Annotated in this window: 74 protein-coding genes (1 of these 74 cut by a window edge); 47 read left to right on the top strand and 27 right to left on the bottom strand. The window is 62.2% G+C overall.

Translation table 11 applies throughout. The features are described from left to right. From EN869_RS28575 to EN869_RS28560, 4 genes are all read left to right on the top strand, one after another. Positions 1 to 610, top strand: partial view of an SDR family oxidoreductase gene (locus EN869_RS28575; RefSeq protein WP_127230541.1) — the 3' portion only. It extends 413 nt beyond the left edge of the window; the window shows 610 of its 1023 coding nt (coding positions 414-1023); its start codon lies off the left edge, out of view; the stop codon is at positions 608 to 610. Positions 611 to 627: 17 nt separating this feature from the next. Continuing rightward, a complete protein-coding gene (locus EN869_RS28570; RefSeq protein WP_127230542.1) occupies positions 628 to 933 on the top strand; it encodes a hypothetical protein in 306 nt (101 codons plus the stop codon). 148 nt (positions 934 to 1081) lie between these two features. Beyond that, on the top strand, positions 1082 to 1267 hold the full coding sequence (locus tag EN869_RS28565; protein ID WP_127230543.1) for a DUF3606 domain-containing protein: 186 nt from the start codon (positions 1082 to 1084) through the stop codon (positions 1265 to 1267). A 208-nt stretch (positions 1268 to 1475) separates the two neighbouring features. Continuing rightward, positions 1476 to 1724, top strand: a complete 249-nt coding sequence (locus EN869_RS28560) for a hypothetical protein (RefSeq protein ID WP_127230544.1) — start codon at positions 1476 to 1478, stop codon at positions 1722 to 1724. Between the two features lie 13 nt (positions 1725 to 1737). Here the strand turns inward: EN869_RS28560 and EN869_RS34635 are convergent, their stop codons facing one another. Next, positions 1738 to 1905, bottom strand: coding sequence for a hypothetical protein (locus EN869_RS34635; RefSeq protein WP_167498654.1), 168 nt, complete (start codon positions 1903 to 1905; stop codon positions 1738 to 1740). 121 nt (positions 1906 to 2026) lie between these two features. Between EN869_RS34635 and EN869_RS28555 the strand changes: the two genes are divergently transcribed. The 4 genes from EN869_RS28555 (at position 2027) to EN869_RS28540 (ending at position 4176) form a co-directional block, all read left to right on the top strand. Beyond that, a complete protein-coding gene (locus EN869_RS28555) occupies positions 2027 to 2206 on the top strand; it encodes a hypothetical protein (RefSeq protein ID WP_127230545.1) in 180 nt (59 codons plus the stop codon). A 62-nt stretch (positions 2207 to 2268) separates the two neighbouring features. Further along, a complete protein-coding gene (locus EN869_RS28550) occupies positions 2269 to 2493 on the top strand; it encodes a hypothetical protein (protein WP_127230546.1) in 225 nt (74 codons plus the stop codon). 320 nt (positions 2494 to 2813) lie between these two features. Continuing rightward, positions 2814 to 3812: a YihY/virulence factor BrkB family protein gene (locus EN869_RS28545; protein WP_127230609.1), complete on the top strand. Its 999-nt coding sequence runs from the start codon at positions 2814 to 2816 to the stop codon at positions 3810 to 3812. A 193-nt stretch (positions 3813 to 4005) separates the two neighbouring features. Further along, positions 4006 to 4176: a hypothetical protein gene (locus EN869_RS28540; protein WP_245512383.1), complete on the top strand. Its 171-nt coding sequence runs from the start codon at positions 4006 to 4008 to the stop codon at positions 4174 to 4176. Between the two features lies 1 nt (position 4177). Here the strand turns inward: EN869_RS28540 and EN869_RS28535 are convergent, their stop codons facing one another. Next, positions 4178 to 4387 (bottom strand): hypothetical protein, encoded by a 210-nt coding sequence (locus EN869_RS28535; RefSeq protein ID WP_127230548.1) that lies wholly within the window; start codon positions 4385 to 4387, stop codon positions 4178 to 4180. Between the two features lie 107 nt (positions 4388 to 4494). Beyond that, positions 4495 to 5007, bottom strand: a complete 513-nt coding sequence (locus EN869_RS28530) for a ferritin-like domain-containing protein (RefSeq protein WP_127230549.1) — start codon at positions 5005 to 5007, stop codon at positions 4495 to 4497. Between the two features lie 267 nt (positions 5008 to 5274). Between EN869_RS28530 and EN869_RS28525 the strand changes: the two genes are divergently transcribed. Then, positions 5275 to 5568: a hypothetical protein gene (locus EN869_RS28525; RefSeq protein ID WP_127230550.1), complete on the top strand. Its 294-nt coding sequence runs from the start codon at positions 5275 to 5277 to the stop codon at positions 5566 to 5568. Between the two features lie 95 nt (positions 5569 to 5663). On the opposite strand, the gene EN869_RS28520 is transcribed toward EN869_RS28525, so the two are convergent. After that, a complete protein-coding gene (locus tag EN869_RS28520; RefSeq protein WP_245514643.1) occupies positions 5664 to 6371 on the bottom strand; it encodes an inorganic diphosphatase in 708 nt (235 codons plus the stop codon). Between the two features lie 132 nt (positions 6372 to 6503). Here EN869_RS28520 and EN869_RS28515 point away from each other — a divergent pair, with 132 nt between their 5' ends. Together EN869_RS28515 and EN869_RS28510 are read left to right on the top strand one after the other, a co-directional pair. Beyond that, complete coding sequence (locus EN869_RS28515; protein ID WP_127230553.1) at positions 6504 to 6713, top strand: cold-shock protein; 210 nt, start codon at positions 6504 to 6506, stop codon at positions 6711 to 6713. Positions 6714 to 6837: 124 nt separating this feature from the next. Further along, positions 6838 to 7038: a hypothetical protein gene (locus EN869_RS28510; RefSeq protein WP_127230554.1), complete on the top strand. Its 201-nt coding sequence runs from the start codon at positions 6838 to 6840 to the stop codon at positions 7036 to 7038. Between the two features lie 154 nt (positions 7039 to 7192). Here EN869_RS28510 and EN869_RS28505 read toward each other — a convergent pair whose 3' ends face one another. After that, positions 7193 to 7384, bottom strand: coding sequence for a hypothetical protein (locus EN869_RS28505; protein WP_127230555.1), 192 nt, complete (start codon positions 7382 to 7384; stop codon positions 7193 to 7195). Between the two features lie 391 nt (positions 7385 to 7775). On the opposite strand from EN869_RS28505, the gene EN869_RS28500 reads away from it, so the two are divergent. The 4 genes from EN869_RS28500 (at position 7776) to EN869_RS28485 (ending at position 13674) form a co-directional block, all read left to right on the top strand. Next, a complete protein-coding gene (locus tag EN869_RS28500) occupies positions 7776 to 8897 on the top strand; it encodes a chemotaxis protein CheB (protein ID WP_245489610.1) in 1122 nt (373 codons plus the stop codon). Then, positions 8857 to 12462: a CheR family methyltransferase gene (locus EN869_RS28495; RefSeq protein ID WP_127230556.1), complete on the top strand. Its 3606-nt coding sequence runs from the start codon at positions 8857 to 8859 to the stop codon at positions 12460 to 12462. Before EN869_RS28500 ends, EN869_RS28495 begins: the two co-directional genes overlap by 41 nt. Beyond that, entirely contained in the window at positions 12459 to 12833 is a 375-nt protein-coding gene (locus EN869_RS28490) for a response regulator (protein WP_127230557.1), read from the top strand. Before EN869_RS28495 ends, EN869_RS28490 begins: the two co-directional genes overlap by 4 nt. Before the next feature lie 559 nt (positions 12834 to 13392). Then, positions 13393 to 13674, top strand: coding sequence for a hypothetical protein (locus EN869_RS28485; protein ID WP_127230558.1), 282 nt, complete (start codon positions 13393 to 13395; stop codon positions 13672 to 13674). Between the two features lie 8 nt (positions 13675 to 13682). Here the strand turns inward: EN869_RS28485 and EN869_RS28480 are convergent, their stop codons facing one another. From EN869_RS28480 to EN869_RS28470, 3 genes are all read right to left on the bottom strand, one after another. Beyond that, positions 13683 to 13859 carry a Flp family type IVb pilin gene (locus EN869_RS28480; protein WP_127230559.1) on the bottom strand — a complete coding sequence of 59 codons (177 nt, stop codon included), beginning with the start codon at positions 13857 to 13859 and terminating at the stop codon, positions 13683 to 13685. Positions 13860 to 14298: 439 nt separating this feature from the next. After that, positions 14299 to 14502 carry a CsbD family protein gene (locus tag EN869_RS28475; protein WP_127230560.1) on the bottom strand — a complete coding sequence of 68 codons (204 nt, stop codon included), beginning with the start codon at positions 14500 to 14502 and terminating at the stop codon, positions 14299 to 14301. A gap of 222 nt (positions 14503 to 14724) precedes the next feature. Continuing rightward, on the bottom strand, positions 14725 to 14928 hold the full coding sequence (locus tag EN869_RS28470) for a hypothetical protein (protein ID WP_245489612.1): 204 nt from the start codon (positions 14926 to 14928) through the stop codon (positions 14725 to 14727). 279 nt (positions 14929 to 15207) lie between these two features. Between EN869_RS28470 and EN869_RS28465 the strand changes: the two genes are divergently transcribed. Beyond that, positions 15208 to 15621 (top strand): HD domain-containing protein, encoded by a 414-nt coding sequence (locus EN869_RS28465; RefSeq protein WP_127230561.1) that lies wholly within the window; start codon positions 15208 to 15210, stop codon positions 15619 to 15621. A gap of 3 nt (positions 15622 to 15624) precedes the next feature. Here the strand turns inward: EN869_RS28465 and EN869_RS34630 are convergent, their stop codons facing one another. Further along, positions 15625 to 15789, bottom strand: coding sequence for a hypothetical protein (locus tag EN869_RS34630; protein ID WP_167507114.1), 165 nt, complete (start codon positions 15787 to 15789; stop codon positions 15625 to 15627). Positions 15790 to 15873: 84 nt separating this feature from the next. Then, positions 15874 to 16206 (bottom strand): hypothetical protein, encoded by a 333-nt coding sequence (locus EN869_RS28460; RefSeq protein ID WP_127230562.1) that lies wholly within the window; start codon positions 16204 to 16206, stop codon positions 15874 to 15876. Positions 16207 to 16476: 270 nt separating this feature from the next. Here EN869_RS28460 and EN869_RS28455 point away from each other — a divergent pair, with 270 nt between their 5' ends. The 4 genes from EN869_RS28455 to EN869_RS28440 all read left to right on the top strand — a co-directional run bounded on the left by EN869_RS28455 (position 16477) and on the right by EN869_RS28440 (position 18630). Beyond that, a complete protein-coding gene (locus EN869_RS28455) occupies positions 16477 to 16716 on the top strand; it encodes a hypothetical protein (RefSeq protein ID WP_127230563.1) in 240 nt (79 codons plus the stop codon). A 59-nt stretch (positions 16717 to 16775) separates the two neighbouring features. After that, positions 16776 to 17849 carry a PAS domain S-box protein gene (locus tag EN869_RS28450; RefSeq protein WP_127230564.1) on the top strand — a complete coding sequence of 358 codons (1074 nt, stop codon included), beginning with the start codon at positions 16776 to 16778 and terminating at the stop codon, positions 17847 to 17849. A 129-nt stretch (positions 17850 to 17978) separates the two neighbouring features. Next, on the top strand, positions 17979 to 18284 hold the full coding sequence (locus EN869_RS28445; RefSeq protein ID WP_127230565.1) for a hypothetical protein: 306 nt from the start codon (positions 17979 to 17981) through the stop codon (positions 18282 to 18284). Between the two features lie 64 nt (positions 18285 to 18348). Continuing rightward, a complete protein-coding gene (locus EN869_RS28440) occupies positions 18349 to 18630 on the top strand; it encodes a hypothetical protein (RefSeq protein ID WP_127230566.1) in 282 nt (93 codons plus the stop codon). Positions 18631 to 18664: 34 nt separating this feature from the next. Here EN869_RS28440 and EN869_RS28435 read toward each other — a convergent pair whose 3' ends face one another. Beyond that, positions 18665 to 18934, bottom strand: coding sequence for a hypothetical protein (locus EN869_RS28435; RefSeq protein ID WP_245512382.1), 270 nt, complete (start codon positions 18932 to 18934; stop codon positions 18665 to 18667). Positions 18935 to 19524: 590 nt separating this feature from the next. On the opposite strand from EN869_RS28435, the gene EN869_RS28430 reads away from it, so the two are divergent. The 3 genes from EN869_RS28430 (at position 19525) to EN869_RS28420 (ending at position 20483) form a co-directional block, all read left to right on the top strand. Further along, a complete protein-coding gene (locus EN869_RS28430; protein WP_127230568.1) occupies positions 19525 to 19740 on the top strand; it encodes a hypothetical protein in 216 nt (71 codons plus the stop codon). Positions 19741 to 19751: 11 nt separating this feature from the next. Further along, entirely contained in the window at positions 19752 to 19952 is a 201-nt protein-coding gene (locus tag EN869_RS28425) for a hypothetical protein (RefSeq protein ID WP_127230569.1), read from the top strand. A 177-nt stretch (positions 19953 to 20129) separates the two neighbouring features. Continuing rightward, entirely contained in the window at positions 20130 to 20483 is a 354-nt protein-coding gene (locus EN869_RS28420; RefSeq protein ID WP_127230570.1) for an SPW repeat protein, read from the top strand. Positions 20484 to 20821: 338 nt separating this feature from the next. Here the strand turns inward: EN869_RS28420 and EN869_RS28415 are convergent, their stop codons facing one another. The 5 genes from EN869_RS28415 to EN869_RS28395 form a co-directional block, all read right to left on the bottom strand. After that, entirely contained in the window at positions 20822 to 21541 is a 720-nt protein-coding gene (locus EN869_RS28415) for a Crp/Fnr family transcriptional regulator (RefSeq protein WP_167498655.1), read from the bottom strand. A gap of 343 nt (positions 21542 to 21884) precedes the next feature. Then, the gene (locus tag EN869_RS28410) at positions 21885 to 22169 is read right to left on the bottom strand and encodes a DUF982 domain-containing protein (RefSeq protein WP_127230572.1); all 285 of its coding nucleotides are present in this window, start codon (positions 22167 to 22169) and stop codon (positions 21885 to 21887) included. A 22-nt stretch (positions 22170 to 22191) separates the two neighbouring features. After that, entirely contained in the window at positions 22192 to 22491 is a 300-nt protein-coding gene (locus EN869_RS28405; protein ID WP_127230573.1) for a DUF982 domain-containing protein, read from the bottom strand. A gap of 268 nt (positions 22492 to 22759) precedes the next feature. Further along, complete coding sequence (locus EN869_RS28400) at positions 22760 to 23065, bottom strand: hypothetical protein (protein ID WP_127230574.1); 306 nt, start codon at positions 23063 to 23065, stop codon at positions 22760 to 22762. Positions 23066 to 23413: 348 nt separating this feature from the next. Then, the gene (locus tag EN869_RS28395) at positions 23414 to 23809 is read right to left on the bottom strand and encodes a helix-turn-helix transcriptional regulator (protein WP_245489613.1); all 396 of its coding nucleotides are present in this window, start codon (positions 23807 to 23809) and stop codon (positions 23414 to 23416) included. Between the two features lie 62 nt (positions 23810 to 23871). Between EN869_RS28395 and EN869_RS28390 the strand changes: the two genes are divergently transcribed. Together EN869_RS28390 and EN869_RS28385 are read left to right on the top strand one after the other, a co-directional pair. After that, a complete protein-coding gene (locus EN869_RS28390; RefSeq protein ID WP_127230575.1) occupies positions 23872 to 24696 on the top strand; it encodes a Ku protein in 825 nt (274 codons plus the stop codon). 24 nt (positions 24697 to 24720) lie between these two features. Then, on the top strand, positions 24721 to 24924 hold the full coding sequence (locus EN869_RS28385) for a KTSC domain-containing protein (protein WP_127230576.1): 204 nt from the start codon (positions 24721 to 24723) through the stop codon (positions 24922 to 24924). Positions 24925 to 25102: 178 nt separating this feature from the next. Here EN869_RS28385 and EN869_RS28380 read toward each other — a convergent pair whose 3' ends face one another. Then, a complete protein-coding gene (locus EN869_RS28380) occupies positions 25103 to 25288 on the bottom strand; it encodes a DUF3606 domain-containing protein (protein ID WP_127230577.1) in 186 nt (61 codons plus the stop codon). Positions 25289 to 25415: 127 nt separating this feature from the next. Here EN869_RS28380 and EN869_RS28375 point away from each other — a divergent pair, with 127 nt between their 5' ends. Next, complete coding sequence (locus EN869_RS28375; RefSeq protein WP_127230578.1) at positions 25416 to 26294, top strand: ATP-dependent DNA ligase; 879 nt, start codon at positions 25416 to 25418, stop codon at positions 26292 to 26294. A 354-nt stretch (positions 26295 to 26648) separates the two neighbouring features. Here the strand turns inward: EN869_RS28375 and EN869_RS28370 are convergent, their stop codons facing one another. Continuing rightward, positions 26649 to 26852, bottom strand: a complete 204-nt coding sequence (locus EN869_RS28370) for a hypothetical protein (protein WP_127230579.1) — start codon at positions 26850 to 26852, stop codon at positions 26649 to 26651. 38 nt (positions 26853 to 26890) lie between these two features. Here EN869_RS28370 and EN869_RS28365 point away from each other — a divergent pair, with 38 nt between their 5' ends. The 4 genes from EN869_RS28365 (at position 26891) to EN869_RS28350 (ending at position 30285) form a co-directional block, all read left to right on the top strand. Next, on the top strand, positions 26891 to 27283 hold the full coding sequence (locus tag EN869_RS28365; protein WP_127230580.1) for a GFA family protein: 393 nt from the start codon (positions 26891 to 26893) through the stop codon (positions 27281 to 27283). Positions 27284 to 27807: 524 nt separating this feature from the next. After that, positions 27808 to 28242, top strand: coding sequence for a hypothetical protein (locus EN869_RS28360; protein ID WP_127230581.1), 435 nt, complete (start codon positions 27808 to 27810; stop codon positions 28240 to 28242). Continuing rightward, the gene (locus EN869_RS28355; RefSeq protein WP_127230582.1) at positions 28226 to 29131 is read left to right on the top strand and encodes an HTTM domain-containing protein; all 906 of its coding nucleotides are present in this window, start codon (positions 28226 to 28228) and stop codon (positions 29129 to 29131) included. The genes EN869_RS28360 and EN869_RS28355 overlap by 17 nt, the downstream gene beginning before the upstream one ends. Further along, positions 29128 to 30285 (top strand): SdrD B-like domain-containing protein, encoded by a 1158-nt coding sequence (locus tag EN869_RS28350; protein WP_127230583.1) that lies wholly within the window; start codon positions 29128 to 29130, stop codon positions 30283 to 30285. Before EN869_RS28355 ends, EN869_RS28350 begins: the two co-directional genes overlap by 4 nt. 163 nt (positions 30286 to 30448) lie before the next feature. Here EN869_RS28350 and EN869_RS34625 read toward each other — a convergent pair whose 3' ends face one another. Both EN869_RS34625 and EN869_RS28340 read right to left on the bottom strand, forming a co-directional pair. Then, complete coding sequence (locus tag EN869_RS34625) at positions 30449 to 31378, bottom strand: hypothetical protein (RefSeq protein ID WP_189341270.1); 930 nt, start codon at positions 31376 to 31378, stop codon at positions 30449 to 30451. 117 nt (positions 31379 to 31495) lie between these two features. Further along, positions 31496 to 31993 carry an Lrp/AsnC family transcriptional regulator gene (locus EN869_RS28340; protein ID WP_167507113.1) on the bottom strand — a complete coding sequence of 166 codons (498 nt, stop codon included), beginning with the start codon at positions 31991 to 31993 and terminating at the stop codon, positions 31496 to 31498. Between the two features lie 128 nt (positions 31994 to 32121). On the opposite strand from EN869_RS28340, the gene EN869_RS28335 reads away from it, so the two are divergent. Both EN869_RS28335 and EN869_RS28330 read left to right on the top strand, forming a co-directional pair. Further along, positions 32122 to 32877, top strand: a complete 756-nt coding sequence (locus EN869_RS28335) for a tryptophan 2,3-dioxygenase family protein (protein WP_127230584.1) — start codon at positions 32122 to 32124, stop codon at positions 32875 to 32877. 270 nt (positions 32878 to 33147) lie between these two features. Continuing rightward, on the top strand, positions 33148 to 33570 hold the full coding sequence (locus EN869_RS28330; RefSeq protein WP_127230585.1) for a DoxX family protein: 423 nt from the start codon (positions 33148 to 33150) through the stop codon (positions 33568 to 33570). Positions 33571 to 33785: 215 nt separating this feature from the next. Here the strand turns inward: EN869_RS28330 and EN869_RS28320 are convergent, their stop codons facing one another. The 5 genes from EN869_RS28320 to EN869_RS28300 all read right to left on the bottom strand — a co-directional run bounded on the left by EN869_RS28320 (position 33786) and on the right by EN869_RS28300 (position 36070). Then, positions 33786 to 34109 carry a hypothetical protein gene (locus tag EN869_RS28320; RefSeq protein ID WP_127230587.1) on the bottom strand — a complete coding sequence of 108 codons (324 nt, stop codon included), beginning with the start codon at positions 34107 to 34109 and terminating at the stop codon, positions 33786 to 33788. A gap of 163 nt (positions 34110 to 34272) precedes the next feature. Then, entirely contained in the window at positions 34273 to 34578 is a 306-nt protein-coding gene (locus EN869_RS28315; protein WP_041009568.1) for a hypothetical protein, read from the bottom strand. A gap of 70 nt (positions 34579 to 34648) precedes the next feature. After that, entirely contained in the window at positions 34649 to 34918 is a 270-nt protein-coding gene (locus EN869_RS28310) for a hypothetical protein (protein ID WP_127230588.1), read from the bottom strand. A 184-nt stretch (positions 34919 to 35102) separates the two neighbouring features. Continuing rightward, complete coding sequence (locus tag EN869_RS28305; RefSeq protein ID WP_127230589.1) at positions 35103 to 35603, bottom strand: hypothetical protein; 501 nt, start codon at positions 35601 to 35603, stop codon at positions 35103 to 35105. 149 nt (positions 35604 to 35752) lie between these two features. After that, complete coding sequence (locus EN869_RS28300) at positions 35753 to 36070, bottom strand: hypothetical protein (protein ID WP_127230590.1); 318 nt, start codon at positions 36068 to 36070, stop codon at positions 35753 to 35755. A gap of 359 nt (positions 36071 to 36429) precedes the next feature. Between EN869_RS28300 and EN869_RS28295 the strand changes: the two genes are divergently transcribed. The 3 genes from EN869_RS28295 to EN869_RS28285 are packed head-to-tail and all read left to right on the top strand — an operon-like array spanning position 36430 to position 37826. Then, positions 36430 to 36786, top strand: coding sequence for a hypothetical protein (locus EN869_RS28295; protein ID WP_127230591.1), 357 nt, complete (start codon positions 36430 to 36432; stop codon positions 36784 to 36786). Next, positions 36773 to 37192, top strand: a complete 420-nt coding sequence (locus EN869_RS28290; RefSeq protein ID WP_127230592.1) for a hypothetical protein — start codon at positions 36773 to 36775, stop codon at positions 37190 to 37192. The genes EN869_RS28295 and EN869_RS28290 overlap by 14 nt, the downstream gene beginning before the upstream one ends. After that, positions 37140 to 37826 (top strand): terminase family protein, encoded by a 687-nt coding sequence (locus EN869_RS28285; RefSeq protein WP_245489614.1) that lies wholly within the window; start codon positions 37140 to 37142, stop codon positions 37824 to 37826. The genes EN869_RS28290 and EN869_RS28285 overlap by 53 nt, the downstream gene beginning before the upstream one ends. Before the next feature lie 86 nt (positions 37827 to 37912). Here EN869_RS28285 and EN869_RS28280 read toward each other — a convergent pair whose 3' ends face one another. After that, entirely contained in the window at positions 37913 to 38734 is an 822-nt protein-coding gene (locus EN869_RS28280) for a hypothetical protein (protein ID WP_127230594.1), read from the bottom strand. 310 nt (positions 38735 to 39044) lie between these two features. On the opposite strand from EN869_RS28280, the gene EN869_RS28275 reads away from it, so the two are divergent. The 4 genes from EN869_RS28275 (at position 39045) to EN869_RS28260 (ending at position 41975) form a co-directional block, all read left to right on the top strand. Then, complete coding sequence (locus EN869_RS28275; protein ID WP_127230595.1) at positions 39045 to 39521, top strand: hypothetical protein; 477 nt, start codon at positions 39045 to 39047, stop codon at positions 39519 to 39521. A gap of 5 nt (positions 39522 to 39526) precedes the next feature. Then, positions 39527 to 39880: a hypothetical protein gene (locus tag EN869_RS28270; RefSeq protein WP_127230596.1), complete on the top strand. Its 354-nt coding sequence runs from the start codon at positions 39527 to 39529 to the stop codon at positions 39878 to 39880. 429 nt (positions 39881 to 40309) lie between these two features. After that, a complete protein-coding gene (locus tag EN869_RS28265; protein WP_127230597.1) occupies positions 40310 to 41065 on the top strand; it encodes a terminase family protein in 756 nt (251 codons plus the stop codon). 472 nt (positions 41066 to 41537) lie between these two features. Continuing rightward, positions 41538 to 41975 (top strand): hypothetical protein, encoded by a 438-nt coding sequence (locus EN869_RS28260; protein ID WP_127230598.1) that lies wholly within the window; start codon positions 41538 to 41540, stop codon positions 41973 to 41975. Between the two features lie 205 nt (positions 41976 to 42180). Here the strand turns inward: EN869_RS28260 and EN869_RS28255 are convergent, their stop codons facing one another. Beyond that, entirely contained in the window at positions 42181 to 42750 is a 570-nt protein-coding gene (locus tag EN869_RS28255; protein ID WP_127230599.1) for a hypothetical protein, read from the bottom strand. Between the two features lie 330 nt (positions 42751 to 43080). Between EN869_RS28255 and EN869_RS28250 the strand changes: the two genes are divergently transcribed. From EN869_RS28250 to EN869_RS28215, 8 genes are all read left to right on the top strand, one after another. Continuing rightward, positions 43081 to 43869: a hypothetical protein gene (locus EN869_RS28250; protein ID WP_127230600.1), complete on the top strand. Its 789-nt coding sequence runs from the start codon at positions 43081 to 43083 to the stop codon at positions 43867 to 43869. Next, the gene (locus tag EN869_RS28245; RefSeq protein WP_127230601.1) at positions 43859 to 44158 is read left to right on the top strand and encodes a hypothetical protein; all 300 of its coding nucleotides are present in this window, start codon (positions 43859 to 43861) and stop codon (positions 44156 to 44158) included. Before EN869_RS28250 ends, EN869_RS28245 begins: the two co-directional genes overlap by 11 nt. A gap of 483 nt (positions 44159 to 44641) precedes the next feature. Next, positions 44642 to 44911, top strand: a complete 270-nt coding sequence (locus tag EN869_RS28240) for a hypothetical protein (RefSeq protein WP_127230602.1) — start codon at positions 44642 to 44644, stop codon at positions 44909 to 44911. A gap of 9 nt (positions 44912 to 44920) precedes the next feature. Beyond that, positions 44921 to 45235 (top strand): hypothetical protein, encoded by a 315-nt coding sequence (locus tag EN869_RS28235; RefSeq protein WP_127230603.1) that lies wholly within the window; start codon positions 44921 to 44923, stop codon positions 45233 to 45235. 54 nt (positions 45236 to 45289) lie between these two features. After that, the gene (locus tag EN869_RS28230; RefSeq protein WP_127230604.1) at positions 45290 to 45862 is read left to right on the top strand and encodes a hypothetical protein; all 573 of its coding nucleotides are present in this window, start codon (positions 45290 to 45292) and stop codon (positions 45860 to 45862) included. 445 nt (positions 45863 to 46307) lie between these two features. Next, the gene (locus tag EN869_RS28225) at positions 46308 to 47459 is read left to right on the top strand and encodes an acyltransferase (RefSeq protein ID WP_127230605.1); all 1152 of its coding nucleotides are present in this window, start codon (positions 46308 to 46310) and stop codon (positions 47457 to 47459) included. Between the two features lie 204 nt (positions 47460 to 47663). Then, complete coding sequence (locus tag EN869_RS28220; protein WP_245489615.1) at positions 47664 to 49499, top strand: portal protein; 1836 nt, start codon at positions 47664 to 47666, stop codon at positions 49497 to 49499. Then, positions 49496 to 49819, top strand: coding sequence for a hypothetical protein (locus tag EN869_RS28215; protein WP_127230606.1), 324 nt, complete (start codon positions 49496 to 49498; stop codon positions 49817 to 49819). Before EN869_RS28220 ends, EN869_RS28215 begins: the two co-directional genes overlap by 4 nt. The last annotated feature ends 321 nt before the right edge of the window (positions 49820 to 50140 follow it).

Below are 50140 nucleotides of genomic sequence, written 5' to 3'. Positions count from 1 at the left end.
GGAGACGAAGCGGGCGGTCGAGGCCGAGGGCAGGCGCTGCATCACCTTGCGCGGCGACGTCGCCAAACGCGCTTTCTGCCGCAAGGCGGTCGCCGAGACGGTCAAGGCCTTCGGCAGGCTGGATGTGCTGGTCAACAACGCCGCCTTCCAGGTGCACTCGGCCGACTTCGCCGATCTCACCGAAGCGCATTTCGACACCACGCTGAAGACCAATCTCTACGGCTATTTCCACATGGCGCAGGAAGCCGTGCCGCACATGAAGCCGGGCTCGGCCATCGTCAACACCGGCTCGGTCACAGGTATCGAAGGGTCGAAGGAACTGGTCGACTATTCGATGACCAAGGGCGGCATCCACGCCTTCACCCGCGCGCTCGCCGGCAACCTCGTCAGCAAGGGCATCCGCGTCAACGCGGTGGCGCCGGGGCCCGTCTGGACGCCGCTCAACCCGTCCGAGAAGGAACCGCAGGACGTCGCGCAATTCGGCGCCAAGACGCCGATGAAGCGGCCGGCCCAGCCGGAGGAGATCGCGCCGGCCTATGTGTTCCTGGCCTCGCCGCAATGCTCCAGCTACATCACCGGCGAGATCCTGCCGATCATTGGGGGTTACTGATCCATCAGGAGGATCCCATGAAAAAAGTGCTTCTCATCACGGCCCTCACATTGATCCCGGCGCTGCCGGCGGCGGCCCAGACGACTGCCCAACCAAAGGACCCGCAGGCGCAGAACTGCCAGGCCAAGCCCAACGCCAACGATCAGCAGCAAAAACAGAAGCAGCTGGCCGCCGCGGACGAATTGTCGAAGCAGCTCAGCGATTGCGGCGGTGTGCTGAAGCCGCCGCCGACTGGCGACCAGAACGCGACGACCCCGCCGCCGACCGGCAGCGAAATGCCGATTATCAAGCCGGGCGAGGTGCCGCCGCAGACGAGCAAATGAAACTGCCAAGGCAATCACGCTCGGTCTGCTTGGCAGCGCCGCGGCACCGAACCTGGTAGCTAACCCGATGTTCCATTAGCTGTCGCTGAAAAAGCCACTTGGAACATTCCGGCTATGTCGATGTTCAATCTGACCAGGAGGAACAGCCATGACGGACGACAGGACCAAACGCGACTTTCGAGACCGGGACCGCGTGTCGGCGGACGAAGAGTATGAGGTGCGCTACTTCGCGAAGCAGCACCGGATCACGCCTGAGCAGGTTCGCGAGCTGATCAGCGAACACGGCAACGACCGCAAGACGCTCGAGCGGGAAGCGAGGAAGCTACGGGATTGACAGGCATTCCCAGTCGGGGTCGGTCTAGACAGGTCTTGCAAACATTGACGCCTGCCGGCGACGTGATCGCTCGCCCAATCATATGTTAGCGCGTCACTCCGCCGAATGTGTAAAGTTCGAGCAGTCGCCGCACAGAGCAAAGGCAAGCGCGCGCCGGAAGAGCCCATCACGCTTTCGCCCAACCTATCTCAAGGGAAGTAGAGCTTCGATGAGCGACGCAAGAGGCGGCAGTTATGCCGCGAAAGGTGAGTATCTCGATCACCGTCTGGAATGCCCGCACTGCGAAACGATCCGGTTGAACATCCCCAGGAACGTCCAACCCTCGACGCCGATCCATTGCGCCGAGTGCGGTGCGTATCTCGGCACGTGGGACGAAATCCAGACCGACTTCGAGCAACAGGGTGGCAGCGACGGAGTGTTTCGCCTGGCAAGCGGCCGCATCAGACGGCTTGCTTAATCAGGCTCTCCCGTCAATGCCTGTCTTTCAAAAAGCGAGCTTCGCGCACGAGGGACGTCCAGTCGATGCCGATCATATGGATTAGCTCCCTCGCTTGCGCCTCGGTTATACCCACTTCCTTGGCCAGCTTCTCGGCCAGCAGTCGTCTATCGGCTTTATCGTCGTGCCCGTCGTTCTGCATGCGCACTCTCCATCGCTCTACAGGTAAAGCGCGAAGATAGGAGAGGTTTCACCAGGTCCAGGTCGATCTTATATTATTTGACAGACCCAAACGATGGCCCTCTGTTTGCGAACCCACGGCAATGCCTAAGAGCGAGAAATCTCAAAGCGACAAATTCCGCGAAGCCGCCCGCGAACTCGGGACGGACGACAGCGAAATGAACTTCAACGCGCGCCTGAAGCGCGTCATCAAGAGTTCCCAGCCGAAGGAAGAGGCGCCGCCAGTGCCGACCAGGAAGCCGAAGGCAACCGAAGGTCGCTAGATTCTGGCCGGACGCTGTAGGACTATAATCCTAGATGGGGCGATTCTCTTAGGGAAGTCGCAATGGTTCGGCGCAACAAGGCAAAACAGCTTTCAGATGGCGAAATTGAACGGTTCATGGCGGCGGCGGAAGCGCTGCATCGGAGCATCGTAGACCCGCTGATATCGACGCAGTGCGAGCACTACCGCTCGATGCAGGAGCTTCACGCGGCGCTGTTGAAGACGGTGCGGGATATCACCGGCAAGGACGCCGCGTTTATCAAATGGTTCGGGGCTGGGTCGGCTTAGTGGCCTTCTCGACCGAACTCGCCATTGACTGCGGCAGGCCTTCACCCTTGAACGTCAGTCTCCCCCCGCTGGAACCATCCGCCTCGGGCCGGATTGTGATTTGCGGGCCGCGTCAGCCGGACCTGGTGGCAAAGAGAACAGGGCTGGTTTCTCCGGCTTCACGCCCTGGCCAACGAAAAGGCAGTCGAGCTCTTGTCCCACCCGGCCCGCTCCGTATTGGACGTGGGAAGCACATGGCAGAGCAGACGCAATCCGACAAAGCCGGCACCGAACCGCGCAAGGGCATGCCGAGCCCGCGCCTCGGCGAGGCGGTATTCACGATGCCGGGCTGGGTCGAAGAAGGCTGGATGATGCTGAAGGAAAGCGTCACCGGCTTTATCGACGACAATGCGCTGAGCCGCGGCGCGGCGATGGCGTTTTACGCCACCACCTCGCTGGCGCCGATCCTGCTGATTGTCGTGGCGATCGCCGGTTTCGTCGTCGGCAACGACGCCGCCCAGCTCGCGCTGTCGGCCGAGATTTCCGGCGTCATGGGTCCGCAAAGCGCCGACCTGCTGAAGGCAACGATCGAAACCGCTTCGCACCGTTGGTCGGGAACGCTGGCCACGCTGATCGGGCTGGTCACGCTTCTCGTCACCGCGTCGGGTGTCTTCGGCGAGATGCAGCAGTCGCTCAACGAAATCTGGAAGGTCAAGCCCAACGGCGTGTCGCTGTCGAGCCTGGTGCGGGCGAGGGCGGCGAGCCTCGGCCTTGTGGCGGCACTTGGTTTCCTGCTGCTGGTCTCACTTGCCGCCAGCACCGCGATCTCGGCGCTTGGCGAGGTCATCAACCGCAGCCTGCCGTTCGGGGAGCTGATCGTCAGCTCCGTCAACACTGTCGTCTCGTTCCTGCTGATCGCGCTGCTCTTTGCCGCGATCTACAAGGTCCTGCCGGACCGAACACTCAAATGGCGCGATGTCGCCGTCGGCGCGCTGGTGACAGCGCTGCTCTTCACCATCGGCAAGTCGCTGATCGGCTGGTACATCGGCACCAGCGCCATTGCCACCTCCTACGGCGCGGCCGGCGCGCTGATGGTGGTGCTGGTGTGGGTCTATTACTCGGCGCAGATATTTCTCTTCGGCGCCGAGATCACGCGCTCCTATTCGGTGCGGCGCGGCAGCCGGCGTGATCTTGCGCCGGTGGTGGCCGCCGGCTCGGCAGCGGCGACGGCCATTCCCCGGCCGGTGCGGGGGGCTTCCGGCCTGGAAGTCGCGGCGTGGATCGTCCTCTCCTGCCTGATCACCGTGCTGATGTTTCAAATCGGCGGCAAGCGAGAATGAGCCGGACCGGCGGCCAAACAAATGATGTGGCTGCCTTCACCGAAAGGAGTATCATCCTGGCGTCGTCCCCACCTGCCCGGCACGGGGACGCTTGGAAGTCAACTTAGGTGCTTTCGCCCAGCCTCTTTGAGGGAATAAGCACATGTGCTCCCAAGCCAGCCCCGACCAGGAGTCCCTCCTGGTCCCAGACTCCGTGCAGGTCTATGAAAACATGGGGGAGTGGTTCGTCGTCGTGGTCCGCGACGGCAAGGACCATGTGACGTCCTTCGAGCGGGAGTCATACGCCAGGGCCTATGCCGACGGGCAGAGGCTGGGGCTGAAAGAGCCGGGCAGTACGGACAAGCCTGGTTCACCGCAAGAATAGCTTACCGTTCCTTCTGGCGCTTCTCGATTTCGTAGGTGAGCCAACGGCAGAACATGCCGATTATCGAGGTCGCCGCGCCGCCAAGCAGGCAGGCAATCAGAACGGGGCTCTTGGAGGCGCTCGACCAGCTGACGATGGCAAGCAGCGTCACGCTGACCGTCGAGATCAAGTAGCCTATGCCCTTGAGAAGGTGGAGCGAGGTACTGTTCATCGCAAAAGCCTTTCGACCATGCGAAACCGTCCCGCCCGCGCCGGAACTGACCGTCGGCGGCAAGACAGGGCCGATGGGAGCCCTGCCTTCCCGCTCCGGACGAAATGTCACGCCGCCTCTGCCGCGACGTTGACCGCCGATTCGGCGAGCTCGGTGAGCGCGGCGTCCGTTTCCTTTTCTTCGTTCAGCGTCTTGTCGAGCAAGGTGACGGCTTCTGTCAGGCCGAGTTCCTGCGCCCAGGTCCTGAGCGTGCCGTAGCGCGAAATCTCGTAGTGCTCCACGGCTTGGGCGGCGGCCAGGAGACCGGCATCGAGCGAGGGCGAGCCCTTGTACTCGTCCATGATCTCGGCGCCTTCCTCGGTGATGCCCATGATCGCCTGGCAGGTCTTGCCCGCCGGCTTTTTGTCGATCACCTCGAACACTTCCTCGAGCCGCGCGACGTGTTCCTCGGTCTGATCGCGATGTTTCTCGAAGGCGGCCCTCAGCGCGTCGTCCTGCGCCGCCTTGGCCATCTTCGGCAGCGTCGCGAGGATCTTCTTCTCGGCGAAATAAATGTCTTTCAGCGTGTCGTGGAAAAGTTCGTTGAGGCCCTTGTTCGAGGCCGCTTTGGTGGTCGCCATCTGCGCATCTCCTGGTCAAGTTGGATGAGCAATCAACACCCCCTTCGCCAAGTTGTTCCGCAAAGATTTTGTCCGGCGAAGCGACCGAAAAATCTCAATTGTTATTGGCCGTCGCGCCGAAGCTCGGAAGTCGGGCGAAAGCTCCGCACCCGCCGCAATCTCCGTCCGCAATTCGCACGGGCATTTCTTTGGTTTCGCTCGGAACTTTTTGCCAGGCCGCGCGCTGTTTTGTAGCAGTTGTTTCCAACAATCGCAGGGAGCAGGAAAATGAATACCAAGATTCTTTGCATGAGCGTGATCGCGTTCTCACTCGCCATGGGCGCGGGGATTGCCAGCGGCGCCAAGGGAACATCGGCCTTGGACGACCCGCAAAAGATGGCGCCCTTCTTCACCGATGCCGGGATGAAGACGATGAAATCCGGCGACGAGTTCAAGAAGGCATGGCTGGCCATGACCGAGGAAGACCGCGCGTCGATCAAGAAGGACTGCGGCGACAAGGCCATCGCCAAGCAGCACGACGATTTCTGCAAGATGACCATGAAGCTCGGCGGCGCGAACTGACGCCGGCCGAACGGAGAAAGACAACGGCGGCTGTCCCGGCCGCCGTTTTCAATTCGATGGGTCGAAAGGATCAAGAGACAGGCATCGGCGCCCTTTCAGCGGGCGCGTTTTCGCTTGAAGGACTTCATTCCCTTGGTCAGGGAGGCCTTGGCTTCGGCGGCGTTCTGCCAGCCTTTCAGCTTGATTTTCTTGCCGGTGCCCAGCGCCGAGGAAAGGAAGAACTGCTCGATTTCCCGGCGAAGATCCTCGGGCACATCAGTGGACACCACGGGTTCATCCGGCGCGTCTTCCTTGTGAGGGCAGAAGATGTACCTGTCGTTGCGGACCTTGGAGCCGTCGGGATCGCGCTGTGTTACCCTGAGCGCGCCCAGCAGGTCGCATTTTATGACGACGCCCGGAGCGGCGGCGGCCTGGTGGATGACGAGCCCGTCAAGCGGATCGCCATCGTCACCCAGCGTCGAGGGCACGAAACCCCAGTCGTAGGGATAGGTGTTTCCCACCGGAAGAGGGCGGGAATATTCGAACACGCCGGTCCCCGGCTCATAGGCGAGCTTCGCCGCCGATCCCCTGGGCGTTTCAATGACCACACGGAATAGCTTGCGGGAGGTTGCCGGCAGTCTCAGATAGTCAGCCATTGCGCATCGGAACCCCAAGCCCTGTTGCGCAAGATGAACTTCACCGCCGCGGGAAGGTTCCACCGCGAGCCAGATATGCAGCGCTCGCCGCAAAGCCGGAATGAACCGTCCGCAAATATTACGTGGGTTTGCCTTGCCGCGAATGAAATTGAGCGCTATATGTACCAAATCGATCTTGTTGAAAGAACGTTGTTTCTTGGGCCATGGGCTCTGGCGATTTTCCTCTCGATTTCGAAAATTGTGGCGTCTGGCTAGCTGGCCGGGCGGAAAGATTTATGTCGATTTGAAAGGAAAAATCGAATGACTGCTGGAACGGTAAAGTTTTTCAACGCGACCAAGGGCTTCGGTTTCATCGAGCAGGGCAATGGACAGCCTGACGTGTTCGTCCATATCTCGGCGGTCGAGCGCGCCGGCATGCGTTCCCTGGTCGAGGGCCAGAAGGTGAGTTTCGACATCGTCAAGGATTCCCGCAGCGGCAAGAGCGCGGCGGAGAACCTGCAGGCGGCCTGAGCCATGCGTCGGCGCCATTGACCACGGATGTACTGGCAGTGGCGCCGGGGTTTTGAGGGGAGGTCGGGTTCGCCCGGCCTTTTTCATTTGGCCGGCCTTTTCACTTTGGATAGCGAGGTAGCACATGGCTGAGATGAACGTGTTCAAGCCGAAAGGCGATGCCAAGAACGAGGCCACCACGAGAACGGCGCGCGCCATCGTCGACAGCGACACGGCCGCCCGGATCGCCAAAACGGCGCGGCTGCGCGCCGCGAGGCTGGCGCGCGCGCCCGTCGAGGAGCTGCCGAAGAAAACCGCCAAGGCCAGATCGAAGCGTCCGCGCTGACCAGAGATCGCGACGCGCTCTTGAGCGGATCACTATTTCACGGAAACAGTGAACCGCCCTATCTCTTTGTTTGTCGCAATTCCGGACGGATCCTCTAGCGCGGCTGGCGCAAGTAGCCGGTCACACGGGATTCAAAACAGGGATCGCAGGCCGTCTAGGCTGCTCGCTCAAGCGCTGTGGCCAATCGGTCAGGATCGTCGACACCTCGCCCGAAAAGGCTCAATATCTTGATCGCGATCCGCTCGCGCTCTTGTTCGCAAATAACGCGATGTTTTGCGCAATAGTCGTTCAGCGCTTTTGTGAGAATGGCCAGTTGGACGGGGTCCGCCACACCGTATTCCAGCATGCCTGCCTCCCTGGACGGACGAAAAGCATGAATAGCTTCCAAGCGTCCGCGTGCCTCTACCGAACGGCTTGAGGAAAATACACCCAAAAATGTTCAGGCACGAATCAATTCCGTCAGACTGAGGTCCGACGGAAAGCCCGTCGCCGGGAGGATGTGGCGACGGGCTTGTCGGTCGGCGACTGCGGTTAGAGGGAGGAACTGGTCGCCTGCGGGATCAACCGGCGAAGGCGTGGTCGGTTCCATCCAAATTCAAATCTGACCCACTCCCGACCGAGGCTTTGGTTTTCACCCGGCCTGTCAAATAGATGGTCGCCAGGCCGTTGATGGAACGTTCAGCGAGCGACCCCCGTTAAAGCCATGAATTGCCTTCAATCCAAGCTGGGCGTCAAAATTGCCTCGGAAGACCGACAGCCTGACTTCACAAACCGTCTCCGATAGTCGTCGCGAGGCAGGCACCGGCGTTGGCGCGTCCGCCAGACACGTGCCGGGCGGGCATTGCCTTATCGCCATCGGAGCATCCGCCGGCGGTGTCGAGCCGTTGCGGCGGATCGTCGGCGACCTGCCACAGGGCCTGCCGGCCGCCGTGTTCATTGTGTTGCATGTCGGGGAGGTAAGCTATCTGGCCAACATCCTGGATCGCGCGGGACCCCTGAAGGCCATGGTTGCTAGGAACGGGGCAACTTTTGAAACCGGCCGGGTCTATGTGGCGCCGCCCGACTTCCACCTCCTGCTGCATGATGGCCACATGCTGCGGCGGCGCGGTCCGCGCGAGAATCTAGCCCGGCCGGCCATTGACCCGCTGTTCCGCTCGGCGGCGCTGAGCTACGGCGCTCGCGTCGTCGGCGTGCTCTTGTCGGGGTCGCTGTCTGACGGCACAGCCGGCCTCAGGGCGATCAAGGCCGTCGGCGGCATCGCCGTGGTCCAGCACCCAAAAGATACGCTGGTGCCGGCCATGGTGGAAAGCGCGCTGGATCATGTCGCGGTTGACCACTGCCTGCCAGCGGCGGAACTGGGTGGTTTGCTGGCGAAGCTTGCCGTGGAGCCGGCGGGCGAAACCTTGCCGGCTCCGCCCGCCGTCAGGCTGGAAGCGGCGATCGCCGCGCAGGAGCATTCGACCATGAAAAAAGAAGATCGACTCGGTGAATTGTCGGTGTTTACATGCCCGGAATGCCATGGGCCGCTTTGGGAGATCGAAGACGGTGACATGGTGCGCTATCGGTGTCATACCGGACACGCCTTCACGGCCGATGCGATGATGGAGGCGCAGGCGCTCGAGGCCGACGAAATCCTGTGGAGCCTGCTGCGCTCGCATCAGCAGCGCGCGGAATTCACACGGCGCATGGCCGAGCGGGAAAGGACGCGGGGTCGCTCCACGCTCGCCACGCGCTTGGCCAGACGGGCGAGCGAATACGAGGAGGATGCGCAGGTGATCGAACGCATCCTCGAACACAGGCGGGTACAGGCAACAGACGATGGCGAAGCCAGCGAAGACGGGAAGGAAACCACGGACTAGCGCGCGCAGCAGCCCGAAAGAGCCTATCGATGCGTCCTTTCCGATCATCGGCATCGGCGCTTCGGCGGGCGGCATCGGCGCGCTGCAGAAATTCTTTCCGGAGGTCCCGACCGACAGCGGCTTCGCCTATGTGGTGATCCAGCATCTCGACGCGGAGCATGAAAGCGTGCTGGCGAGCATCATCCAGCGCTGCACCGCGATCGACACTGAAACCGCGGCCGAGGGCATCGAGCTCCAAGCCAACAAGATCTATGTGATCCCGCCCGGCGTCTCGGTGACGGTTCAGAAGCATCGTTTCCATATCGCCAGGATGGCGACCGCGCGCGTCAGACGCACGCCGATCGACGACTTCTTCACCTCGCTGGCGCAGGAGCAGGGCGAGAACGCGGCGGGTGTCATCCTGTCCGGTACCGGCAGCGACGGCACCATCGGTCTCAGGGCCATCAAGGAGCGCGGTGGGCTGACGCTGGCGCAGGAGAGCGCCGAATATGACGGCATGATGCGCAGCGCCGTCCAGAGCGGCCTCGTCGACATGGTGCTGCCGGCCGAAAAAATGGCCGATAGGCTGGTGAGCTATTTCCGCCATTCCACCCGCACCGAAAGCGAGCGCGACCGCCACAAGCGCGACGTCGCCGACCAGCTTTCGCGCATCGCCGCGCTGCTTCGCAGCCGCACCGGCCATGATTTCAGCGGCTACAAGGACAACACGATCCTGCGGCGCATCCAGCGCCGCATGCAGGTGCTGCAGATCGATAATCCCGCCGCCTTCTACGACAGGCTGCGCGAGGACCCGCAGCAGATCGATCTCCTGTTCCAGGACCTTCTGATCGGCGTGACCAGCTTCTTCCGCGACGCGTCGGCATTCGACGCGCTGGAACGCCTCGTCATCCCCAAATTGTTCGAGGGCCGCAAGCCGGACGAGACGATCAGGGTCTGGGTGCCGGGCTGCGCCACCGGCGAGGAGGCCTATTCGATCGCCATGCTGCTCAAGGAGAACGCGCCGCGCGGCGCTGCGTCGCCCAACCTGCAGATTTTTGCCACCGACATCGACGAGCGCGCCCTGGAAGTGGCGCGCGCCGGACGCTACCCCGCGACCATTGCCTCCGACATGACGCCGAAGCGATTGAAGGAGTTTTTCTCGCGCGAGGACGGCACTTATCGCGTCGCCTCCGAGCTGCGGGAGGTCTGCCTGTTTTCCTCGCACAACCTCTTGCGCGACCCGCCTTTCTCGAAGCTCGACCTGATCGCCTGCCGCAACCTGCTGATCTACATGGGCCCGGAACTGCAGGAAAAGATCGTGCCGATCTTCCACTACGCGCTGCGCAACAACGGCTATCTCTTCCTCGGTTCGTCCGAGAACGTCACCCGTCATGCGCGGCTGTTCTCGACCATCGACAAGCCGAGCCGGCTGTTCCAGAAGCGCGGCGGCATCTCGGCGCAGCGGCTGCCCGAATTCCCGCTTGCTGCCGCGGCCAGGCAGGCTGCGCCGCACACGCGCCTGAGGGCAGCGACCGGGACGCTTCAGGAAACCGCGGAACGGTTGCTTATCGAGCGCTATTCGCCGGCCTATGTGGTCATCAACGCCGCCGGCGAGTTGATCCACAGCTCGGGCGGCACTGGAAAGTACCTTGAGCTCGCGGCCGGCGCGCCGGACCACAACGTGTTCGCCATGGCGCGGCGCGGGCTGCGCATGGACCTGCGAGCCGCCTTGCACAAGGCCGTCAGCACCGGGCAGACGGCAATCCAGAACAAGATCAGCATCGGCACCAATGGCGGGCGCCAGACGATCAGCCTCGCCGTCCAGCCGCTGCCCACCGAGAGCGGGGCGGACCCGCTCTATATGCTGGTCTTCCGCGACATTGGCGGCATCAAGCCGGAGACCGAGGACGAGCCGGTCCACACCACCGACGATGTCGAAAGCGCCAATGTCAGCCAGCTCGAGAAAGAGCTGAGGGAGACGAGGGAGCGGCTGCAAATCACGACGGAGGAACTGGAATCCTCCAACGAGGAGCTGAAATCCTCCAACGAGGAACTGTCATCCATCAATGAGGAACTGCAGTCGTCCAACGAGGAGCTGGAGACCTCCAAGGAGGAGCTGCAGTCGATCAACGAGGAACTGCAGACCGTCAACGCCGAGCTCAGCATCCGCGTCGACGAGCTCAGCCGCGCCAACAACGACATGGCGAACCTTTTGGAAAGCACGCAGATCGCCACCGTGTTCCTCGACCGCGACCTCTGCATCAAGAGTTTCACGCCGACCGCGCGCGACCTGTTCAGGCTGGTCGAGAGCGATGTCGGCCGGCCGCTGGCGCATGTGCGCCCCCGTTTTCCGGCAGACGGTCTGCAAAGTGACATGGAACAGGTGCTGCACAGGCTGGGCACCATCGAGCGGCAGGTCGGGGGAGCCGAAAGCGGCAGGCGCTACATCATGCGTGTCCTGCCTTACCGCACCGTCGACAATGTGATCGCCGGCGTGGTTGTCACCTTCGTCGACGTCACCCAGATCGCGCGGGCCGAGGAAAGGATCGGGGCGCTCTCGCACGATCTGCGCAACCGCGTCGAAAGCCTCGAAACGCTGCTCGACCTTGTGCCGGTGGGCATCTTCATCGTCGAGGACGGCAATGACGAGGAGATCCGCGCCAACCGCCGCGCGGTCGAGCTCGCCGGCGGGTCTGTCACGGACGCCAAGCTTATTGTTATGCCGGCCGTCCTGCCTTTGATGCAGAAGGACGCGGTAGTGGAAGCTGACAATCAACCGCTGCTCGCGGCAATGCGCACGGGCAGACCCATCCTCGGCTATGAAGCCCGGATAGCGCGCGCCGACGGTAGCAGCATCGACGTGCTGATCTCCGCCAATCCGCTGTTCGACGAAAACGGCAAGGTGCGCGGCGCGATCGCGGCGATGGTCGACGTTTCGGCCCACAAGAAGGCCGAACGCAGCCAGGAAAGGCTGCTGCACGAGCTGCAGCATCGGGTGAAGAACATCCTCGCCACCGTCATGGCGCTGACCTCGCGCATGGTCCGCACGTCGAATTCGCTGAGCGATTTCTCGACCGCCTTCCAGGAGCGTCTGCAGGCGATGGCCCACACGCACGAGTTCTTGTCTTCGTACAATTGGGAAGGCGCCGATCTGGAGAATCTGCTGCGGGCAACACTTTCGCCCTATAGCAATGCGCAGCAAAACGGCGTCCTTGTCCATGGTCGGCCGATCCGGCTGAACCCAAGTGCCGCCGCGACGCTCGGCATGGTTTTCTACGAACTCGCGAGCAACGCGGCAAAGTATGGCGCCTTCACCGCCGAGAACGGCAGGATCGAGGTTTCCTGGAACCGAGGAGAGCAGGACAGGCTGACGATCAACTGGAAGGAGATCGGCGGTCCGAGCATCGGCCAGCCCGCCAAAAGAAATTTTGGAACCACTTTCGTCCAGCAGAGTTTGGAGTACGAGTTGGGCGGAACTGTAGATTTGCGATTCAAGCCATCCGGTCTGGAATGCGTGCTGGAAATGCCGCTACAGCGGACGGAAGCTTCAGGGTATCGTTCGCCGTCTGCTCCCGGCAAGGCATGAATGAGAAAGCTCCTCTAACGGGTCTCCAGGTTCTTGTCGTCGAGGACACGTTCCTGATCGCCATGGACCTCTCCGATCAGCTTGCCGCATCCGGGTGTGCCGTGATCGGCCCCGCGGCCTCCGTGGAACAGGCGTTGAAGACGATGGACGGTATCGCCCTGGACGGCGCGGTGCTCGACGTCAACCTGCAAGGCGAACGCAGCTTTCCGATTGCCGAGCTCCTGGCCTCGCGCGGGATCCCGTTCCTGTTCCTGACTGGCTATGACAGCAAAACGGTCTTTCCCGACGAATTCCAGAACACGCCAAGACTGACGAAGCCCGTCGACACCGGCGAACTGACCGAAGCCGTGGCGAAGTTCCGTTTGCGGTGATGTCGACCGCAACGCAAAAGGCACGGTCTACCCAGGTGGATTAGGCCAAGAATCGGGCCTTCAAAATCGTCCGCAAATTGGTCGCGAGCGCAAAGAGCCAGGATGTTGGCTGTGCCGTCCGTGACGTGACCGGCAAACAGGTGATGCAAATCACGGCTCAAAGCGCGAGCCCCGACCGAATACCCCCTGCCAATAGGACTTCAGTCGCCAGGGCTGATTAACCGTTGTTAAGGCGCACAGCAGCGCTTGGGAGCAGAGTTCAAGCACGTGGGCTGTATTGCGTTGGGGAACAGCCAGCTGGGCCCGTTGCTTGTACGCCCTCGAAGCAACGGGCCTAGATCGTTTCAGGCTCGGTTGTTCCAGCGTTGACCTATTCTTGGATGGGATTCCCGGTGGTGTCTGCGGGCAACCTTCACCCTCGCGACCGACAATCGCGCAAGCCGGCGCCAAGCTGGCTTAGCCTGTATGTCGCTGTGGGTTTCTCCAGACGCTTCTTGGCAAGGCAACAGTCTACCCATGGATAGCCATCCGGATGGGGCGACCTCTCTGGAGTTCGCCAATGGGCAAAGAATATCCATTCACCGAAGACACCCTCGGCAAAAAGCTGGTGGCTGGCAGTGGCCTGTCGGTCTATTGCCTCACATGCAAGCGAACGGCGCTGCTCGACGTAGCGGAGCTGGTCAAGCGCCTCGGGCCTGGATACGGCTGCATGCACTGGGACCTGGTCAAGGTGATCTACTGCAGCGAATGCCGCGGCGCCGGTCGTGATGACCGAAACCTCCAGTTCACAAACTACGCAATGACGCCAGAGCAGCGGAGAGGATGGACGCCCTGTCTGTAAGCTTGGACTTACGGTGCGATGGCGCCGTTAAGAGTGGTGGCAATCGACACAAACTGGGCATTTAGCGCGCCGCCCAGCGAGGTCGCTCCAACCATGATTCCCAAGGCGATAAGCGCTGCAATCAAACCATATTCGATGGCCGTTGCTCCGGAATCGTCACGCAGAAAACTCACTATTAGTTGCATTTTTTAACAAGCCCCACTGCTGATTACGCAACTATGTGGGACCGCTAATTTAGATCGGGTAAATGAGCGTTGCTGCTTTTTATCCAGTCGCTGGAATCCGCGACGCTTGCCCTTAGAGCGGCCCGACAGTTCCGCGTTGGGGTTGCGTTGGGATGAACCGCCGGGCCTAACCGACTCGGTAGGGGGTGAGTCGGCTAACAGCGGAAACTAATTTAGCATCCCTGCATTCATATAGGTTTTTATGTCTTTTCCACCGGTTTCGCCGACTCCAGTCCGTTCCCTGGCTATCAGTGGCTGGACGCGCAATCCGGCGCCACAGGGGGCAGGGTGCTTTCGGCGACGCTGGCCTACGGCGCGCGACCGTCTCGACCAGCCCTGAACGCCTCGAAAAAAAGGGCGCGGCCAAGGAGGCAACGCCCTTCGTTGCGGGAGACGACCGCTACCAACGCTGCATGTTGTACCAGTCGTCGATGTCGCGGCGCACGCGGTCCTTTTCGAGGCCGTAGCGCTCCTGGATCTTGCCTTCCAGCTGGTCGCGCTTGCCCGCGATCCGGTCAAGGTCGTCGTCGGTGAGCTTGCCCCACTTTTCCTTGACCTTGCCCTTCACCTGCTTCCAATTGCCTTCGACGCGGTTCCAATCCATTGCCGGACCTCCTGTTGGACACAGAGGCTAACGGCAGCGCGGTCGCGAGGTTCCTGCCGAAAAGCGTTTCTCCTGCGCTCGGCGGGGGGCGAAGGATAGGCGCCAGGAGGGTTTCATCCGGCCGTCACAATGACCCGGCAAATTAGGAAATGCTGAACCAATGCCCCTCCGGTCAGCATGGTCCCAAGACCTCTCTGCCCGGCTCCTGGTCCGGGCTTCTTTTTAGCGGTCTTGGTCCAGCTTGGAACGGATGGCGCCGATAGCGTCCACGATGGCGTCGGCGGCGTGGCCGTCCAGCGCGATTTCCAGAATGCCTTCGGTCGTCTCGATCGAGAGGATGCCGAGCGCACTCTTTCCATCATCGACCGTCGCGACATGGATTTCGGTCGGGACGAAAGGCGCCGCCTTGTCCTTACGCTTCATCATTCACCTATGTTGACGCAAATGACGCTTGCCGAAAGCCGGCGTCATATTCAAGCGGGCTGACGTCTGACGCAGCGGGAGGCCTTTGGGCCTTCGCGCCCTCAAAAATCCGCGAGCGACGGAACATTCGCCCAGTGCCGATGTTCTTGAAAGCAGGATGGCGTGCAGCCCCGCTCCCCCCCGCGAATGGCGCGCCATCCGGACCGGGTTCAGACCCGGGCAAGCCCGCCTTGGCTGTCCCTCGCCAGGGCGGGCTCTACCAGAGAAAAGATCGGAAGGATCATGCTACATCAGGCAGCGCAGATCGCTGAGCAGGCCCATCGTGGCCAGAAGGACAAGACCGGCAGACCCTACATCGAACATCTGAGGCGCGTTGCCGATGCGGTTGAGACGCTGGACCAAAAAACCGTCGCCTACCTGCATGACGTCGTCGAGAAGGGCGAGGGCTGGAGCCTCGAGCGGCTGCAAAATGCCGGCTTCAGCCTGTCGGTGGTGGCGGCCGTCGATGCGTTGACCAGGCGCATGGACGAAAGCGAGGAAGGCTTCATCTGCCGCGCCGCCTCGAACGAGCTTGCGCTGCCGGTGAAGATAGCCGATCTGCGCGACAATCTCTGGCAGGCGTATCAGGTCGGCGCGGCGCCGCAAAAATACGAAACGGGTCTGACGATAATAAATCATATCGGCGCGGGGCACTGAGCGTCAGCGCTTCGATACGAGCAACTTCGGCTCGCGCACAAAGGAACTCCAGTCCAACCCGATCAGACGGATAAGTTCGAGCGCCTGCCGTTCGCTGATACCCGTTTCGTCAACGAGCCGCTTCACATAGTCATCCAGGGTCGGGTTGCGGTCCTCGTCGCGCGACATGGTGCTTCCGTTTCAGAAGACCAACCGACTGATCGACGGTTCCGCCGCAATCGCGGCCGAAGGAATGCGCGGCCGCCCGGCCGGCTATTCGTCCAGCTGCAGCAGATCGACCGGCGCGTCAGGCAGCGAGCGCTCCCGCAGCGCCTTTTCGAGGTCGTTGCGGTTGTCGGGGCCTAGGACCTCGGGCAGGTCGAGCGCCGTCAGGGTCTGATCGTCGAACTCGATCGGCGCCCCGTAGAGCTGTGAGATGTCCAGCACCAGGTTTTCAATGTCCTCGCGGGCGACGTTCTCCGCCAGGTTATTGAGCCTGATTTGTTCCGACAGCCCGATGATATTGACGATGCCGTTGGTCCGCAGGGCGCACTGGACCTTGCAGTGGGCATCATAGCGCAGCCGGTTGGAAAATTCTCGTAACATTGGAAAACCTTCCTTTCGCGGACGGTTGTCCCTCTGGACGCAACCATGCGCCCATGCCACACCGATGGCAATACAAAAATGTTAAAACTCGTAAATAAATCAACCGGTTAGTATAAGGTATCAAATGTGGTTTTGTAACATGATGGGGATCGTTAGCGTGCCCCGCTTTTCACGTTTTGACCGTTCTTGACGTTTTATGTGCAAACCCTACTTTTACTCAAACTGAGCCACTTACTCATTTGTAGCATTTCGTCTGTCAAGGAGGCAGGCATGGCTGAATTGGAGCGGCCGCAGAGGCTGCAGATCATGTTGACCGAAGACGAGTTGGCGGCGCTGGAGAACTGGCGCTTCGAAAAACGCATGCCGAGCCGGTCGGCCGCGGTGCGCGAACTGCTGCGTCGGGGTCTCGCTTCGGACGGGTTCCTGACGGCCGGGTCGGGTGTGCGGTCGCAGGATTTCGGCGTGATCTCGCCGGACGACAAGAATGGCTCCAGCAGCGCCAAGCCGTGAGAGATGCAATCCCGCGTCCGACACATTGCCCAGTCTTCGGCCGGCCCTAGCTAATGCGCATGTCTGGCGCCGGGGGCACTATACGACAGGACGCAAGCGTTGACGCGCGCCTCGCGGCGATCGTTGAGTCCTCCTATGACGCCATCATCGGCAAGGACCTGAACAGCATCATCACCGACTGGAACCAGGCAGCCGAGCGCGTGTTCGGCTACAGCGCCGAGGAAGCCATCGGCCAGTCGATCCTGATGCTCATCCCCGAACATATGCACCACGAGGAAACCGACATCATCGCCCGCATCCGCAGGGGCGAGCGCATCCCCAGCTTCGAGACCACCCGAAGGCGCAAGGACGGATCGCTGATTTCCGTTTCGCTGACCATCTCGCCGATCAAGAACAGCGCCGGCGGGATCGTCGGCGCCTCGCAAATCGCTCGCGACATCAGCGCCGCCAAGGAAAGCGAGCGCCGCATCCGGCTCCTGATGCGCGAGGTCAACCACCGCGTGAAGAACCAGTTCGCTGTGATCCTTTCGATGGTCAGGGAGACCAGCAAGCGTTCGACCGATCCCGCCGAGTTCGAGCACATGATCCGCGCGCGCATCATGGCGCTGTCGCGCTCGCACGACCTTCTCGTCACCTCGGAATGGGCCGGCGCCAGCTTGTTCGACCTCGTCCAGGAGCATCTGAAACCCTTCGGCCATGAGGAGCGCATCTCGCTTTCCGGGCCGCTGCTGACGCTGCAGTCGAACGCGGTGCAGAATCTCGGCATGGCCTTCCATGAGCTCGGCACCAACTCGTCCAAATATGGCGCGCTAGCGGTCGAGGGCGGCCATGTCGAAATCACCTGGAAGGTCGAGACCGGCCCGGATGCGCGCCGGCGCTTCCATCTGCTCTGGTACGAAACATCCCGCGCGCCAGCCGTCGAGACCGCGCCGAAGACGGCTGAGCGAAAGGAGTCCGGCGAGCGCAAGGGTTTTGGCACGGTGGTGCTGCAGCGGGTGGCGCCGCAGTCGCTCAGCGGTTCCTCCACCCTGGAGCGCTCGCCCGGCAGCCTGAAGTGGACGCTCGACGCGCCGCTCGAGGCGATCGTGGTGCCGCAGCTCGGCGCCGACGCGGAGGGCGACTTCAGCGTTTGAGAAACCTGCCTCGGATCTGCGAGGCTAGCGAACCCTCGCGCCAGCTTGGCGCGGCTCGGGGTTTCATCAAGAGGTTGCTAATATATTGGATGGCCCACCGTCACGCTGCCATGTTAAGCTGGGCAGACAATGGTGAAGCTCTTTTTGATCGCGTTCGCCGTCGCTCACAGCTGGTACACCGGCTATCATGATCCGGTCACCGGCTATGAATGCTGCGACGACAAAAAGGATTGTGGGGTCATTGCTCCGCGCTTTGTCGAGCCACTGCCGGGCGGCGATTTCAACGTCCGTACAGGGTCAGGGCCAAAGTCCCGATATTTCATTCCCAAGAACCGCGTCATAGAGAGCGAAGACAGCCAATATCACATCTGCCTGTCTCCCCCGTTTTCGTATATCCGCTGTTTTTTTGCGCCTCATACTGAGGCGAGCCGATAAGCCCTTGGCAAACGATCGGGCATCAGGAATATAATCCTTCCCGGTGCTCATTTCGGAGATCGCCATGGGCAAGGAATACCCCTTCGTGGAAGACACGCTCGGCAAGAAGCTGGAGGCCGGAACTGGCCTGTCGGTCGATTGCCTCACATGCAAGCGGCGCGCTGTTCTGGATGTGGCCGAGCTGGTGAAGCGGCTAGGGCCGGACCACGGATGCATGCATTGGGATCTGATCAAGGCCATCTACTGCCACGAATGCCGCGCCGCCGGCCGCGATGACCGGAACCTGCAGTTCACAAATCACGCGGTGACGCCGCAGCAGCGCAAGGGCTGGACGCCTTGTCCGTAGTGGCCCGACGCATGTTGGGGGCGACCACCGGGATTTATGCCTGAAGCAAGGCGCCGCCATATTGAGCCCAGAGACGGTCGCAGTCCCATTTCCTGAGGCTCGGCGTCCCCGGGAGCCCGTAAAGCACCATCGCACCGCGAACATCGTAGCCGAGCACGGACGCGTTGGCGACGAACTGGATGGCGCGCCCCAGGCTGATGGCGCCAATCCTGGTTTCGATTTTACTGCTGAGATCGATCACCCCGAAGATTTCCGCATCTCCGCCTCTGCCGGCCAAAACAGCCGACGAGATCGCATCGTCCAAGGCAAGGAGCATCGTGGAGTCCCCGTAGCGCTCTTCCTAACTTAGCTCAGCGCAATTGGTTCCCGTCCCTTCAAGGGATTCGTCATTGGCTGTCCATCTCTGGCGGCTTATGCCCCGGCTGCTCGTAACCGGATGACTTGTCGCAAATCCCGCCTGTCGACCGCCTGGTCACATGCGGGGCAAATCATGAAGTGCTCTTGGAACCCTGCGGCGCGCTCTACAGGCCTTCTGTCCGTTGCCCTAGGCAGCCGCCGTGCTGCGTGCAGCGTGACCCTATGGGCGGCGCGTTCCCTCGTGTTGCTGTCGATACCAAGGACCACGTGTTCGTCGCCGGCTTCCTCACAGCGGCGGCTTTTTGCGCGACGCCGGAACCAAGGTCCTTCCGGGCGCTTATTAGTCAGCGCTCATGTTCCGCGCCCTGGCCCGTTGCAAGCCCGCTGCCCGATCTCTCCGGCGGCGGGCTTTTATTTCGCAAAACAGGAACCATTCCGGTCGATCGATGGTTAAGGTTAGTCGTCCGCACCGAGCAGAGGCACGCGGACGTTTGGGAGTGACCATCGCGCTTTCGCCCGGAACAAAGGGAGGCGCGCATGCCCTTCAAAGAGCCTTCGCGCGTGCATATGGATGCGCCCGCTTCAAGCACATTGCAGCTAGGCCAACGGGTTGTCCGCAAGGACAGCCCCGAAGGCGGTACGGTCGTGGAGACCACTGCCAACCAGATCAAGGTCAAGTGGGATCGTGGCCGGACCAGCTATTACAGTCGCGGTGCGGAAGGCAACGTGCTGGCCGCGCCGGCCATGGAATGATGGGGGCCGCCATGGCCTCTCCGACCTATCTCGGTTCCGACGACCTGGACATGCTGACCAGGATATTCGCGGACCATTGCCAGGCCTTTCGCATTCCGGCCGGGCCGGAACAGGATGACGTCGCACGGCGCATCATGCTGCTGTTCATCAGCGGGATAGATGATGCCGACGATATGAAAGCTGCGCTGGCGGCGTCGAGGCCGGTTCACTAGGCCGGGCTCATCCGACCATGCTTCGTATTGCCGCCGCTTTCGAAACGCCGGCCATGCGCTGTCCCGGTCGGCGGCACGTCCTTGCAGAGCGGTAAAAGCGTAATTATATCAATGACGAGCGTGCAATGTCCACGCGGATGCAGTTGCTTTGGTCAAGCTTCATCTATGGAGGTTGTCATGGCAATGATGGAAGCAAGAAAGAGCCTGGACTGGATTACCCTGGTCCTCGCGATTTGCCTGTTCATCTCACCTTGGGTCATCGGATTCACCGCGGCGATGGTGCCTGCGTGGAACGCCTGGATTGTTGGCGTTGCGCTCGGCGCCTTGGCCCTGGCCACGCTTTCGGTGTTCGCCGAGTGGGAAGAATGGGTAAGCGCGGTCCTCGGGCTCTGGCTGATCGTGTCGCCCTGGCTTTTGGGCTTTGCGGCTGACACGCATGTCATGGCCACGCATGTCGTCCTCGGCGTGCTGGTGGTCGTGGCTTCGGCCTGGGCTGTCTGGGACTTCCGTCATCCTCACGCCCATGCGTGAGCGGTGACTGAACGGGAGCCCGCCGCGCAAGCGGCGAGCTCCTGCTTCCGCGAGCGGGCATATCGGGGCATCGGGCTTAACGGCGGCAGGCGTCTTCACGCAATTGCTGCAACCGGAAAGTTTTTCGTGCATTCTTGGGAATGGCCCCGATGCTCCACCCCGACACGCCCGCCAAATGCTGCTCCTATTGCGGCGGCCGCGACCATGATTTCGAGGAATGCCCGAAGCGCAAGGCCGACGCTGAGAAAGAGCAAGAGACAGCGCGAGAAGACCTCAATCCGGCGAACGGGAGATTTGTCTCGAATTGAGCGCGGGCTGCCGCGCCGGCCGGCGTGGAGCTAATGCTTCACGATATGCAGATACTCCGCGCTGAAATCACCGACCTTGACGAGACCTGCCCAGTTGAGGACGTCCAGTTGCCCCTTGGCCAGCGTTATCAGGTCTTTGCGCCGTAGCTGCTGCAGAACGCGATTGACATGCACGAGCGACATGCCGGTGACTTCGGACAGGTTGACCTGTGTCAGCGGCATTCGGCAGGTGTTGCCATTGGCCAATCCGGCTACCTGCATGCGCAGCAAGATCTCGCAAAGAACATGCGCCATCCTGGTCATGGACTCGCGTTGTCCAAGGTTCAAGACCCACTCCCTTGAGATGGCCGCATCGACCAGGACGGTTCGCCACAATTTGGCGGCAAGGTTCGGGTGGTCCAGCGCAAGGCGTCTCAGATGATCGTGGTTGATCGAGGCGACCTCGGCCTTCGCAACCGCCCTTATGTCGCTGTCAGCCAGGTCCAAATGCAGGCTCATGAGATCCGGGAAGTCGCCAGCGATGTGAATAGCGGTTATCTGGCGCCTGCCGGCACCATCCACCTTGGAAGTGGCAAGCATGCCGTCGAGAACGAGGATGCAACTTGTCGTGTGGTCGCCTGCGCGAACCATTGGCTCTTCCGGTCTCAGGGCCACGCGCCGAAGCGGAACTTTTGAGAGGGCTGCAGTTTCCGCCTGGCTCAACGAGCGCGTTTTCTGAAACTGCGTGAGAAGTGGATTGGCAGAGAGCATCGTCTCCTCCTCCGGTTGGGGCGGGAGCACGGATGTTTGTCTCTCAAGCGCCGATGCCATGTCGTTGCCGGCGATGTTAATGAACTAGGGCGTCATTCGTTATTGTCGAATGTTAATTTCCTCCGGTGATCCGCAAGGCGGCGCCCGGTGCGACCGATTCAAGCTTTCGTCGCCTAACATATGATATGGCGGCAGGGATCGCGACCGGCCACGATGGGGGTGTCCAATTTCTACCCCAGGAGTGGACACCCGGTCTGCGATCGAGTGTCACGGCAAGATCGCAGACCGGCCCCTTGCTTTCGCGCGGCCGGTAGAGGCGGCGCCGGGCGCCGCCTCACCAGTTTTAGACGTGCGACGGCCGCGCCTTCCAGGAAGGCGGCGGCATATCTCCATCCTCGATCAGGATGTCCTTCTTCCGGGCAAAGGCGACAAAGATTCCCCTGGCCGTCTCCGCGTCGATATCTCCCACCAGCGCCGCTCTGCACGCGCGGATAGCGGCTTTCTGTTCGGGACTGTTGCCGCACCAATCGGTGGCAAACTGGTAGGCGTCAGCCACGGTGTTGAGCTGACGGGGAAACCCCATGCCGACCCAAACCCGGATCGGATTTTCGAACGGCTTTGAAAGCATCGCGTACCTCCATCGCGAGACTTCAGGCGGCCAGTCCGCCGCGGCCGCTGACGCTGGCCATCCATGGCGGCGGTGCGCTCAGCTCTTCGAGAATCCTGGCTGATTTTGCGAAGCCGCAAAAGGCGTCTCTCGCGGCGCTTCGCGGGTAGTCGCTGTCGAATGCCCGTTGGCAGGCTCGCAGCGCCGTGTCGTAAATCGGGCCGCGCCTGTTTTTCGGCCATTCGTAGAGAAATTCCAGCGCGTCCTCGATGCATGCGATTTCCTGGATGAGGCTGTCTCCGCTCTTTACGAAAACAGGGCTGTCGAACATCCGGTCGTTCATAAGATCCTCCAAATCGAACGAACAATTGAGTGTCAGGAGAGTCGGGACCTACAGCGCTGTCCCTGGCCCAACTGCGATATGGGTTTGAGGATTTTGGTCGTCAAGAGGGTTCGCGAAGGCGCCTTTCGATGGCTCTCAGCTGAACCAGATTTGTCGGCAATCCGCTAATGCATGTCGCCCAAAACTGCGCAGCGGTTTTGGGACAACGACATGCATAAAAACAACAACCTAAAGCGCGTCGCATGAGGCTGTTCAGACGCGACGCGCTTTAGGTCGCCTTGTCGACCAGCGGCGTTTTCCGCTTGGGTGGCACATAGCGCGTCATCAGCCTCAGCGTGTCGGCATCCACCGTAACCGGTACGCCCAGGTTGACGGTGACCTTGTTCTCGTCGACCCGGGTCACGTCGCCCACCAGCTCGATCGGCTGCCCCCTCGTCACCTCGGCCCTCTCGACGATCGAATGGGGCTGGCCATAGGAAGGGATGGACACGCTCACCCGGTCCTCCGAGACCCGCCGGCGCACTGTCGCCGTGATCGCGACCTCATCGCCGATGTTGAAAGAGCCCTTTGCCATGAAAGGATTCTGGAGCGGACAGCGGGGTAGTCAAGCGCTTGCTAATGGAACATCGGGCCATCGGTGAGGTTTGACTTATCAGTCGGCGCGAGCTGCTTCTCTTCCAGCGCGCGCTACGTCGGGTGGGGTGTCATCGCAACCAGGCCCACACTGGAAATGCGTGTCCATAGGGAGACCCGGTAAAGAGCCCGTCTGGGGCCGTTGTGTTGGGCGGGCTCTTTCAGCTTCGAGCTGCTCCCTCTCAGCAACCTGTACAGGCCGCGAATGCCGCCGTCGGCCGCGATGACCGGAAAGCCAACGAGCATTGACGCCAGACCGACGCAAAGTCCTTGCTCCTGGCGCAGGATCCTACCGCGCGCTGTCTGTTCGCCGCCGGCGCCGGCTTCTGTTGTCGGTGGTCTTTGGCCCTTCAGGATACGGTAGGGATGGGCTTCCTTCGGCCGCAAACAAAATTCCGCCGCCCTCGAAGGCCCGGCGGACAGCTGCGACCGTGCGGGGATGCGGTTTCCTCGCGCCATTTTCCAATTCGCTGATCGTCGTTTCGCTGAGATTCGCCTTGGCGGCAAGTCGCACGCGCGACCAGCGCAACAGGGCGCGTGCGGCTCTGACCTGGTCGGCGGAGAGTTGGTATTGGCTGTCCATAGGGGTGGAACATTCAATATCCCTAAAATGTTCCGCGCTGGCATTGGCTAACCCATCGTGATTGAGGGAAAGCTCGCCTGCCACGCCGCTGAAACCTGCCACGGTGGAACCGCGCCAGGCGCCAGATGTTCCTGTTGATCTGGATGATGACAGGGATGAACAAAATGGCGGCCCCTCGCGCTGTATGGAAAGGTTTTCTGAAGGTTGGTTCGGTCTCTTGCGGCGTCAAGCTCGTCGGAGCGACCAGCGAGGCCGGCAAAGTTCATTTCAAGATTCTCAATCGGGAAGACGGACTGCCCGTCAAGAGCGCGTATGTGGATGAGGAAACCGGCGACGTCGTGCCCCCGGAGGATCAGATCAAGGGCTACGAAGTCGAGAAGGGCGATTTCCTCGAGATCGAGCCCGATGAAATCAAGAAGCTGAAGCTCACCTCGCAGCATACCTTGGAGGTGGAGGGTTTCGTTGCGATCGACGATATCGACACGCGCTATCTCGAAAAACCCTACTACCTCATTCCCGCCGATGGTGCCGCGGTCGAGGCTTTTACCGTGCTGCGGGAAGCCATGGCCAAGAAGCGAGTGGCAGCCCGATCCTGCGTCGTGCTCTATCAGCGCGGCCGGGAGGTCGTGATCCAGCCTTTTGGCAAGGGCATGCTGCTGACCGAGTTGCGGACCCATAACGAGATGATCTCGGAACGCAGCGTCTTCGGCGATTTGGCGAGTCCCAAATACGACAAGGATCTCTTGGAGATCGCCGGCCTCCTGATCGACAAGAAGGTGACGAAATTCGATCCCTCCAAATTCGAGGATACCTATGAGGATGCGCTGATCGCGATGATCGACGCGAAGCGTAAGGGCAAGAAGCCGCCGAAGCCGGCACCTAGGCCCAAGGAAAACGTCGTTGACCTCGCCGCGGTTTTGAAAAAGAGCCTCGCCAAGGAGGGGATCAAACCAGCATCAAAGTCGAAGCCTGCCCGGAAGTCGGCCTGAGTTCGCGCGATCCACGGAGCCTTCTTGCCATCCACTTCGATTAAGAAATCAGAATACGATCCGGCAAACAGGGTTTTGTCGGTTTGGTTTGTGGCCAGCGGCAAACGCTACGATTTTGAGGAGGTGCCGCCTGAGACTTATGAGGCATTTCGATCCGCGTTTGTCAAAGGCCGCTTCTTCAACGACCATATCCGCGGTCATTTCCGCTATCGCCGCATTGCCGACTAGGTGTCTAGTTCAAGCGGCTCATGCTCGTCCTGGAGCTGATGCCACATAATCTGTCGGATGTCTTTGCAGTCGACGACTTGGCCGCACGTCTCGCACCGATAGAAGTCCGAATCCTCCGTGGAGCCCGGCTGCCGGTGCAGCGTGACCCCTTTGGGAGGGCCGAGTTCGGAAAGCCTCGTCATCCCCGAAGCTTCCTTGCCGCGCGCTCAAGCGTCTCCCGGTCGTTGCCGTGCTTGGCGATCAGTTCGCGAACCTGCTGGGCCGTCAACCCGACCTTCTGAGCGAAGTATTCAACCTCGTAATCCTCGTCTGCGGACACTCGGTCGCGGTCCCGAAAATCGCGCTTGGTTTCGTCGTCTGCCATGCGGTTCCTCCTGTCAGAAGAAACAGCGATTGCCTTCGAATGTTCCTTGTTGCTTATTCAGCAATCGCTAACGGAACGTCCGCGCTCGTGCGATATTGATTCAAATTCGAGTTGCGTGAGAGTGACGATGCGTAAGCCCGCCGGCGGCCTCCGGCTGTCCTTCATTCCCCCGCTGCTGCCGACTCTGGTCGACAAGCCGCCAGAGGGCGACGGATGGATTCACGAGGTGAAGTTCGACGGCTATCGCTCACAGATCATCCGCGACGACGATGGCGTTCGCATCTTTACGCGCCGCGGGCTCGACTGGACAGCCAAGTACCGGGATCTTGTGAAAGCGGCCGGGGAGCTCAATGCCGAAAGCGCCATCATCGACGGCGAAATCGTCGTCTTGGATGAGGCGGGACATTCCGACTTCGGCGAACTGCGCCGGGCCATCACCGCGCGCCAGCACGACCTGTACTTTGTGGCGTTCGATCTGCTCCACCTGAACGGCCACGACCTGCGCGACATGCCGCTGATCGATCGTCGCGATATCCTCGAGGCATTGGTACCGCCCCGACAGCGCATCCAATTCAGCCAAGTGTTGCCAGGCGATGCGAAATCCATTTTTCATCTGATCGACCAGGCCGGACTTGAGGGCATGGTTTCAAAGCGCAAGGACAGCGTTTATCGCAGCGGCAATTCGACAGCGTGGCTTAAAATCAAATCCTATGCCGTCGATGAATACGATTTGCTCGGCGTCGAGCGGGAGCCCGGCAAACCGGCTTTCGCTCTCATGGCCGAGCGCAGCACAGGGCGCTATGTTGGCGCAGCGTTCATCACGTTAAACCGCGAGATGCGGGAACGGCTGTGGCAGCGGGTGCAGGAGCATTCCGGACCGGGGCCGAAAGGAATGAAGCGGCCGGCAACCCAATGGGTCAAGCCTGGTCTTGTTGGACGCGTGAAGCACATGCGCGGCGAAGAGGATTTACGCCATGCGTCGCTGCAGGACTTTAGGGAGGAATAATATCGCTGTTGATTCACATTCGTTAAAGCTGGCAGGCTCAGGAGGGCGCACGCTGCTTCAGCCCGCTCATCCCTCACCAGCGAGGCAAAGACCCGGCCTTGGAATGTTGGGACGAGGCCGGGTCCGTTGGGTTTGGCGGGGGCTCTGTTGGGATCGTTTCCCATGTTGCGGACAAGGACACCTTCGTCCTGGAGGTATGCCTCTTCAGTGCTGTGCCGATCTCGATCTGGATGGCAGTGATGTCGGCCTACCTGTTCGGCTAAGGAAGCGGGGCTCCGGCAGGGCCTGCTTTGGAACATTTCAATCGGTCCGACGTTGCCGGCCATGGTCAAAAAGCAATTCAACGACAATCGCTCATCCTTCGAATTCGACGTCATGCGCGAAGCGTTCAAGCGTTGGGTGGATGAGGATAAGGTCCCCGAGGATCAGTGGCGACCCCGCGTAAGGAAGCTGGTCCGGATAATGACTGGCGACGACTACGTTGATCCCAATATGGTCGAGTGGATTATCCGCAAAAGCCCCGCCGCTGATAGGGATCGACGCTAGAGCCTTGGCCATTGTGAAATTCCTCCGGCAACAGCGGCGCTAGGTCGCCTATGGAATCCATGTCATCAGGTCATTGTCTATGCCAGGGCGTACGCTATGAAATTGCGGGTGAGCTTGCCCAGCCCATAGCTTGCCACTGCACCCAATGCACGCGCACCAGCGGGAACTTCGCAGTCATGGCGGCCTGTGGTTCGGCGGATATTAGGCTGTTGGCGTCGTCGACCCTGCGTTGGTACCGCTCGTCAGACAAAGCCGAACGCGGCTTCTGCTCGCGCTGCGGCAGCAACCTATTCTGGAGGGCGGCTCCAGGCAGTGAGACCTTCGTCGCTGCCGGGACCCTTGACCCTCCGACAGGTCTGCGCCTCAGCAAGCATATTTTCGTCGGCTCGAAATCCGATTTTTACGATCTAACCGACGGCCTTCCCCAGGAGCAGGAGGGTTAGGATCATTCGCGAGGCGCGATGATTGCAGCCCGTCGCGAACGTTGAAGAGGCCTTCGCCCCGGAAGCGAGCAACGTCTTATTAAAGCAAGCGAGCGCTAATGGAGCATCGGGCGCGCGCTCCGGTTGGTTCCATCGGGCGGTGCGCGGTTACACTCAGTGTTTCCCTGACGTTGCCGGCGATCCACCACGCCGATCGCTAGCCAGCACCGGGTCGCTTATTTTAGTTGAGACTAACAAAAGTTATCGCCAAGCCTCGCACAGCCCGGTCATTGTTCGAACTCTCCGCTCCGTTCGAAGCGGAGGATGGGAGGAGCCGGCCTTGAGCTGGCGGGCAAAAGGCAGGCCACTTGGCCCGTTGCGCGGACCACAGGCCGCTGCGACGGGCCAAGGTCGCTTGACCCAATAAGGCGGTCCATGTCGCCTGCTTGTTTGCATTTCTGACATCCGCCCAGCCCCTGACTTTTTCTGGGATGGTCGAAGACCGGGCGTTGAGCCGGTCTATAGTCGCGGGCGGGGGTACGCGGGTGGCGGATGTCGTCTCAATACGAAGCGGTGCGGAGCCTGCCGTCTCGGCGGGCCGCTTGCGGTTGCTCGCCTTCATCGCCATCGCCGGCTTCATGATCGCCGGCCCGGTCGCGGAGCAGGTCTTCGGGGTGCAATCGGCATGGCTTCGCTCCTGGACCATGTTCAGCGCGATCGGGCTCGGCGTGGTCGACGCGTCCTTTGAAATCCGCCAGCCTGACGGCGCGCTTGCCCCGCTCGACCGCTTCGCGATGCTCGGCGCTCGTCGTGACGGCAGGCTGAAGTGGATCGACAGCGGCGAAGAACTGGCGTTGGTCATCAAGCGGCTCTGCACCGCCGCAGGGCAGGGGGCCGACATCCGTGTCCGCGCGCGCCAAGCCACGCGCGGCGGCTGGCAGATCATCCATACCGATACCGAAAATGCCTGCGCAGACTGACGCCGCCGCTGACTGGTCCGGCTGGCGTCTGGCGCACGCCATGGCCGCGCGCTTCGTCCACTGGGCGGTCGACACCGAGGGCTCGTCGCGTTCCTCCGCGTTGATCCGCATCGGCCTTGCGATGCTGTTCTGGTCGCGCTGGGCGGGCGAGCTGCTGCTCTATATGGACCAGTCGCCGGCCGGCCTGTTCCTGGCCGCCAACTTCTTCGTCGCGACGACGCTGCTCTTCGTCGGCTATCAGAGCCGCGTCGCCGCGGTCTGGACAGGCGCCGTCGGACTGGCGATGTACCATTATTTCGGGTTCCAGCTTGGCCGCGAGCCCTGGACCCACCATCACACCTATCTGCTTGCCGTCTCGGCGCTGCTGATCGCGCTCACCCCTTGCGGCGCCTCCTATTCGCTGGACCGCTACCTGGCGGTGATGCGCGCCGAGCGCATGGGCCTACCGCCGCCGGCGGAGCGCGGTAATCTGTTGGGCTTGCGGCTGATCGTGGTGCAGCTCTCGGTGCTCTATTTCTTCGCCGCCTTCGACAAGTCGGGCTATGCCTTCTCGAGCGGCGCGCGGATCGAGGCGATATTCCTCTGGTACTACGCAGGTTCTGACTATCCGGCGATCCCGGGCCTTGCCTGGCTCGCCACACTCGTGTCGCTCGCCGTGGTCGCGCTCGAATACAGCCTTGCCTTCGGCCTGCCGTTTCGCGCGACAAGGCGCTACCTGCTGCTGCCGGGCCTGGCCTTCCACGCCATCATCTATGTGACGCTGCCGGTCTATACGTTCAGCGCCACCATGGTGCTGCTCTATCTCGCCTATTTCGATGCCGATGCCGTCGACAGGGTCATTGCGCGGCTGCAGGGGATCGGGCCGACAGCCGGAGAGGAAACTTCGTGAAGCGTGGTTTGTTGTTTTCTGGCGTCGTCGCGGCGGCCATCGGCCTGGCCATGGGCGGCGGCGCGGCGCGTGCCGGCGATGCGAGTGACTATTACCCCAAGCGTGTTTGGGGTTCCTTCGAAAATGGCCAGATGAACACGTCGCTGCTCGTGTTCCGCGACCTCAACCGCAACGGTGTCTACGATATGGGCGACCGGCCGATGTCGCGTGCGGCCGTCGAGCTCGACAAGCCGAACGGCAGCACCGTCATGCGGCTGACCAATGCCGGCGGCTTCGCCAATTTCCGCATGTCGGTCAGCCAGCGCGATTTCGAGGTGGTCGATCCCGGGCACTATGCGTTCCGCGTCGTGCCGCCGCCGGGTTATTCCGTCACCACCGGCAATGCCTGGCAGGAAAGCGACTATGTCGTCTCGCCCGGATCGCCGGGCGACATGATCGCTACGCGCACCACGCACCCGGTCGGCCTCGCGGCGGATCTGACGATCAGCGGCGCGGCCGCCGGGTCGCGCGTTTCGCTGACAGGGCCGGACGGCGTGGCGTCCGCCGCCAAGGTCGGCCCGGACGGGCGGTTCAGCACGCCGGTGACACCCGGGGAATGGCTGGTCGATTTTTCGGCAGGCGGGGCGACTGGGCGGCGGCATGTGGTCGTCGGCGCGGCGCCGGTGGTGCTCTCGGCGTTTTCGGGCAAGCCTGCCGAGGCGCCGCTGCCCGTGGCGCATGTCGTCGGCTTCGACGACCTGATGACGTCGCCAGGTGTGTTCGAGGTTCCGTCGGGCTATGGCGGGCTCAACTGGTACAATCTCGTTGCCATGCACCAGCGCTTCACCGACGGTCCGGGCTACGTCAACACCACCATGTCCGGCGAATTCATCGCCTATAACAGCTCAGGCCACCCGGCGCAGGTGTTCAGCGACAAGCCGTTCGATTTCACGGGCGCCTATTTCGGCGCCGGCTGGGACGACGCGGAGGGCGAGACGCTCATCCTCAAGGCCTGGCGGGGCGATGAGCCCGCCTATGAAGATCATCTGACGCTGTCTGCCAACGGTCTGGTCTATTTCGCGGCCGACTACAGGCGCATCACGCGGCTCGAGATCCGCACGCAGCATTACTGGCAGGCCGCGATCGACGATTTCGCCTACCGCACCGGCCCGTAGAGCGGGCAGGGGAGCGGTCGCTGCTTCCGGCCATCGCCGGAGCCTTGGAAATCGGCTGATGCCTGTCGACCAACTGCACGGCCGTCTTGGAGCAACGACTTGCCTCAAAGCATGAACTTGAGCGCGTCACGTTGAGCGCGATCCGCTTTGAAGCCGGGCCGCGTCAGCAAGAGGCTCGCGACGATGTCCCGCATGCACGGGGGCCGCCGTCCGAACGCCCGGTTGTGTCGTGATGCTCGCCGCCATTGCCGCCGGAACTGCCGTTACCGCCCGTGCCACCACTGCCATTTCCAGCGGAGCCGCCATTGCCGCCGGTTCCACCAGTGCCGCCACCGCCGTTTCCGGCCGAGCCGCCATTGCCGCCGGTCCCGCCAGTGCCGCCACCGCCATTTCCGGCCGAGCCGCCACTACCGCCGTTTCCACCGGTACCGCCACCGCCGTTTCCGGCGGAACCACCGTTGCCGCCGGTTCCACCAGTGCCGCCACCGCCGTTTCCGGCCGAGCCGCCATTGCCGCCGGTCCCGCCAGTGCCGCCACCGCCATTTCCGGCCGAGCCGCCACTACCGCCGTTTCCACCGGTACCGCCACCGCCGTTTCCGGCGGAACCACCGTTGCCGCCGGTTCCACCGTTGCCGCCGCCACCGCCATTTCCGGCGGAGCCGCCGTTGCCGCCGGTTCCGCCGGTGCCACCGCCGCCACCATTCCCACCAGCGGAACCACCGTTGCCCCCATTGCCGCCGTTGCCGCCCGCGGAGCCACCATTGCCGCCGTTGCCGCCATTGCCGCCGTTGCCGCCAGCGGAGCCGCCATTGCCACCATTCCCGCCATTGCCGCCTGCCGCTTGCGCCAGGAGCGCGCGCTTGGCGTCCTGCAGCATGGCTTTCGCATCCATCGGCCGGTGGAGCCCGTCTTGCGGCTCGGGCAGTACCGACGCCGCGCGCGTCGTCATCGGCTGCAGCATGGTCGATGCCAGCAGCGCCGTCGCCAGAAGGGGAAAGGATCGGCGCCCGATGCGGGCATTGGCCATGAAGGCGAAACCGAAGCGTCCTGCCGACACTCGCCCGGCAGGCTCCGAACCTGTTTTGATCGACATGATACCAGTCACCCGCGAAACCCGGGCGGGACTATAGACGGGTTGAACCGCTGTTCTCGACCATCCCAGAAATAGTCAGCTGCTCGACGCGGTGCCCGCGCGGCCGGCGTCCACAGTTCATTTGTCGTGCGCGCCTCTCACGACACGCCCTGCCGCCTCGGCGAACGAGATGTCGCCCTTGATCTCGCGCATCGCCATCGAAGTCACCGTGCGGCGCACGCCGGGCAGGCGGCTGAGCTCCTCGCGCAGCATGCGGTCGAGCGCCATCATGTCGACGGTGACGATCTGCAGCAGATAGTCGGCCTCGCCGGTCGTGGCATAGCAGCGGCGGATCAGCGGATGTTTTTGCACTGCCGCCTCGAAGGCGTCCGACACCTCGAAGTCGATCGACACCTGGATGAAGGCCTCGATGCCGAAGCCGATCCTGGCCGGATCGATGCGGGTCGAGTAACCCTTGATGACGCCGGCCTCCTCCAGCGCCTTCACCCGTTTCCAGCATGGCGTCTTGCTCAGCCCGACCTCCTCGGCCAGCTCGCCGAAGGAGATTCGCGCGTCGCGCTCGAGCGCGGCCACTATTCTGCGGTCGAGGGCGTCCAGTATCGTTCGTTCTCCCATGTGGCCGGAAAGGCCGGACTTCGTCCTTCATTTCATGCCATTTGGATAACGAAAAGGAACAATGTTCAAGCGCAAAGCGCTATGCTTGGGGCGAGATCGCAAACCATGCCCGCGCGAGGAGATGAGCCATGGACAAAAAGGACTATCACGCCCGCATCGAGACGCCGGAAATGCGGGACTACGGCGTCTACCTCCAATGCGACAAGCTGCTGACCTGCCAGAAGCCGCTGTCCGAAATGGTCAATGCCGACGAATTGCAGTTCCAGATCGTACACCAGGTCGAGGAGCTCTGGATGAAGCTCATCGCCTACACGCTGGTCGACGTGCTCGATTACCTGGAGAAACAGGACACGCACCGCATCGTCACGCTGATGGGCCGCGTGCACCGGCTGATGCGCATGATGACGGCGCAGCTCGATCTCTTGGAGACCATGTCGCCCAAGGAGTACCAGCAGATCCGCCTGCAGCTCGGCAATGGCAGCGGCCAGGAATCGCCGGGTTTCAAATTCCTGCTTCGCCTGCCGCCGGATCTTTGGCGGGCCTTCCGGCATGCTTATCTCGACGGCCGCGGGCTAAGCGTCGAGGACGTCTACGACGCCCGTTACGATCACGGCGATTCCTATGTCGTGGCCGAGGCGCTGATCGAGTTCGACGAGCTGTTCCAGAAATTCCGCGCCAACCACCTTTATCTCATCCACCGCTCGATCGGGCTGGGCTCGAAGTCGCTGAAGGGCAGGCCGGTGGAAATTCTCGAAGGCGGCGCCCGCCACCGCTTCTTCCCCGAGCTGTGGGACATACGCTGCGACATGACCGACCGCTGGGGCGCCGAATACGGCACCGTGCGGGAGTCGATCAGCCATCCGCCGCAGGCGAAGGCGGGGTAGGGGCGGGCTCCCCCTTCTCCCCTTGTGGGAGAAGGGGGCCTCGCGAAGCGAGGTCGGATGAGGGGTGCTCCAGGGAATGCCGGCGTCTCACTCCGCTGGAACACCCCTCATCCGTCTCGGCGCTGCGCGCCGATCCACCTTCTCCCACAAGGGGAGAAGGGAAGGGCGCCGCGCCTCTCGCCCAACAATTTTCCCACCCCCTGTCGGAACCATCGCCCTTCGTCCGTCCTTGGAGCACATCAACCGCTTCAACCATCCGGAGGGATATTCGTGGAAAACACCCAATCGACCTGGCAGACCGTTGTCATCCTCATCGCCCGCCTGATCTTTGCCGCCATGTTCGCGATGGCCGTCGCCTTCAAGTTCATGGATATGGGCGCGACCGCCGGCTACATCGCCGCCGCCGGCTTTCCGTTCCCGCTGTTCCTGGCCTGGTGCGCGGCGATCCTCGAAGCGCTGCTGGTGATCGCCTTTCTCACCGGCGCCTTCATGACGCCGCTGGCGCTGATCGGCGCGGTCTATGTCGTCTTCCTCGGCTTCGCCTTCCACGGTCCGTCGCACTGGGCCGCGGAGCAGGCCGAGTTCGGCGCCTTCATGTCGCATTTCCCCTTCGCCGCCGGCCTGCTCTACGCCGCGGCGCACGGCCCGGGCAGCGTGCTCGCGCTCAAGCAGGGCTGGCCTGGCCGGGCTTAAATCAGGAAATCAGGCGGGCGATGAACTCTGACCGGCTGCCATCCCAGCCGCAGGCAAGGCATCGCCCGTTTTCGAACCGGTGATCGCAATTGGCATAGCCATAGAGGCGGTGGGCGCACTCAGGGCAGAGATTAGCCATTGTAGTGGTCTCGGCGAAGTAAGTGCTCCCGCACTCGTCGCAAGTTTTGATCGAAAGATCGGTCATAGGCTGGTCGCTATCGGAACACTTCTGCCACGTCGGAGAGGCGATACCGCCGCAATACCAGGAAGCCGGTCACACCTGTGATGAAAGGGACGAGCAGCCCGGCATAGGCCCAAGGCTTGAAAGCTTCGACATCGCCTCCCCAATAGGCGCTGATCATCAGAAGCATTACCTGGGTGACCGCAAACGAAAGAACGAATTCAGCCAAGAATATACTGCTTAGGACTATAAACCCGGGCTTGAACCGTGTTGCCGGGGAAGAAAAGGCCACGATGAAGGAAACGATAAAGGCCAGGACGAACGGCGCGGCCGGATTGCGGGCGACGGTGATTTTCAAGACATAAACCTGCGAGAGCGCAATCAAGCAATCACGGTGGCCGCGGCAAGGGCGGCGATATTGATCAACAGCCACTTCAACCAGTAATTCATCGTGCCCCCAGGAGTCTCCGCCGCCAACATAGGCTGGATTCTCCAGGCGGCGCTAGATCCTGATCATCAACTCACATCTGATCGTTATACGGCTCCTTCATCTGCCCGACCATGCGGGCCAGCTTGGAGAAGGACGGCATGTCCGCTTCGGGCTGGCACTGGTTGGCGAGCTCGAGCAGCCGGATTGGGAAGTTGACCGCGTCGCGGCTCGACGCCGACATGCCTTCCGACCGGTCCTCGCCGGTTTCGACGGCCTCGGCCTTGCGCAGCGCGATGTCGATTTCCTCGACGGTGAGCACACCTTTCTTGACCAGCACATGGTTGATTGCCGCGACGGCCATCAGCAGGCCTTCGAGCTGGAGATTGGCGACGTTCATGGTGCTTCCTCCCATTGACCTCGCCACAAGAACGCATGAGCGGCGTTTCCGATCCGGTGGGTTGGGACGCCTACGCCTCCATCAGCCGTTCGCCATACTCGCTCCAAAGCTGCCGGATCTCGCGCTGGCCGAGCGGCGGCGTCTGGCGGTCGCCATAGAAGATGGCGACGGCGCTGAGGTCGTACTGGCCCTCGGCCTGGGCGATGAAGCGGATCGCTTCGCCGAGCGGTCTCGAATGAAAGAACGGATCGGCCTGGCCACGGCCAAGGCTGCGAACGCCCGAAATGCTTGCAGGCACATGCCGCATCCGAAAAACGGATGCCATGGCAGGTCTGTCCATGCCGCTCTCCGCGATTCCCCAAGGGAATGATCCCATAAGCTCCGGCTAATGACCAGCCCGGGGACAACCGGCCAAGGCGACAAGGCAGGGACGGCACAACCGTGGAAAGAAGAGGCCGGGCACAGCGGCCCGGCCTCGTCCGCGCGGCCGCCATAAGGCGGCCTTCGCTTGCTACTGTCGAAATCTACCGGTGCCAGCGGCGGAACCACTCCGGCTCGGGCTCGGAACTGCGGCTGATCGCCATGCCGGCCAGCACCCCGACTAGGCCGCCGATCAGCATTGCCGTCGAGAGGGTGCCGGGATTCTGCTGCACGGTTTCCGATACGCTATGCGCCTGGGTGCGCAATTGCCTCGCCGCGCGGGAGGCTCGGTCCGACGCGCCGCTGTAGAGGTCGGAGGCGCGGTCGGCCGCGCCCTGGTACCAGCCCTGCGCGGTCTCGGCGGCCTCCTCGGCCTGGTCGGACAGCGCGCGTTTCAAACGGCTCACCTCACGCTTCAACTCGGTGATCTGTTTCTTCATGGCATCTTGGGATGCCCTGGAAGACCGCGTACTGCTCCGCGACGCACCGCTGGCCCGCGATGCGGCGCTGCTGCTCGAACCTGCGTTGCGTTTACGGGCCGCGCTGCTCGCAGGCGTGCCTGTGCCGTTTGCCGCGCTGCCGGTGGTGCTGTCATTGTCTGCCATGGGGTTTCTCCTTTTGCCCGTTGCAACGGCCGGCAAGCTGCATGGTTCCCGATCGGCATGCGCGCGGTCGGACGCCGGGTCGAAGCCAAGAATGGGCCGCAGGAAACCCTTCGGCCCATTGCGCGACCGTCAGGTCGACGCGTTACAACCTACTTGCCGCAATTCTTGTCGTTGACGTTCGGCTGCACGGTCGTCGCCGTGGTGCTGTTGGCATCGCCCTGCGCGCCCTGCGGGCTGTTCGGGCAATTCCTGTCGGCGTCCGAGTTCATGTCGCCGCCGCTGATACTGCCGGTCGTACCGGTATCCGGCGCCATCTGATCAGGCGGTGGAGTTGCCGGCGTCCGCGGGTCGACCGTAATGCTCTGGCCGCTGCCGCCCGCGCCGTCGGTCGAGTTCGCTGTCTGGGCCAGCGCCGCCGTTGCGAGGCCGATGGTCAGGGCCGAAGCTGCAAGAATCTTCGTAAGCATGATCTTCTCCTCTGTTGTCTCTTGCAGGGTCTGTCGCGTTGCGACCGAGGGTGGACCCGTCGGATCACGGTTGGTTCCGACAAAATTCGTGCAGCTTTTCGGCTGATGGTTCAATCTCTGGCTGTGGCGTATGCGGTTTTTCGCCCGGCATGCGTCGCAAAAAGGGGGGCTCGGCATGATAGGAAAATATACCTGCAACCCGTTGCCTGGTGAGGGCAGCTATGTTACTATTTTGTCCATGGTGCTGATTTGCGCCACCGACCCGCCGTGAGGCGGGTTTTGTTTTTGGCCATCCATTTCCTTCGAGCGCTTGGCGAAGGAAAGCTGCCTATCCATCCTATCTGCAACACCGAGGCCTCATGCTGCGCTACGCCACCATCATCACCGCCGATGACGGCGCCGAGATCGTCAGCGCCATCGGCGAGTTCGAGGGCGCGGGCCCGCCGCGCCGCAATGGGCGCGTCGAGCAGGTCGCGCCGGGCGTGCGCATCGGCATGGTGCGCGGCGGTCCGGTCGACGCGGTCGCCGGTTTCGGTTTTCCACGCCAGGGACTCGATCCTTCGGCGGTCCGTGCCGCGACAGCGAAGCTGAAGGCGATGCCCGCGCCGGCCGTCGATGGCGAGCTTCCGAGGCGCGCCAGGCCGCGCAAGAAGCCGGCGCGCAAGCCGCGCAAGGCGAGAACAGCGAAAGCGACACCGTCCGATGCCCAGGGCTGACGCCGGCAAGGCCGCGAGCCGCAAGTCGGCCGGCGCGAAGCCGGCGCGGTCGAAGCCGGCAGGGGTTCAAACCGCCGCCCGCCCCAAGCGCTTGCGAAAGACGCTCGTCGACGACTTCGCCGCCGCCCTTCGCGCCGACTTCCGCGCCCATGGCGCCGGCGTCATCGCCGCGGTCAGGGCCGAAAAGCCCGAGCAGTATCTCAAGGTCGTGTTGACGCTGCTGCCCAAGGATTTTTCGGCCAGCTCGGAAAGTGTCGATGCCGATAAAACCAGTCTCGAGCAGTTGAGCGATGAGGAGATCCGTAGCCGCATCCGCGGCCTCGAAGCGAACCTCAGGCCGTTCCTCGACAGCGATGCAGGCGTATCTGGCGCTGCTCGAGGAGATGGACCGGCGCCGTCGTCGTAACCTCCTTGCCGCCTACGCGCCGTACGAACGGCAGGCAGCGTTTCACGCGGCGGGCGCGACCCACCGCGAGCGCCTGTTCATGGCCGGCAACCAGCTCGGCAAGACCAGGGCAGGGGGCGCGGAATGGGCCATGCACCTAACCGGCCGCTATCCGGACTGGTGGGTGGGCAAGGTTTTCGACACTCCGGTGCGGCTCTGGGCCGCCGGCGTCACCGGTGAAGGCACGCGCGACAATCCGCAGCGCGTGCTTGTCGGCCCGCCGCAGCAACAGGGCGAATGGGGCACCGGCATGATCCCGGCCGACGCCATCGCCGGCACCGTGATGGGCCGCGGCGCGCCGGGAGCGCTGGACAGCGTCGTCGTGCTCTGGGGCGGCGGCGGCGACGTCCAGCCCGGCGAAAGCGTGCTCTCCTTCAAGAGCTACGAGAAGGGCCGCGAGAAATGGCAGGGCGAAACGCTGCACGGCGTCTGGTTCGACGAGGAGCCGCCGCTGGATATTTATTCGGAGGGCCTCACCCGCACCAATGCAACGGGCGGGATAACCATCGTCACCTTCACCCCGCTGCTCGGCATGAGCGATGTGGTGCTGAGGTTTTTGAGTGCGGGCGAGGTGGAGAGGATCGGGAAGGGATGACGCCGGTTCGCCCGAGGAGTCTGTCTTCGCTCCATCCCGCAATTGTCGGGATGGAGCTTCGCCTTCGCCCGCCCAGCCGCGACAGTTCAGGCGGCTGCCGGCAATGATGAAAGCCAGACCGCATGCCGCGATATCTGGTTGTGCTGGATGCAATCGGTGGCCAGTTTGCTGATTTCTGGATCGGCGGACGCCTGCGCCCATTCAACAAAGGCATCGACGACCACCAATCTCGCCCGGCTGGCGAGCCCAAGACCGTAACGCCGCACCACCGGCTCGGCATGGTCCAGCATCGCTCGGATCATCCCTGATGCATCGTCCTCCCATTGCCCGGTGATATCCGCTATCGCCGAAAACGACGTCTGTGGCCTAAGCGACGCGGCACGCTGGCGGGCGAACTTCAACTGCCAGTCCTTTGCAAAGCGCACAAACCGGATGGCGCCCATGCGCACACCCTCATGCCCATCTGCAAGGGCAAACAGGGCTTGCGCCAGATAGTCGCCATGGGCACGCGTGCTGCATCGCAGGATGGACTCCACGGCATCGAAGCGCGTGCGCGGGTTGTCGTCAGCCAGCAGCGCCGCCAATTCGCCCACCATCGAGCTTATGTTCCGGTTTTGAAACGTGGCCAGAAACGCGCCCGTCGCTCGCGTCCGGGGATTGGCCGATGTGAGCAGGAGACGTAGGCTTTCGAACGGAACCGTCTTGCCGAGCTCTCCGAGAAAATCGTTGGCAAGCGTGCCGTCATCGTCATCGGAAGGCGACAGCAGCCGTTCCAGAATCTGCTGACCTGTCATGTCGTTTCTGGATTTGCCGAGCGGCAGCAGCATCTTGCCGCCTTCGCTGAAGAAAAGATGAGCGGTCTCGCTGTCCTCGGCGGACAGGCGCATCGCCTCGAATAGATCTGTCATGGCAAAGGGCGGCTTTCCCACCCGCGTAGAGGAAGGGCCGTACACAATGCACCGGCCCACGACGCATCGATCTCGTCGATGCGGGCCAAGACCTATCGCATAAGGCCGAAGATGAAAAGACGAGCGGCCAAGTTTTGCGGTGCAAGACTTCGCCTGAGCTATACGCTCCAGGGTTGCGAAATATCGTCGCCCAAATAGACTGCACGCCGAGTGATTTCGCTGGACGGGAACCGTGAACAGGCGAGTGGTTTTGACTGGTAGCCTGCTGGCGCTCGCTCTCCAACCGGCTCTGGTCCGGAAGGCGCCGGCAATGGACCCGCCCGTCCCGAAATGGCGCCCCTCCTTTTCCCAGCCACTCGACCGCGTCGAGGACCGTTTCAGCTATTACTTCAATCGCGGACGCGATTTCGCCGTGCTGCAGAACGGCACCTGCGTGTTGCTGGACGACGGCTTGTCGGATCGCGCCGCTTTGGTCGCCGCGGTTGAGATACTATCGCAGATAATCAACTATCACCCCGACATGCAGCCGTCGCCTATGGATGACGGCAATGTCCTGGTCGGCTACGACCATCCCGCCTTCAATGTCGTGCTTTCCGATATTGCCAAGACGCATTGGGCCGAGATTGAGGCGCGCCACTTGGATGGCCTGGCCAAGGATGAAGTGCTGATCACGCCGCTTGGCGCAAACGTCTTCGACGACGTAGGCAAGAAGGCGCTGCTTGGCCGCTGTTACATGTTCCTGGATGCGCAGGCGCCGAAAGTCGCCCGCATCCATCGCCGGTCGTGACGGGCATGCGCAAGGCGTCAAACCTGCTTCTTCTCAGCGCGCTGCTGTCGGCCTGTTCCGGCTCCAGCGGCGACTGGCGCGCCGATGCGATCACTGCGGCCCAGGCCAAGATGCGCGGCCTGATCAATAATCCGGAGGCGACCTTCTCGCATGTCGATCTCACCGGCGACAGCGCCACCGGACAGACCTGCGGCGTCGTCACGAGCAAGGTCGGCATCTTCACCAGGCAAGCGCGCTTCATCGTCTATATTGACGGCGCCGGCCCTTATATCGAACCGGGCCTCGGCTCGTCGATGTCGCAGGCCGATTTCGACTGGGCCTGGAAGAACGATTGCGTCAACGAAGGGTATAAGGGCTAACCTTTTCCTCGCCCCGCGCGAAGCGGGGAGAGGCGGCCGCGCAGCGGCCGGAGAGGGAGCCGCATCAGGGGTAATGGCTGCCCGCAAGCTGCCTGGCGCGAGCTTTGGGATCGGTCGCCTTACGGGTGAGTGGTTGGCACCAAATCCTTTCGTCGTCTCGAATCTGACTGACCCAGACATTGCACACTTTGTTCGGTGTGTCCGGCGCGCAAACTTTGTGTTGGCGCCCATTGTACTCATACATCTTGCAGGTCTGCTTACTCGTATCGTACGGAACGTTCGACTGGCATGCGGATGCACTGGCGGCAATGGCCACGACGATTGCTATGCGGATCATGTAATTCCCCCAAACCGCCAGCAACATTGCACCGATGAACAGTATTATCAACGGCATTTATTCGCCGCGATATTGAATTATGGCAAGCTAATATGTCCCGCCACGTTACCTTCATGACCATAGACGATGCCGGGCACTATTCGCCCGAGCAACGCGCTGAGATCATCGCCGCCTATCCCGAGCATGAGCGCGAAGCTCGCGCGCGGGGCATTCCGGTGCTGGGCTCGGGCCGCATCTTCCCGGTGGCGGAGGAATTGATCGCCTGCGAGCCGTTCAAATTGCCACGCTGGTGGCCGCGCATCGGCGCGCTCGATTTCGGCTGGGACCATCCTTCGGCCGCCGTCGAGCTTGCCTGGGACACCGAGGCAGATGTCGTCTACGTGACCAAGGCGCGCCGCGCCTCCCAACAGACGCCGGCAATGCAGGCGCTGGCGCTGAAGGCCTGGGGCGAATGGCTGCCCTTCGCCTGGCCGCGCGACGGCCGCCGCGAAACGCTGGAAGGCGCCGGCGTGGCGCTGGCCAAGCAATATGCCGGGCATGGGCTGAACATGCTGTCGGGCCACGCCCGCTTCGCCGATGGCTCCGTCTCGGTCGAGGCCGGGCTGATGGACATGCTCGACCGCATGCAGTCCGGCCGCTTCAAGGTGTTTTCGACCTTAGCCGCCTGGTTCGAGGAGTTCCGGCTCTACCACCGCAAGAACGGCCAGGTGGTGAAGCTGCGCGACGATCTAATGGCCGCCACGCGCTACGGCGTGATGATGCTGCGCGAGGCGATGGTGGACCCCGCGGAGTTCAAGGCGGCGAGGCGGACGACGGGACAGAGCGACCCGCTAGGGGCGTTTCGGTGAGGCGCGACGCGTCAAAGTGAGACGCTTGAAATAGTTTAAGGCAATTTGCCGATTCAAAATTCAAATTGATGATCAGCCTACGTAAGATAAATTCTTGGCCTGTACCTTTCAGAGAAAAGGGGATAATGCCGTCCTTTAGCGCGGTGAGTTGGGGGGACATTTTGTCAAGCGATGGCAAGTTAACGCCGGCTGAGCGCGAGAAGGCAGTCGCTTGGATAAATCGAAAAGCGCCCCAGCTCAGTTGCCCTTCATGCGGGCAGCGTAAATTCACTCTTGGTGAGAATTATCTAGCTCCGCCGGTTTGGTACGGTGGAAACATGATGCTTGGTGGCATTAGCTATCCAATGTTTTTTCTGGTTTGCGATAATTGCTTCCATGTCATGACGTACAGCGCGATTGCCTCCGGAGTGCTTGTTCCTAGTCAACCCGCTCCCATTTCTGAAACGCCCGAGCCAAATGAGAAGGGCGAGAAATGACAGTCGAGGCGGTTGAGAGCGACAGCGCTGCCAGCATTCGAACCTCGGGCGAGAGCGGCAAGCTAGAGTCTCCTGCCCAGCGTTTTAGCATGCCTGAATTTGTGGATTGGCACATGATCCTCGATCACGAGTTGTCCCAGTTGACACGTCCTGAAACTGGGATAATTGGCTCAATAGGCTTCGTGGGTCTAGGAGGAGCAATTGGTCTAGCCCCGGCCTTTTTCTCGGTACTGACAAAAATTGAAACAGCTCAGCATGAGCCGGTAGTCGTAGCCGACGTTGTGTCCATCGGGTGCTTTGTAGCGTCCGCTGTTATAGCAATTATATGTCTGATAATTTTCGCTCTAAGTCTTTACCGAAACCGCGGCTTGGCAGGTGATATTCGAGCAAGAAAAAAACAAATGTTACCGAGCCACGATCCTAATGCTCGATAGGAGAGTACCTGTACTCAGATTGTCACAGAGAGTTGCTGTGATAGGTCAATAATTTTTGAGGGGTCTTATTCAAGTCCGCCTCCTTTCAACTCGGCCGAATGGAAAATAGTGTGCTGGCGCCGCAATTCCGCGCCGGCAGCCTGTCAGGCGCAACTCGGTATGGCCTGCGGGTGGGGACACGAGAGAGCTGTCTGGCAAGCAGTAGCTAGATCAAGTCCAAATTGTCGATGCCCACTCTATATGGCCAAACGCGCACCGAGATAATCAACCGAGCGTCATTGACGTCGAACGAATCGCCAAGTGGTTCCAGCAACGTGTCGGTTTCTATTGCGAGATTGTTGATAAGGCGGTCATCTTCGAGCAGACAATAGAACGGATCTTCACCGGCATCTGGCATCGTATATCCACCGAGTTGCGCTAGGTCTTTAGGCATACACAGCGCGTCGAAAAGTGTCTTTAGGCGATTGTCAATATCACCTGACTGAATGAGCGCCCCTGGTTCGTCGGCGCGGAGGAACAGTACACTAAGGCTGCAGAGCACTCCTAAGGCGTTCGTGACTAACGGGCAGAATCGATACCCATCTCTAGAGAATTTATTGGCTAGCTCTTCGCGGTAAGTTGTATCCAGCTCACCGTCAGCCAAGCGCTGGTCCAAATTCCGAGTAATGGACCAAAGCCTCTTCAGTTGCGGATGGAACCGCTTGCGAATCTCATGCTTATGTTTTGCGCGTGCTCCACGCTGAGCTGGAGAGTTCTTGTTATTTTGTGCAAACAACGGACCTTCGTACGTTAAGCGAAACTCCAAGACGCCACCTCTTTGTTCGAATTCGCGCGTTGACAATATAGACGGTGTGTTCGCGCGAAAAGCCTCCAGCCCCTTAGTCCATCCATGCCCATCCGCATCGTCCCCGGCACGCTGCGGGACCTCTCCTGTATCGCCGCCAATCTGCGTCCCGAGGATCGGGCCGAGATCGACTGTCCCAGCTGGACCAGTCGTTGCCGGCGCTACTGGCGGCGATGCCCCTTTCCCCCAATTTGACAAAACCGGTCGTCGTCCCAGCGTGCATGCGGTCGACTCTACCGCGATCGCCCCAGCAGGGCCTCCTTGTTCAGCGCCAGCCGCGCCGGAGCACCCCATGGTCACATCATTCCGCTCTTCACCGATCCGCACCGTCCCGATGCCGGCGATACGGCGCCCGCTTCCTCGGCAGGCGGCCCGCTCGATCCCTACTGGCAGCAGGTTGCCGCTCACCACGAACGGCGCATGGCGCGGCAGCAGGCCTTCGACACCGAGATCGCGGCGCGCAGGCTGGATGGCGAGATCGCGAGCGCCGAGGCCGATGTCGCGGCCAATGCGCCGGCCGACGGCGAGGGCCTGCACCACGCCATGCATGGCGAGGTCGATCGGCACACCGGGCGCGTCTTGCTCAAAGGCCGGTTCGACACGCTGTTCGACAATTTCCTGAAGCAGGCGCCGCCCGAGCTGCGCGCCGGCCTCGCCAGCCGCAAGCCGGCCCTGCGAGAGGCCGGCTCGGTGCGCATGGCGATGCAGCAGCTCCAGCGTCGCGCCCAGTACGAGCAGGACCAACTGGCGGCCGCCCAGGCCGAAGAGCTCGACACCATCGCGAAGAGCGACCCGGATGACCACCCCGCCTTCGATGCCGCTCGCCATGCCGGCCTCGACCTCATCGCCAAGATGAACCTCGACCCTGAAAGAAGGCTGCAGGCCGAAGCCGCCTGGCGCGACCGCGCGGCGACGACGCGGATCGAGGCGCTGATCGCGCGGGATCCTCGCGGCGCATTGGAGCTGTTGCGAGGCGTGATCGCTCAGCAGGCGCAGCCGGGCGGTGGCCAGACATTCAAGAACGACAGGGGCCAAGACAATGGATCGTAAACTCGACAGCGGAACGGTCTTGGATGGCGCTGAGGAGCAAACCGACGACACTGGCGAACTGGCCGGCGCCAAGGACCAGACCGCTGAACTCGCCCCGCTCTATGACAAGGTGGAGCAGGCGCTGAAGAAGCATCCCCCCGCCGACGCCCTAGCAAACAATGATCGGCCGCTCGCTGCGGTGCTTGCCGATCTCACGCCGGACGCCACCCCTGCGCTCTATCGGCGGGCGCGTGTGGCGACGACCTCCCGGCAAAATTGTCGAACCGTTAGGGAGTGCCGAGTGCCTTAAGGTGGTCGGACGAACTAGGTGAAGGGGCTGAGACTCTTATCCGAGATGATGGCGGTAAGCTCGCCAAGTTAGCGGATGAAGTACTTCCAGAAGAAGCTGATCGTTACGAAGGAGTAGACAATCTATCCAAGTCCGGGTCGGGGCTGGAACCCGAGATCGCAAGTAGCGAATCAAAGACACCGACCGGTCAATTTTATAGTGTCGTATTTAAAACCGTACTCGATCCTGCCTCATATCCAGGGGCCTCGCGCGGACGCCATTTCCAGGCAGCCAACGCAGCCCTGTTGGTGCTGATGGAAAGAGAGCCGGAGTTCGCGAGAATTCTGCAAGAAGGCGGGATTTAGCCTTCACCGAACAAAGAGAGGACTCGCTCCTCGCAGAGCGCCTCCCGGATACCAACATGATCCTGGGACTATCTTCCAAAATGTTCTGCACCCGAATCGTCGAGGAGGATTTTTCATTGTGGGGAAAATAGCGAAGCTGTTGGATATCGTCGCGCGGCTGTCAGACTTTGACGAGGACGACACAATTTATGCAGCAGAGCCTTGGACCGAAGATTCCGCTGCAATGGTTGCGCCCGAGCCCGACGAGGGATTGGTACCGGCGAAGGCTGCCAAGGCAGGCCTAACATATTTCATCGAGGTATTCATCGCGATCGAATTCACCGAGGCCTGGGTTGCGTCCCAGGAGGAAAAGCCCAGCCAATCGGCCATCTGCCAACGGCTAATTGAATACGCCACCAATGATGCGTGACGAAACAAGATGTCGACCGACAGGCGTTATGAAGGTAAGCCGCTGCTCAGACTGCTCGAATTCTATGTGCTCAAGGCGATCGGAGAACTCGCTCGAGAGTCCGAAGAGTCCCTAAACGCCATGGCTCCCAAGCTGCAGGCCATCTATGGCGGCGATGGACGGTGGGAAGACGCAATCGCCAAGGCTCTTCACATGCCCGACACGATGCCGGAGGCAATCCGGGATATGTGGAAGAAGAATCTCAAAATCGCCCACGACAACAAGGTGACGCTCACGCCTCAGCAATTTGCGGAAATGTTTGTGGACAACAACTTCGTGGGTTGAGCGCTCTTTCGGCATCTGGCTTCCGCAGGCTTGTTTCGCTCAGGGATCAAAGCCATGCCCATACGCATCGTCCCCGCCACACTGCGGGACCTTTCCTATATCGCCGCGAACCTCCGTGCCGAGGACCGGGCCGAGATCGACTGCCAGCTCGACCACTGGACGCCGGCACTGCTGGCGCTGACAGCACTTCAGGGCTTTGCCTATGTCGCCGAGCTCGACGGTAATCCGGAGGCGGGCTTCGGCGCCGCCGAGCAGCGAAGCGGCCTGTGGATCGCCTGGAGCTGGGGCACGCGTCGCATGAAGCGCTGCGTGCCCGAGATCACGCGCTTCTTCCACGCGGTGCTCGGGCCGCAGGTCGCGGCCAGGGGCGCCTGGCGGGTCGAGGCGAGGGCGCTTGCCGACAACGATCTTGCCTTGCGCTGGCTGGACAGGCTCGGCGCCACCCGACGCTGCCGCCTGCCGGGCTATGGCAGGACCGGCGAAGATTTCTTCCTCCACGACTGGACAAGGGAAAGCTGGAACCATGTGTCTCTTTCAACCGAAACCACCGGAACTGAAGCCGCTGCCGCCGGCGCCGACCGTGCAGGACAAGGACGTGCAGGCGCGCGAAGCAGCATTGCGCGCTGAGCTCGAGCAGCGCCAGGGCACGCTCTCCACCGTCAAGACCGACCTCGCGCCGAGCGACGTCACTGGGCAGCGTCGCGTGTTGCTCGGAGTGTGATGCCATGACCGCGATGAAACGCAGTTTTCGCCGGCGTGTTCTGGACTGGTGGTATTGGAGGAGGCATGCGCGGCTGGTGAAGCGGCGGTGATACGGCTGATCTCCCCGCAAGGGCGACAAGGGGGAGATTGGCAGTTCCGCCTTCGGCCTTCCTCCCGGATCCCCCAAGAATCTCCGCTCATGTTGCGCTGCGTTAAATTTGTTGCGTTGCGATATCGGCGCGCCGGCTCGAAACTCCTCGCGGCGGGGCTTTCTGCACCAGGGTTTTGGCGTGTCAGTATCATCCCGGCCACCGGCCTGCCTCGATGAACGATTTGCATTGCTGACGCTCCTGCTCTCAAGGAGTTAGGCATGACCCGATCCCGTGTCGAATGCCTGGACGGGCTTCGGGCGCTTGCCGCGATGTGGGTGCTTGTCGGGCACTGTCTGCTACTGACCGGCTGGCATCTTCCGGTGCTTGGCGACCCTGCGCTGGGCGTCGATCTCTTCATCATGCTTTCCGGCTTCCTGATGGTGTTCCACTATCAGTTGCGCCGGGACAAGGAGCCCTGGCAAAGGCCTGAAACCTGGCTCAAATTCTGGACGCGGCGCTATTTCCGCATCGCGCCGCTGTTCTACGTCATGCTGTTCGTCGCACTGGCGCTCGGCCCGTATCTTTACGAGTCGCGGATGGTCATCGACGCATTCCTGCAGCGCGTGCCGCAGGCGCCCGAGCGCTACCTCGACAGCGGCCTGAAGAACATTGTCGCCCACCTGACATTCCTGTTCGGCCTTTCCCCGAACCTCGCCTACCGGACACCGCTGCCCGACTGGAGCCTCGGACTGGAAATGCAGTTCTACGCGGTCTTCCCGGCGCTCATGCTTTTGGCCTTTCGTCTCGGCTGGGTCAGGAGCGCGATGGTCGTTGCGGCGCTCGGCGGCCTGGCAGTGGTGATCCTCGAGTTCATGTCGGTCCATTTTCCGATGCCATCCTTTCTGCCGCTGAAGATCCAGGTTTTCCTGTGCGGCATGCTTCTGGCGGGCGTCCTGGGTCAGGACCAACCGCGACCGCTGCTGCATCTGGCCTTGGCCGTGGCGCTGGCGGCCATCCCCTTTGGCGACGGCTACGGCCTTGAGAAGCTGCTGATGCGCGAAGCGCTGGTGCTTGGGTTCTTTGCCCTTGTCCTCTATCGGATGCTGCCCGGCGCGGCGGGTGCCGTGGCGAGAAAAGCCGCTGTCGCATTGGGCGGAGGCATCTTTCATGTGCTCGGCGAACTGTCTTACAGCATCTATCTGATCCACCTTCTGGTTCTGCAGCCCGTGGCGGCCTTCGTCATTGCCCGTTACGGCGACGGCCTCGGCGCGCCGCTGCGCTTCGCCATCGTGGTCGCGGTCGTGCTGCCCGTGGTCTGCCTTCTGTCCTGGCTGACCTACACCGTCATCGAAATGCCCGGCCAGAAACTCGGCCGCGCGGTGTTGCAGCGGGGCAGGAAGCCCGTGTTGGGGACGACGCCGGCCGAGTAGGGGCGGCTGGCGGAACTGCCCCCGCCCTTGTGAAGATGATGGCCGGTTCATCCCCGTAGCTGCTGCGCAGCACAGGGCAGGCCAGCGGGCGCTGTCCCGCCGGCCTTCATCAACACAAGTCTCCAATCCCTGGCCTCACGCGAGTCGGAGGTTGGCGATCATTCGCGCCCTCCGTCCGCCGCACTCAACAAGCGAGACCTTGCCATGACCGATTCCCGTGCCCGCTATATCCTGTCGCGACAGGCTGAACTCGAGACCGAACGCGCCGCCTACGAGCCCGTCTGGGAGGCGGTGGCGGAGTTCTGCGATCCGGATGCGCCCGACATCTGGTCGGGCCGCCGCACGAGCCGCTCGGACAGCCAGGCCGAGCGGCAGGAGCGGCGCGGCTCTCGCGTCTACGCCAACACCATCAACTCGGCCGCCAACCGGCTCGCCGCCGGCCTGGAAAGCCTGATCATCCCGCAGTCGGAGAAATGGCACGGGCTGACTACGGCCGAGATGGACGACGAGGAGACCGACGAGGAGAAGGAATGGGCCGAGGCGCTCCGCGATTTCCTGTTCGCGCTGCGCTATTCCGCCAACTCCAACTTCGTGCCGGCGACGCAGGCCTGCCTCAGGAACGTCGTGCGCTACGGCCCGGCCTATCTCTATGCCGAGGAAGGCTTTGGCGGCACGCTGATCCGTTATGCCTCGATCCCCGTGGTGGAAGGCTACCTGTCGCGCAACCGCTGGGGCCAGGTCGACATCTTCCACCGCCGCTATGAGCGCACCGCGCGCCAGGCGGCGCAGCTGCTCGGCTACGAGAAACTGCCGACGCGCATCAAGGCGCTCGTCGACGACCCCGCCAAATGCGAGGAGAAGATCTCGCTGATCCAATGCGTGCAGCCACGCGACGAGCGCCGCATGTATCGCAAGGGCGGCTTCTACCAATATCTCGACCAGGCCTTCGCCTCCTATCACGTCATCGAGGACGAGGAGGAGATCGTGAAGGAGAGCGGTTTTCGCACCTTCCCGGTCTCGACCTTCAACTGGCGCCGCTACGAGGGCGACGCCTACGGCATCTCGCCGGCCATCGAAGCGCTGACCACCGTGCGCGAGGAGAACGCCGTGCGCCGCTCCGGCTTGCGCGCCCTGCAGCAGATCACCGATCCGCCGACGGCATCGAAGGCCAGGCTCGACTATGTGCCGGTGCTCAATCCCGGCGAGAATTATCCCGGCCTCATCGACGACAATGGCCGGCCGCTGATCCAGCCGATCGCCACCGGCCAGAACCCGGGCTACGCCTTCGACTATGCGGCGAGCCGCGCGGAAGAGATCCGCGACATGATGTTCGTCAACCTCTTCCAGACGCTGGTGCAGAACCCGCAGATGACCGCCACCGAGGCGCTGATCCGCCAGGAGGAGAAGGGCGCGCTGCTCGGGCCTTCGGGCTCGATCATCCAGGCCGGCTTTGCCGCCAATCTCGACCGCGAGCTGTCGATCCTCGAGGACAAGGGCCTCTACGACCAGGACAGCCGCTTCCGCCCGCCGGAAAGTCTCGCCGGCAAGGCGGTGCGGCCGACCTTCACCGGCCCGCTCGACGTGCTGCGCCGCTCGGCCGAGGCGCGCGACACCATCCAAGTGGTGACCACCGCCATGCAGATGGCGCAGTTCGATCCCGGCATCATGGACAATATCGACGGCGACGAGGCGATCCGCGTCGTGCAGAGCGCCGGCCGCAGCCCGCAGCGCATTTTCCGGCGCAAGGACGAGGTGGAAGGGATGCGCGGCGCCCGCGCCCAGGCTCAGCAGGCGCAGGCCGGCATGGCGGCGATCGCCACCGCCGGCAAAGTGGCCAAGGATGCGGTGCCGGCCGCCGTGCAGGCGCGCGACAGCGGCCTGCTCGACAGCCTGCAGGCGATGATGCAGGGCGCCCAAGGCGGGACAGGCGGCGGCGCTGCTGGTCCGGCCGGCGCGACGCAAGGCGCGATGCCCGGCGGGCAGGGCGCCGTGCCTGGCTCCCAGGGCGGCCCCGCGGGCGCCGCCAATGGTGCCGCATGAGCCGCAAACGCTTCGGCCGTCCCTCCGACGCCGGCGGCCCCTTGGCCGCGCGCGAGGCGCTGATCAAGGCCTATCGCCGCGTCTTTTCCGGCGAGGATGGCGAGCTGGTGCTCGCCGACCTCACCGCTACGACAGGCTACTACCGCCGCCCATCCTATGGCGACTGGCTGGCGCGCACCAAGACGCCCGACGGCTTCGAGCTGCACAGCGCGCTCTCCAACGCGCGGGCGGAAGTCGTGCAGCACATCATGGGCTTCCTGACGCTGGAAGATGCAGACCTCGCCGCGCTGGAAAAAGCGGCGCGGGCTGAGGAGAGGTGAGGCGCTGAAGCTGCCAATCTCCCCCAAGTGGGGGAGATGCCCGGCAGGGCAGAGGGGGGCGCTGTCCCGCCGGCCTTGCCGTGCTTTTCTCAATTCACTTCGCTAGGGATTCTAATCGAAGTCCACCAGGTCCGATCGAGGTAGGTGCTCTACGGCGCCCCCCTCTGTCCTGCCGGACATCTCCCCCACGAGGGCAGGGCTATCGCATATGGGTTAGGGCCTGGATGAGATAGTCGTCATTCCAGGCGCATTTCTTGATGCGGTGGCTGATTGGAACTTTGTCAGCATCTGCGGCCTGAAGGATGTTTCTGGCGATGCGGG

The sequence above is a fragment of the Mesorhizobium sp. M2D.F.Ca.ET.226.01.1.1 genome, assembly GCF_004022705.2.
Taxonomy (GTDB): domain Bacteria; phylum Pseudomonadota; class Alphaproteobacteria; order Rhizobiales; family Rhizobiaceae; genus Mesorhizobium.
The sequence above is the reverse complement of the archived record's forward strand: the minus strand, read 5'-3'. Positions and strand labels throughout refer to the sequence as shown.

What these genes read in the sequence shown, in the direction of transcription:
- EN869_RS28570 (WP_127230542.1), top strand. Translation starts at nt 628, where the DNA reads ATGAAAAAAGTGCTTCTCATCACGGCCCTCACATTGATCCCGGCGCTG.
- EN869_RS28565 (WP_127230543.1), top strand. Translation starts at nt 1,082, where the DNA reads ATGACGGACGACAGGACCAAACGCGACTTTCGAGACCGGGACCGCGTG.
- EN869_RS28560 (WP_127230544.1), top strand. Translation starts at nt 1,476, where the DNA reads ATGAGCGACGCAAGAGGCGGCAGTTATGCCGCGAAAGGTGAGTATCTC.
- EN869_RS34635 (WP_167498654.1), bottom strand. Translation starts at nt 1,905, where the DNA reads ATGCAGAACGACGGGCACGACGATAAAGCCGATAGACGACTGCTGGCC.
- EN869_RS28555 (WP_127230545.1), top strand. Translation starts at nt 2,027, where the DNA reads ATGCCTAAGAGCGAGAAATCTCAAAGCGACAAATTCCGCGAAGCCGCC.
- EN869_RS28550 (WP_127230546.1), top strand. Translation starts at nt 2,269, where the DNA reads ATGGTTCGGCGCAACAAGGCAAAACAGCTTTCAGATGGCGAAATTGAA.
- EN869_RS28545 (WP_127230609.1), top strand. Translation starts at nt 2,814, where the DNA reads ATGCCGGGCTGGGTCGAAGAAGGCTGGATGATGCTGAAGGAAAGCGTC.
- EN869_RS28535 (WP_127230548.1), bottom strand. Translation starts at nt 4,387, where the DNA reads ATGAACAGTACCTCGCTCCACCTTCTCAAGGGCATAGGCTACTTGATC.
- EN869_RS28530 (WP_127230549.1), bottom strand. Translation starts at nt 5,007, where the DNA reads ATGGCGACCACCAAAGCGGCCTCGAACAAGGGCCTCAACGAACTTTTC.
- EN869_RS28525 (WP_127230550.1), top strand. Translation starts at nt 5,275, where the DNA reads ATGAATACCAAGATTCTTTGCATGAGCGTGATCGCGTTCTCACTCGCC.
- EN869_RS28515 (WP_127230553.1), top strand. Translation starts at nt 6,504, where the DNA reads ATGACTGCTGGAACGGTAAAGTTTTTCAACGCGACCAAGGGCTTCGGT.
- EN869_RS28510 (WP_127230554.1), top strand. Translation starts at nt 6,838, where the DNA reads ATGGCTGAGATGAACGTGTTCAAGCCGAAAGGCGATGCCAAGAACGAG.
- EN869_RS28505 (WP_127230555.1), bottom strand. Translation starts at nt 7,384, where the DNA reads ATGCTGGAATACGGTGTGGCGGACCCCGTCCAACTGGCCATTCTCACA.
- EN869_RS28495 (WP_127230556.1), top strand. Translation starts at nt 8,857, where the DNA reads ATGGCGAAGCCAGCGAAGACGGGAAGGAAACCACGGACTAGCGCGCGC.
- EN869_RS28490 (WP_127230557.1), top strand. Translation starts at nt 12,459, where the DNA reads ATGAATGAGAAAGCTCCTCTAACGGGTCTCCAGGTTCTTGTCGTCGAG.
- EN869_RS28485 (WP_127230558.1), top strand. Translation starts at nt 13,393, where the DNA reads ATGGGCAAAGAATATCCATTCACCGAAGACACCCTCGGCAAAAAGCTG.
- EN869_RS28480 (WP_127230559.1), bottom strand. Translation starts at nt 13,859, where the DNA reads ATGCAACTAATAGTGAGTTTTCTGCGTGACGATTCCGGAGCAACGGCC.
- EN869_RS28475 (WP_127230560.1), bottom strand. Translation starts at nt 14,502, where the DNA reads ATGGATTGGAACCGCGTCGAAGGCAATTGGAAGCAGGTGAAGGGCAAG.
- EN869_RS28470 (WP_245489612.1), bottom strand. Translation starts at nt 14,928, where the DNA reads ATGATGAAGCGTAAGGACAAGGCGGCGCCTTTCGTCCCGACCGAAATC.
- EN869_RS28465 (WP_127230561.1), top strand. Translation starts at nt 15,208, where the DNA reads ATGCTACATCAGGCAGCGCAGATCGCTGAGCAGGCCCATCGTGGCCAG.
- EN869_RS34630 (WP_167507114.1), bottom strand. Translation starts at nt 15,789, where the DNA reads ATGTCGCGCGACGAGGACCGCAACCCGACCCTGGATGACTATGTGAAG.
- EN869_RS28460 (WP_127230562.1), bottom strand. Translation starts at nt 16,206, where the DNA reads ATGTTACGAGAATTTTCCAACCGGCTGCGCTATGATGCCCACTGCAAG.
- EN869_RS28455 (WP_127230563.1), top strand. Translation starts at nt 16,477, where the DNA reads ATGGCTGAATTGGAGCGGCCGCAGAGGCTGCAGATCATGTTGACCGAA.
- EN869_RS28450 (WP_127230564.1), top strand. Translation starts at nt 16,776, where the DNA reads ATGTCTGGCGCCGGGGGCACTATACGACAGGACGCAAGCGTTGACGCG.
- EN869_RS28445 (WP_127230565.1), top strand. Translation starts at nt 17,979, where the DNA reads ATGGTGAAGCTCTTTTTGATCGCGTTCGCCGTCGCTCACAGCTGGTAC.
- EN869_RS28440 (WP_127230566.1), top strand. Translation starts at nt 18,349, where the DNA reads ATGGGCAAGGAATACCCCTTCGTGGAAGACACGCTCGGCAAGAAGCTG.
- EN869_RS28430 (WP_127230568.1), top strand. Translation starts at nt 19,525, where the DNA reads ATGCCCTTCAAAGAGCCTTCGCGCGTGCATATGGATGCGCCCGCTTCA.
- EN869_RS28425 (WP_127230569.1), top strand. Translation starts at nt 19,752, where the DNA reads ATGGCCTCTCCGACCTATCTCGGTTCCGACGACCTGGACATGCTGACC.
- EN869_RS28420 (WP_127230570.1), top strand. Translation starts at nt 20,130, where the DNA reads ATGGCAATGATGGAAGCAAGAAAGAGCCTGGACTGGATTACCCTGGTC.
- EN869_RS28415 (WP_167498655.1), bottom strand. Translation starts at nt 21,541, where the DNA reads ATGCTCTCTGCCAATCCACTTCTCACGCAGTTTCAGAAAACGCGCTCG.
- EN869_RS28410 (WP_127230572.1), bottom strand. Translation starts at nt 22,169, where the DNA reads ATGCTTTCAAAGCCGTTCGAAAATCCGATCCGGGTTTGGGTCGGCATG.
- EN869_RS28405 (WP_127230573.1), bottom strand. Translation starts at nt 22,491, where the DNA reads ATGAACGACCGGATGTTCGACAGCCCTGTTTTCGTAAAGAGCGGAGAC.
- EN869_RS28400 (WP_127230574.1), bottom strand. Translation starts at nt 23,065, where the DNA reads ATGGCAAAGGGCTCTTTCAACATCGGCGATGAGGTCGCGATCACGGCG.
- EN869_RS28390 (WP_127230575.1), top strand. Translation starts at nt 23,872, where the DNA reads ATGGCGGCCCCTCGCGCTGTATGGAAAGGTTTTCTGAAGGTTGGTTCG.
- EN869_RS28380 (WP_127230577.1), bottom strand. Translation starts at nt 25,288, where the DNA reads ATGGCAGACGACGAAACCAAGCGCGATTTTCGGGACCGCGACCGAGTG.
- EN869_RS28375 (WP_127230578.1), top strand. Translation starts at nt 25,416, where the DNA reads ATGCGTAAGCCCGCCGGCGGCCTCCGGCTGTCCTTCATTCCCCCGCTG.
- EN869_RS28370 (WP_127230579.1), bottom strand. Translation starts at nt 26,852, where the DNA reads ATGGCCAAGGCTCTAGCGTCGATCCCTATCAGCGGCGGGGCTTTTGCG.
- EN869_RS28365 (WP_127230580.1), top strand. Translation starts at nt 26,891, where the DNA reads ATGGAATCCATGTCATCAGGTCATTGTCTATGCCAGGGCGTACGCTAT.
- EN869_RS28355 (WP_127230582.1), top strand. Translation starts at nt 28,226, where the DNA reads ATGCCTGCGCAGACTGACGCCGCCGCTGACTGGTCCGGCTGGCGTCTG.
- EN869_RS34625 (WP_189341270.1), bottom strand. Translation starts at nt 31,378, where the DNA reads ATGTCGATCAAAACAGGTTCGGAGCCTGCCGGGCGAGTGTCGGCAGGA.
- EN869_RS28340 (WP_167507113.1), bottom strand. Translation starts at nt 31,993, where the DNA reads ATGGGAGAACGAACGATACTGGACGCCCTCGACCGCAGAATAGTGGCC.
- EN869_RS28335 (WP_127230584.1), top strand. Translation starts at nt 32,122, where the DNA reads ATGGACAAAAAGGACTATCACGCCCGCATCGAGACGCCGGAAATGCGG.
- EN869_RS28315 (WP_041009568.1), bottom strand. Translation starts at nt 34,578, where the DNA reads ATGAACGTCGCCAATCTCCAGCTCGAAGGCCTGCTGATGGCCGTCGCG.
- EN869_RS28310 (WP_127230588.1), bottom strand. Translation starts at nt 34,918, where the DNA reads ATGGACAGACCTGCCATGGCATCCGTTTTTCGGATGCGGCATGTGCCT.
- EN869_RS28305 (WP_127230589.1), bottom strand. Translation starts at nt 35,603, where the DNA reads ATGGCAGACAATGACAGCACCACCGGCAGCGCGGCAAACGGCACAGGC.
- EN869_RS28300 (WP_127230590.1), bottom strand. Translation starts at nt 36,070, where the DNA reads ATGCTTACGAAGATTCTTGCAGCTTCGGCCCTGACCATCGGCCTCGCA.
- EN869_RS28295 (WP_127230591.1), top strand. Translation starts at nt 36,430, where the DNA reads ATGCTGCGCTACGCCACCATCATCACCGCCGATGACGGCGCCGAGATC.
- EN869_RS28290 (WP_127230592.1), top strand. Translation starts at nt 36,773, where the DNA reads ATGCCCAGGGCTGACGCCGGCAAGGCCGCGAGCCGCAAGTCGGCCGGC.
- EN869_RS28285 (WP_245489614.1), top strand. Translation starts at nt 37,140, where the DNA reads ATGCAGGCGTATCTGGCGCTGCTCGAGGAGATGGACCGGCGCCGTCGT.
- EN869_RS28280 (WP_127230594.1), bottom strand. Translation starts at nt 38,734, where the DNA reads ATGACAGATCTATTCGAGGCGATGCGCCTGTCCGCCGAGGACAGCGAG.
- EN869_RS28275 (WP_127230595.1), top strand. Translation starts at nt 39,045, where the DNA reads ATGGACCCGCCCGTCCCGAAATGGCGCCCCTCCTTTTCCCAGCCACTC.
- EN869_RS28270 (WP_127230596.1), top strand. Translation starts at nt 39,527, where the DNA reads ATGCGCAAGGCGTCAAACCTGCTTCTTCTCAGCGCGCTGCTGTCGGCC.
- EN869_RS28265 (WP_127230597.1), top strand. Translation starts at nt 40,310, where the DNA reads ATGTCCCGCCACGTTACCTTCATGACCATAGACGATGCCGGGCACTAT.
- EN869_RS28260 (WP_127230598.1), top strand. Translation starts at nt 41,538, where the DNA reads ATGACAGTCGAGGCGGTTGAGAGCGACAGCGCTGCCAGCATTCGAACC.
- EN869_RS28245 (WP_127230601.1), top strand. Translation starts at nt 43,859, where the DNA reads ATGGATCGTAAACTCGACAGCGGAACGGTCTTGGATGGCGCTGAGGAG.
- EN869_RS28235 (WP_127230603.1), top strand. Translation starts at nt 44,921, where the DNA reads ATGTCGACCGACAGGCGTTATGAAGGTAAGCCGCTGCTCAGACTGCTC.
- EN869_RS28230 (WP_127230604.1), top strand. Translation starts at nt 45,290, where the DNA reads ATGCCCATACGCATCGTCCCCGCCACACTGCGGGACCTTTCCTATATC.
- EN869_RS28225 (WP_127230605.1), top strand. Translation starts at nt 46,308, where the DNA reads ATGACCCGATCCCGTGTCGAATGCCTGGACGGGCTTCGGGCGCTTGCC.
- EN869_RS28220 (WP_245489615.1), top strand. Translation starts at nt 47,664, where the DNA reads ATGACCGATTCCCGTGCCCGCTATATCCTGTCGCGACAGGCTGAACTC.
- EN869_RS28215 (WP_127230606.1), top strand. Translation starts at nt 49,496, where the DNA reads ATGAGCCGCAAACGCTTCGGCCGTCCCTCCGACGCCGGCGGCCCCTTG.